Raw genomic sequence first — 56964 nt, forward strand, 5'->3', positions numbered from 1 at the left:
CCGGTCCAGCAGCCCAGTGCCTGAAGTGCCTTTCGATCGAGCAATTGCCTCCTCCGACATCCTTAGAATCAGGTGTCAGATTATGCAATCGCTTGAAAACCCTCCACGGTTTTCTGCGATGAACCTTTTTTTTTGCGTGTGCCGTCGGCGACGCACTACGCGCCGGGCGGCCGCAGCGTGCCGGCATAGCGCCTACGATATAAGACCGGCACCGGTGCCGGCACGACATCGAGGAGACAGCGCCATGAGCCAGCGTATTCAACGCATCACGCCGTTTCTGTGGTTCGACCACGACGCCGAGGCGGCCGCCCGCTTCTACGTGTCGGTATTCGACGATGCGCGCATCCTGCACGTCGCCCGCTACGGCAAGTCCGGCGCGCAGGCGTCCGGGCAGGCGGAGGGCGCGGTGATGACGGTGTCGTTCGAGCTGGACGGGCAGGCGTTTCTCGCGCTGAACGGCGGCCCGGCGTTTCCGCTCACGCCGGCCGTGTCGTTCGTCGTCAACTGCCGCGACCAGCAGGAGATCGACCGTTACTGGGCGGCCCTGACCGAAGGCGGCGACGAGCGCGCGCAGCAGTGCGGCTGGCTGCGCGACCGCTTCGGCGTGTCGTGGCAGGTGGTGCCCGTGCAGATGCCCGAGCTGATGGCCGGCGATCCGGCACGCGCCGAACGTGTAATGGCGCAGGTGATGAAGATGAAGAAGCTCGATCTCCACGTGCTCGAGCAGGCGGCGGCAGGCTAGCGCGAGCGGCTGCCGGGCCACGCCGACTTCGACGGGCGCGCGACGCCCGGAGATATTCCCGCCGGCTGGGGTAAATGCGTGCCGAACGATCGATTCGATTATCGATCGTGGCGCGTTTCATGCTGGTGTAATCAAGCTATGGATTATATGGCGCAGCTTTATGCCGGAGTAATGCGATTATCAAAATCGCGTGACGTGCCCGCCGGCGAAATGGTCTGCCGCCGCTGAAGCCGTGCCAGTGCTGCGAGAGGCCGCATGCGAGCCGGCCGGCGCGCGAAAAGAGATGCAATGCCCGGAAATTAAAATTTATAATGCCCGCGTCGTATCCGGGGTCGCCGATATAAAACATGAGGGCAATAAAATGAATTTCACCGAGGCTGTTCGTTCCGCATTCAATCAATACGCGAAATTCGAGGGCCGCGCGCGCCGTGCCGAATACTGGTATTTCGCGCTGCTTACCGGCGTCGTGTCGATCGTCTGTCAGGTGATCACCATGGCGGGGCGCGATGCGAGCGCGCTGTCGCTGCTGCTGATGATCGTCGCGGCCGTCGTGTCGCTCGCGCTGGTGCTGCCGAGCCTAGCGGTCACCGTCCGCCGCCTGCACGACACGGGCCGCTCGGGCTGGTTCCTGCTGGTCGGGTTCGTCCCGATCGTCGGCGGGATCCTGCTGCTCGTGTGGATGTGCTCGCGCGGCACCAACGGCCCGAACCGTTTCGGCCTCGATCCGATTCCGGCGATCTGAGCGCCGCCCGCCCCCGCGCGCGACGCCGTCGCGCCGGGGGCGGGCCGACGACCGCTTCACGGCTGCGTCGATTCCCCGCTTCACGCGTTCACCCGCTTCATCCGCTTCATCCGCTTCATCCGCTTCACCCGCTTCACCGCGCCTTCGTCCGAACGCGGTTCCCGCCGCCTCCCGGCGCGCCGCGCCTGCCCGCGACCGCCCGTCGCACCGGCTCGCCCGATTCTCCGAAATACCCCCCTTTCCCGGCTTTGCTCGACCGATCGGCGTTTGACGCGCGCATGAATAATCGGTGTCACTGGAAAGCGGCATTTCGCCGTACCCGACTGGAGGCCCCGTGGCAGACGAGAGCGATCTCGACAGAACCGAAGCCGCTACTCCGAGGCGCCGTGAGAAGGCGCGCGAGGAGGGGCAGGTCGCGCGTTCGCGCGAACTGGCTTCGTTCGCGCTGCTCGCGGCCGGGTTCTACGGCGCGTGGCTGCTCGCGGGTCCGTCGGGTGCGCATCTGCAGACGATGCTGCGCGGCGCGTTCGCGTTCGACCGCGCGACCGCGTTCGACACGCACCGGATGCTGTCGGCGGCCGGCGGCGCGAGCGTCGAAGGTCTCGCCGCGCTGCTGCCGCTCCTCGCGCTCACCGGGCTGGCCGCGCTGCTCGCGCCGATGGCGCTCGGCGGCTGGCTGATCTCGCAGAAGACCTTCGAGCTCAAATTCGACCGCCTGAACCCGATCGCGGGCCTCGGCCGGATGTTCTCGATCCAGGGGCCGATCCAGCTCGGGATGTCGCTTGCGAAGACGATCGTCGTCGGCGGGATCGGCGGGATCGCGATCTGGCGCAGCAAGGACGAGCTGCTCGGCCTCGCGACCCAGCCGCTCGGCTCGGCGCTCGCCGATGCGATGCACCTGGTCGCCGTGTGCTGCGGCACGACGGTCGCCGGGATGCTGGTGGTCGCCGCGCTCGATGTGCCTTACCAACTCTGGCAGTACAACAAGAAGTTGCGCATGACGAAGGAAGAAGTGAAGCGCGAGCATCGCGAGAACGAAGGCGATCCGCACGTGAAGGGCCGCATCCGCCAGCAGCAGCGCGCGATCGCGCGGCGCCGGATGATGGCCGCCGTGCCGAAGGCCGACGTGGTCGTCACGAACCCGACGCACTTCGCCGTCGCGCTGCAGTACACGGATGGCGAGATGCGCGCGCCGAAGGTCGTCGCGAAGGGCGTGAACCTCGTCGCCGCGCGCATCCGCGAACTCGCGGCCGAGCACAACGTGCCGCTGCTCGAAGCGCCGCCGCTCGCGCGTGCGCTGTATCACAACGTCGAACTCGAACGCGAGATTCCCGGCTCGCTGTATTCGGCCGTCGCCGAAGTGCTCGCGTGGGTCTATCAGTTGCGGCGCTTCCGTTCGGAAGGCGGCGCGTTCCCGGCCGCGCCGGTCGATCTCGACGTGCCGGCCGAACTCGACAAGGGGTCGTCGGTCGCGGCCGACGACGAGCGCGAGGAAGCCGAAGACACGCTCGGCAAGCAAGGAAACGCAGCATGAGCACCCCGACCACCGGCCTGTTCGCCAAGCGCCAGAATCCGTTCGCCGGCACCAACCTGCGCGCGCTCGCGGGCCCGATCCTCATCTGCATGATCCTGGGGATGATGATCCTGCCGCTGCCGCCGCTGCTGCTGGATCTGCTGTTCACGTTCAACATCGCGCTGTCGGTGATGGTGCTGCTCGTCAGCATGTACACGATGAAGCCGCTCGACTTCGCGGCGTTCCCGAGCGTGCTGCTGTTCTCGACGCTCCTGCGCCTGTCGCTGAACGTCGCGTCGACGCGCGTCGTGCTGCTCGAGGGCCACACCGGCCCCGACGCGGCCGGCCAGGTGATCGAGGCGTTCGGCCACTTCCTCGTCGGCGGCAACTTCGCGGTCGGCATCGTCGTGTTCGTGATCCTGATGATCATCAACTTCATGGTGATCACGAAGGGCGCGGGGCGGATCGCGGAAGTGTCCGCGCGCTTCACGCTCGACGCGATGCCCGGCAAGCAGATGGCGATCGACGCCGACCTGAACGCCGGCCTCATCAACGAGGAACAGGCGCGCAAGCGGCGCCTCGCCGTATCGCAGGAAGCCGAGTTCTACGGGTCGATGGACGGCGCGTCGAAGTTCGTGCGCGGCGACGCGATCGCCGGCCTGATCATCATGGCGATCAACGTGATCGGCGGGCTGATCGTCGGGATGGTGCAGCACGACATGTCGTTCGCCGCGGCCGGCACCAACTACACGCTGCTGACGATCGGCGACGGCCTCGTCGCGCAGATCCCGTCGCTCGTGATCTCGACGGCGGCCGGCGTGATCGTGTCGCGCGTCGCGACCGACGAGGACATCGGCACGCAGATCACCGGCCAGCTGTTCACGAACCCGCGCGTGCTGACGATCACCGGCGCGATCATCGTGCTGATGGGCCTGATCCCGGGCATGCCGCACTTCGCGTTCCTCGCGCTCGGCGGCGGCGCGATCTGGCTGGCCCGCACGCAGACGCGCCGCGCGGCGGCCCGCGTGGCGGCCGGCGACGTGACCGAGATCGCACCGCCCGCCGCGCTGCCGGGCGACGCGCACGAGGCGACCTGGGACGACGTGCAGCTGATCGATCCGCTCGGCCTCGAAGTCGGCTACCGGCTGATTCCGCTCGTCGACAAGAACAGCGACGGCGAGCTGCTCAAGCGCATCAAGAGCATCCGCAAGAAATTCGCGCAGGAGATCGGTTTCCTGCCGCCGGTGATCCATATCCGCGACAACCTCGAGCTGCGGCCGAACGCGTACCGGATCGCGCTGAAGGGCGTCGAGATCGGCGCGGGCGAAGTGTTCCCGGGCCAGTGGCTCGCGATCAACCCGGGCCAGGTGACGGCCGCGCTGCCGGGCGCCGCGACGCAGGATCCGGCGTTCGGGCTGCCTGCCGTGTGGATCGACGTCGCGATGCGCGAGCAGGCGCAGGTGTACGGCTACACGGTCGTCGATGCGAGCACGGTCGTCGCGACGCATCTGAACCATCTGGTCGTCCAGCACGCGGCCGAGCTGCTCGGCCGCCAGGAAGTGCAGGCGCTGGTCGAGCGCACCGGCAAGGATGCGCCGTCGCTCGTCGAGGATCTCGTGCCGAAGACGATCTCGCTCACCACGCTGCAGAAAGTGCTGCAGAACCTGCTCGAGGAAGGCGTGCCGATCCGCGACATGCGCACGATCCTCGAGGCCGTGTCCGAACACGCGGGCCGCGGCGACGCGTACGAGATCACCGCCGCGGTGCGGCTGTCGCTCGGCCGCGCGATCACGCAGCAGTGGTATCCGGGCTCGGGCGAGATGCAGGTGATGGGCCTCGATTCGAATCTCGAGCGCGTGCTGTCGCAGGCGCTCGCCACCGGCGCGAATCCGGGCCTCGAGCCCGGCCTCGCGCACAACCTTCTGACCGGCACGCAACAGGCGATGCTGCGTCAACAGAATCTCGGGCTGCCGCCGGTGCTGCTGGTGCAGCACGCGCTGCGCGCGATGCTCGCGCGTTTCCTGCGCCGCAGCCTGCCGCAACTGAAAGTGCTGTCGTATGCCGAAGTGCCGGACACACGCACGATCAAAGTCGTTAACGTCATCGGGGGTTCCGCTTGAACATTCGCAAATTCACCGGCGCGACCAGCCGCGACGCGCTTCGTCTCGTGCGCGAGGCACTGGGTGCCGACGCCGTCGTGCTGTCGAATCGCACGCTCGATGACGGCAGCGTCGAAATCGTCGCACTCGCCGACTCGGATCTTGCCGCGGTCGCACCGCCGGCCGCCGCCCGCGCGCGCACCCTCGCGCCGCGCGCGCCGGAATCCGTGCCGGCAGCGGCCGTCCCGGGCATCGTGTCGCGCCCCGCTGCCGCGCCCGCGCGCCCGGCCGTCAATCCGTATGCGGCGGGCGAAGGCGGCCTGCCCGACGTGTTCTCGTCGGTGTTCGGCGCGAGTGCCGAAGCGACGGAGCCGGCAACCCGGCAGGCCGCTTTCGACGCCGATGCGCACGCCGCGGACACGGCATCGCCGGCGCCGGCCGGGTCCGCCCCTGCCGCCGACGCAGCGGCTGCCGCCGCACCGGCCGCGGCATCCGAACCCGCGCCGTGGCTCGTCGAGCACGCGAAGCGCCTGACCCAGCAGCGCGAAGCGCTGATCGCCCGCGCGCAGGCCGTACCGGCCGCGCCGCCGTCGCCGGCCCGCACGCAGCAGGACGCCGCGCCGGCCACGCCGGCCGGCTGGGCGCGTGACATCGTGCGCGACGCCGAACGCCGGATGCCGTCCGCTGCCGCCGCCACGGTTCGCCACGGCGAAGCGGGCGCCGCGAAGCCGGCCGAACGCACGCGCCTGTCCGCGGAAGCGGCCGCCGCGGTGGCCGACGCGGTGAAGACGCGCATCGAGAGCATCGTCAACGACACCGTGATGCACGAGCTCGGCGCGATGCGCGGGATGATGGAGGAGCAGTTCGACAGCCTGATGTGGCACGACCGCCAGCGCCGCAGCCCGGTGCACGGCGCGCTGACCAGACACCTGTTCTCGGCCGGCTTCTCCGCGCAACTGGTGCGCATGCTGGTCGACAACCTGCCGTCCGGCGACGGCGCGCAGACCTTCGAGCAGGCCGCCGAATGGGCGCAGTCGGTGCTCGCGGCGAACCTGCCGGTGCTCGAGAGCGAAGACGCGCTGATGGAGCGCGGCGGCGTGTTCGCGCTGATGGGCCCGACCGGTGTCGGCAAGACGACCACCACCGCGAAGCTCGCCGCGCGCTGCGTGATGCGCTTCGGCGCGAGCAAGGTCGCGCTCTTGACCACCGACAGCTACCGGATCGGCGGCCACGAGCAGCTGCGCATCTTCGGCAAGATCCTCGGCGTGCCCGTGCACGCGGTGAAGGACGCGGGCGATCTGGAGCTTGCGCTGTCCGAGCTGCGCAACAAGCACATCGTGCTGATCGACACGATCGGCATGAGCCAGCGCGACCGCGCGCTGTCCGACCAGATCGCGATGCTGCACGGCGCGAACGCGCCGGTGCAGCGCCTGTTGCTGCTCAACGCGACGAGCCACGGCGACACGCTCAACGAGGTCGTCCAGGCGTACCGCAGCGCGGCCGAATATCCGGACCTGGCCGGCTGCATCCTGACCAAGCTCGACGAGGCGACTCACCTCGGCGGCGTGCTCGACACGGTGATCCGCTACAAGCTGCCGGTCCACTACGTGTCGACCGGCCAGAAGGTGCCGGAAAACCTGTACGTCGCATCGACCCGCTTCCTGCTGAAAAGCGCGTTCTGTGTGCCGCGCGACGGCTCGCCCTTCGTGCCGCAAGACGAGGACATGCCGACGCTGCTTTCCGCACTGACCGCACGTTCCACCGCCGAGCTGCACGAGGTGCGATTTGGATAAACGGATCATCGACCAGGCCGAAGGGCTGCGGCGCCTGCTCGCCGGGCGCGCGTCGCGCATCGTCGCGGTGACGGGCGGGCCGGTCGGCGTCGGCTGCACGACGACCGTCGTCAACGTCGCGGCCGCGCTGACCGCGCTCGGCAAGGACGTGCTCGTCGTCGACGAGCGCGCCGACGTGCATTCGGCCGCGGCGACGCTCGCGGGCGCGTGGCTGCGCGACGGCGAACGCACGCGCGTCGCCGCGGGGTTCGGCCTGTGCGCGGCTCCGCGCGACGGCTACAGCGATTCGCAACTGAGCGACTTCATCGACGGCCAGGCCGACATCGTGCTGGTCGACGCGCAGCTCGGTGCCGACGGCACGTTCTCCGCGCTCGCGCGCGAGGCGCACGACGTGCTGATCGTCACGCGGGTCGCCGCGCAGGCGATCACCGAGGCGTACGCGTGCATGAAGCGCCTGCATTTCGCGCACGCGGTCGCGCAGTTCCGCGTGCTGACCAATCACGTCGGCAGCCACGCCGACGCCAGGACCGCATTCGACAACCTCGCGGGCGTTGCGAGCCGCTACCTGACGGTGTCGATCGCCGATGCCGGCTGCGTGAGCGCCGATCCGCTCGTCGAGCATGCGCGCGACCTGATGCATACCGCGGTCGACGCGTTCCCGTCGTCGGCCGCCGCACGCGATTACCGGCAGATTGCCGCCGACCTGCTGTACTGGCCGATGCGCCCGCGCCCGGGCGCCGGCCGCGCCGTGCATGCGGGCGGCAAGCCGTCGTACGAGGCGGGTGCGGCACACGCCGCGTGAGCGCCACCGGAAGGAGAGAGCCATGATGTACAACGCTCAAGGAAAGATGACCCAGGCCGACGTGCTCGCGCAATATGCGCCGCTCGTGCGGCGCCTGGGGCTGCAGCTCGTCGCGAAGATGCCGGCGAGCGTCGATCTCGACGACCTGATCCAGGCCGGCATGATCGGCCTGATGGACGCGGCCGGCCGCTACAAGGAAGACCAGGGCGCGCAGTTCGAGACGTACGCGACGCAGCGCATCCGCGGCGCGATGCTCGACGAGCTGCGCAGCAACGACTGGCTGCCGCGCAGCCTGCGCAAGACGTCGCGCGAGGTCGAGTACGCGGTGCATCAGGTCGAGCAGCAGCTCGGCCGCTCCGCGAGCGAGACCGAGATCGCGCAGCACCTGAAGATGCCGCTCGACGAATACCAGGGGATGCTGCAGGACCTGCACGGCAGCCAGCTCATCTATTACGAGGATTTCGATCGCGCGGCCGACGACGAGCCGTTCCTCGACCGCTATCGCGTCGATCACGCCGATCCGTTGTCGTCGCTGCTCGACGAACACCTGCGCGAGGCGCTCGTCGAAGCGATCGAGCGGCTGCCCGAGCGCGAGAAGCTGCTGATGTCGCTGTACTACGAGCGCGGTCTGAACCTGCGCGAGATCGGCGCGGTGCTCGAGGTCAGCGAGTCGCGCGTGTGCCAGCTGCACAGCCAGGCCGTCGCGCGGCTGCGCGCGCGACTGCGCGAACAGGCGTGGGTCGGCGCGGAGAACTGACCCTTTCATGACGCCCGCGCGCGCCGATGCCGCGCGCGGCGCGCATTTCCCGCGCCGATTTGCTACAATCCCTCCCGCTTCCCGAGGAGCGTTGCGACGGACCATCCTGCGTCCGCCAGGCTCGGAAAGCTTCACCAAGCAGCCGCGCGGCACCATGCGCGCCGGCCCCGCTTCCTGAACGGCGCTCACGTCACCAATTTCTAGAACTTTTTTAGAAAGGAGGGCGTGATGAACGCCATTATCGATTCCAAGGTTTCCCAGGATTACGTCGTCGCCGACATGGCGCTTGCCGGCTGGGGCCGCAAGGAACTGAACATCGCCGAGACCGAAATGCCGGGCCTCGTGCAGATCCGCGACGAATACAAGGCGCAGCAGCCGCTGAAGGGCGCGCGCATCGCCGGTTCGCTCCACATGACGATCCAGACCGGCGTGCTGATCGAGACGCTGAAGGCGCTCGGCGCGGACGTTCGCTGGGCATCGTGCAACATCTTCTCGACGCAGGACCACGCCGCCGCCGCGATCGTCGAAGCCGGCACGCCGGTGTTCGCGTTCAAGGGCGAGTCGCTCGACGAATACTGGGAGTTCTCGCACCGCATCTTCGAATGGCCGAACGGCGAATTCGCGAACATGATCCTGGACGACGGCGGCGACGCAACGCTGCTGCTGATCCTCGGCGCGAAGGCCGAGAAGGACCGTTCGGTGATCGCGAAGCCGACCAACGAGGAAGAAGTCGCGCTCTTCAAGTCGATCGCCAAGCACCTCGACGCAGACCCGACCTGGTACTCGACGCGCCTCGCGCACATCAAGGGCGTGACCGAGGAAACCACGACCGGCGTGCACCGCCTGTACCAGATGGAGAAGGACGGCCGCCTGCCGTTCCCGGCGTTCAACGTCAACGACTCGGTCACGAAGTCGAAGTTCGACAACCTGTACGGCTGCCGCGAGTCGCTCGTCGACGGCATCAAGCGCGCGACCGACGTGATGATCGCGGGCAAGGTCGCGGTCGTCGCGGGCTACGGCGACGTGGGCAAGGGCTGCGCGCAATCGCTGCGCGGCCTCGGCGCGACCGTGTGGGTCACGGAAATCGATCCGATCTGCGCGCTGCAGGCGGCGATGGAAGGCTACCGCGTCGTGACGATGGAATACGCGGCCGACAAGGCCGACATCTTCGTGACGGCGACCGGCAACTACCACGTGATCAACCACGATCACATGAAGGCGATGCGCCACAACGCGATCGTCTGCAACATCGGCCACTTCGACTCGGAAATCGACGTCGCGTCGACCCGCCAGTACCAGTGGGAAAACATCAAGCCGCAGGTCGACCACATCATCTTCCCGGACGGCAAGCGCATCATCCTGCTGGCCGAAGGCCGCCTCGTGAACCTTGGCTGCGCGACCGGCCACCCGTCGTTCGTGATGTCGAACTCGTTCGCGAACCAGACGCTCGCGCAGATCGAACTCTTCACGCGCGGCGACCAGTACGAGAACAAGGTGTACGTGCTGCCGAAGCACCTCGATGAAAAGGTCGCGCGCCTGCACCTCGCGCGCATCGGCGCGAACCTGTCCGTGCTGTCGGACGAGCAGGCCGCGTACATCGGCGTGCAGAAGGACGGCCCGTTCAAGCCGAATCACTACCGCTACTGATGCACCGGCGCCGCCGTGCCGCGTGCGTACCGCAGCAGCGGGCGTGCGCGGCGCGGCGGCACGGTGCCGGAGCGCCGGCCGTCGCGCGCTGTCCGCCGCTGCGCGGAGCGCGCGGGACGGCCGGCGGCGGCCACTGACCGACCAGATCGACAACCGAACCGGAGCCCTCCATGAGCGTCATCCTCACCTGGGTCATCAACGCCCTCGCGCTGCTGATCATCACGTACCTCGTGCCGTCGATCCACATCAAGAGCTTCGGCACCGCGCTAATCATCGCGGTCGTGCTCGGCCTGATCAACACGGTGATTCGTCCGGTGCTGATCCTGCTGACGCTGCCGGTCACGATCGTCACGCTCGGGGTGTTCATCCTCGTCGTGAACGCGTTGTGCTTCTGGTTCGCGTCGTCGCTGCTGAAGGGTTTCGAGGTGTCGGGCTTCTGGTCGGCGTTCTTCGGTTCGATCCTGTACAGCATCGTGTCGTGGCTGCTGTCCGCGCTGATCTTCGGGCAGCGCGACATCGGCTGACGGCCGTGCCCATTCTTGCGAATCATGAAATCGATCGAACTCTCGTTTGAATTCTTCCCGCCGAAGACGGCGGACGGCGTCGAGAAGCTGCGCGCCACGCGTGCGCAGCTGCTGCCGCTGAAGCCGAAGTTCGTCTCCGTGACGTTCGGCGCCGGCGGCTCGACGCAGCAGGGCACGCTCGATACCGTGCTCGACATGCAGAAGGACGGCCTCGAGGCCGCGCCGCACCTGTCGTGCATCGGCTCGTCGCGCGACAACCTGCGCGCGATCCTCGACCAGTATCGCTCGCACGGCATCCGGCACATCGTCGCGCTGCGCGGCGACCTGCCGTCGGGGATGGGCGAGGTCGGCGAGCTGCGCTATGCGTCCGAGCTCGTCAGCTTCATCCGTGCCGAGCATGGCGACTGGTTCCACATCGAAGTCGCCGGCTATCCGGAATACCACCCGCAATCGCGCTCGCCGAAGGCCGATCTCGAGAACTTCGCGCGCAAGGTGAAAGCCGGCGCGAATTCCGCGATCACGCAGTACTTCTTCAACGCCGACGCGTATTTCCGCTTCGTCGACGATGCGCGCAAGCTGGGGGTGGACGTGCCGATCGTGCCGGGCATCATGCCGATCACGAACTTCTCGCAGCTGATGCGTTTCTCGGAAATGTGCGGCGCGGAAGTGCCGCGCTGGGTCGCGCGCCGGCTCGAGAGCTTCGGCGACGATCGCGACGCGATCCGCGCGTTCGGCGCGGACGTCGTCACGAGCCTGTGCCAGCGCCTGATCGACGCGGGCGTGCCGGGTCTGCACTTCTATACGCTGAACGCGGCGGCCGCGACGCGGACCATCTGCGAACGGCTCACGATGTAAGCGCCATCGCGCGGTTGCATGCGCAAAAGCCTCGCCGGCAAAACCGGCGAGGCTTTTTTTCGCTTGCGGCGGCCGTGCCGGGTATCAGCGCCGCGCCTGCATCAGCGGCGGGCGCCGGTCGAACCACGGCCGCGCCTGTTCGAGCTGGCGCGCGAGTTTCAGCAGCAACGCCTCGTCGGCGTGGCGCGCGACGAACTGCACGCCGATCGGCAGGCCGCGCGCGTTCCAGTAGAGCGGCACCGACATCGCCGGCTGGCCCGTCAGGTTGAACAGCTCGGTGCAGCCGGCCCATGCGAACGCCTGCTCCGACGCCTTCGCGAGCATTTCCCGCAGCAGCGGCTTGACGGGCAGCGCGCCGAGCAGCTTCATCTGCGCGGCTTCGAGCGGCGTCGGCCGCAGCTCGCCGATCTTCACCGGCGGCCCCGCGAGCGTCGCGCACAGGATCGCGTCGTAGCGCGACACGAGGCCCGCGACCTGCACGGTGAGCTGGCGCTGCCATTCGAGCACGTCCGGCAAGCGCGCGCGGGCGATGCGCCGGCCGACGACGGCCATCGCCCACGTCGCCGGTTCGAACTCCGCGCGCTTCGGCGTGCGCCCGGTCAGCGCGCGCGCACCGAGCACCATCTCCTCGGCGATCGTCGCCCACAGCGTGAGAAAGGTTTCCGCCGCGCGTGCGTAGTCGATGTTCAGCGTCGCCGGCTCGACGTGATGGCCGAGCGATTCGACGAGCGCGGCCGCGTCGTCGAGCGCCGCGCGCGTGTCGTCGGAGAGCGCCGGCGCGAGCATCGGATCGACGACGAGGCCGATGCGCAGCGGACCGGGTGGCGTGTCGAGCGCGCCCAGAAAGGTGCCGGGCGCACCGGGCGGCAGCGTCTGGCCGGTCGTCACGTCGAGCAGCAGCGCGCTGTCGCGCACGCTGCGCGACACCGCATGCTGGACGACCAGCTCGCCGTTCGACGGCAGGTCGACCAGCACCGGGTTGCGGCTGGGCTTCAGCCCGAACAGCCCGCAGCACGACGCCGGAATCCGGATCGAGCCGCCGCCGTCGGATGCATGCGCGAGCGGCACGATGCCGGCCGCGACGGCCGCGGCCGCGCCGCCGCTCGAGCCGCCGGGCGTGTGATCGAGGTTCCAAGGATTGCGGCACGCGCCGAACAGTTCGGGTTCGGTGTACGGCATCTGCCCGATTTCGGACGTGTTGGTCTTGCCGAACACGTTGAGTCCCGCCGCGCGGCTGCGCGCGATCACCGGCGAATCGTCGGCGGGGACGAAGTAGCGATAGTGGCGGCTGCCCATCGACAACGGCAGCCCGGCGACCGCCGCGCCGAGATCCTTGACGAGATACGGGACGCCGGCGAATGGCGCATCGGTGCCGGTATCGGCAGCCGATTCCGCCCGCTTGCGCGCATCGTCGTAGTCCTGCAGGACGATCGCGTTGATCGCGCCGTTCACCGCTTCGGCCTGGCCGATCGCGGCGTCGAGCAGTTCGCGCGGGCTCGCGTGGCGCTCGCGCACGAGTGTCGCAAGCCCGATCGCGTCGTGCGCGAGATAGTCCGAGTGCATCGCAGTCACCCCCGGTTGTGACGCGTGGCGATGAAAGGAGGATAACGCGGGCCCGGCGCGCCGGGCCCGCTGCCGGGCCGTTACACGTGCTCGGCGAGGAACGTCAGCGTGCGGCCGTGCGCGAGCGCTGACGCGCGCTGGTTGTACGACGCGCGATCGGTGCAGTTGAAGCCGTGTTCGGCGCCCGGATACAGATGGAACGACGCGTTCTGGCGGCCCGCGAACGCGGCCTTCACCTGCTCGACGGCGTCGAGCGGAATGCCGTGGTCGTTCTCCGCGTAGTGGAACAGGATCGGCTGCGTGATCTTGCCGGCGAGGTCGAGCGCATTCTGGATGCCGCCGCCGTAATAGGCGACCGCCGCATCGACCTTGGCGGCCGCGGCCGCGCGGTATGCGAGCTGGCCGCCGAAGCAGTAGCCGATCGCGGCCACCTTGCCGGCGACTTCGGGGCGCGCGCGCAACGCGTCGGCGGCCGCGCCGATGTCCGCGACCGCGAGACCGACGTCGGTCTTCTTCATCAGCTCGATGCCCTTGTCGCGATCGGCGCCTTCGTAGGTCAGCTCGACGCGCGGCTGCGTGCGCCAGAACACGTCCGGCGCGAGCGCGACGAAGCCGTCGGCCGCGTATTGGTCCGCGACCGCACGGATGTGCGAGTTCACGCCGAAGATCTCCTGGATGATGATGACGGCGGGGCCCTTGCCGCGCTTGGGCAGCGCGAGATAGCCGCCGAAGGTGTCGTTACCGGTCGGGATGTCGATCCATTGGGCAGTCACGTTGAAACTCCTGGCAAACGGGCGCGCGGCATGCGCGCCGCGGATGGAAAAACGGGCGGCCTAGTGTGCCATCAATCCTGCCGCGCTGCAGCGTGCAAGCGGCGCGCCTGGCGGATGGGCGCGCGTCGACGCCGTGTCGAAGCCGCGTCGCGAACTGCTTCTCGCGCAGCGATCGTTTCGATCTCGATTATTCATTTTTCGGCGACGCGCCGCTTCGATAGAGTCGACGTGCAGGCCTTTACAAAGCGCTTTCGCGCATCGTCATCGAAGGATTCGCCATGTCAGCCCGTGCATTGTCCACTCCGTTTTCCGAACGCTTCGGCTTGCGCCTGCCGCTCGTGCAGGCGCCGATGGTCGGCGCGACCACGGCCGCGATGGTCGCGGCCGCATCCAATGCCGGCGCGCTCGGCAGTCTCGGCGCCGGCGCGTTCGAGCCGGATCGACTCGCGGCCGAAGTCGCGGCGATTCGCGCGGCGACCTCGCGTCCGTTCGCCGTGAACCTGTTCGTATTGTCCGAGGCCGCGCCCGACGCGGCGACCGTCGCACGCGCGCTCGCCGCGATCGATCCGTTGAACGCGACGCTCGGGTTGCCGCCCGGCACCGCGCCCGCGCGCTACGCGCCCGATTTCCGCGCGCAATTCGACGCGCTCGTCGCACTGCGCGTGCCGGTCGCGAGCTTCACGTTCGGCGTGCTCGATGCGGCCGACGTCGCGCGCCTGAAGGCCGCCGGCACCTACGTGATCGGCACCGCGACGCACGTCGCCGAAGGGCTCGCGTGGCAGGCGGCCGGCGCCGACGCGTTGTCCGCGCAGGGCGCCGAAGCCGGCGGCCATCGCGGTACCTTCATCGGCTCGGCCGACGATGCGCTGATCGGCACGTTCGCGCTGGTGCCGCAGCTCGTCAATGCGACGGGGCTGCCCGTGCTCGCCGCCGGCGGCATCATGGACGGCCGCGGGATCGCCGCCGCGCTCGCACTCGGCGCGCAGGCCGCGCAGCTCGGCACCGCGTTCATCACGTGTGCGGAAAGCGCGAGCGCGGCGGACTGGAAAGCGCGGCTGCGCGAGAGCGCCGATACGTCGACGCAGGTCACGCGCGCGATCACGGGCCGCCATGCGCGCGGATTGCGCAACACGTTGATGATGCGGCTCGGCGAACGCGCGGCCGACGTCGCGCCGTATCCGGTGCAGAACGCGCTGACCCAGCCGCTGCGCCAGGCCGCCGCGCGCGCGAACGACGGCGACTACCTGTCGCTGTGGGCCGGGCAGGGCGCACCGCTCGCGCGGCGGCGCGACGCCGCGCTGACGACGTCGCAACTCGTCGACGCGCTCGATGCCGAATGGCGTGCAATGGCCGCCTGAGCGGTTCGCATCGAAGCGAGAAACGCGCGTGTTGTCATGCGCGTTTCATTCAATGATCCCGCGCACAAAATACCGAATCGAAATGACGCGGAATGATTTGAATCAACCTTTCATCCGGCCGTCGGAAATTAGCGGAAACCCTTATCTGGCGGGCCTTGCAGCGATATCCGAGTGTTCATTCCAATGCGCCCGTATCGGTAGTGTTACCACTACCCCAAAAAAGTCCCACAAATTAATTTGATCACCTACACTTGCGCGCAAGTACGGGCGGGCGGCCGCTACAAGCGGCTGTTTCCCTACGTGCTTGAGGCCAAGTGCATAAACGATGCAACCGGCGAATCGTCCAGTGAATGCAAACACAGGGATGGCAGCGGGGCACCGGGCGATGGCGTTTATTGGGACCGAAACTGGAGACTTACATGAATATCAAGATGCAAAAGCTGTTGCCGATCACCGCAGCGGCGATGCTGTGTGCTGCAGCTGCAAGCAACGCGTCCGCCGATCAAGTCGTCAAGATCGGCCACGTCGCGCCGTTGACGGGCGGCATTGCACACCTGGGCAAGGACAACGAAAACGGCGCGCGTCTCGCAGTCGAGGAAATCAACGCGAAGGGTCTCACGATCGGCGGCCAGAAGATCACGCTGCAACTCGACCCGCAGGATGACGCGGCCGACCCGCGGCAGGCCACGCAGGTTGCGCAGAAGCTCGTCGACGACAAGGTCGTCGCGGTGGTCGGCCACCTGAACTCGGGCACGTCGATCCCGGCTTCGAAGATCTACAGCGATGCGGGCATCGTGCAGATTTCGCCGTCGGCGACCAACCCGGCCTACACGCAGCAAGGCTTCAAGACCACGTACCGCGTGGTCGCGACGGACGCGCAGCAAGGCCCGGCACTGGCCGACTACGCGCATTCGAAGGGCATCAAGAGCGTTGCGGTGGTCGACGATTCGACCGCTTACGGCCAGGGTCTCGCGAACGAATTCGAGAAGAAGGCCAAGGCGCTCGGCCTGAAGGTGATGTCGCACGACGCGACCAACGACAAGGCTGTCGACTTCCGCGCGATTCTGACGAAGATCAAGGGCGAGAACCCGGACGCGATCATGTACGGCGGCATGGATGCCACCGGCGGCCCGTTCGCGAAACAGGCGAAGCAGCTCGGCCTGCGCGCCAAGATCTTCGCGGGCGACGGCGTGTGCACGGAGAAGCTGGCCGACCTGGCCGGCGACGCGACCGACAACATCGTGTGCTCGGAAGCCGGTGCTTCGCTCGAGAAGATGCCGGGCGGCGCAGCATTCAAGGCCAAGTACGAGAAGCGTTTCGGCCAGCCGATCCAGATCTACGCACCGTTCACGTATGACGCCGTGTACATCATCGCCGACGCGATGAAGCGCGCGAACTCGACCGACCCGGCGAAGATCCTCGCGGCGATGCCGGCAACGAAGTACACGGGCGTGATCGGCACGACGACCTTCGACTCGAAGGGCGACCTGCAGCACGGCGTGATTTCGCTGTACAACTACAAGAGCGGCAAGAAGACGCTGCTCGACGAAGTGAAGATGTAAGCTGAAAAGCGGTCGACAGAGGGGTGAAGGCGCGCCTGCGGCAACGCAGGCGCGCCTTTCTTTTTGGCGATCTCGCAGCGGGCGGTGCGGCTGCCGCGCGCTCAGATCTTCAGATGCGCGAGCACCTTCGGCGCGACGGCCGCGACGAGTGCCGCGCACAGCGCGACGACCGACAGGCCGACGGTGAGGTTCACGGCCTGGGCGACGGCGCCGATCACGACCGGACCGAACAGCAGTCCGAAGTACGCCAGCCCGGCCACGTGCGCGAGACCTTCGGCCGCGTGAATGCCCTTCACGCGCGCAGCTGCGGCGAACAGCACGGGCATCATGTTCGCAAGGCCGAGGCCCATCAGCGTGAAGCCCGTCAGCACGGCGATCGGGTTCGGCAGCAGCAGCGCGCCGATCATCCCGGCGCACGCGAGCGACGCGCTCGCGAACACGAGCTGCGGCGCGCCGAAACGCGCGCGCACCGCGTCGCCCGCGAATCGCGCGATGGCCATTCCGCCGGAGAACGCGGCATACGCGGCGCTCGCGAGCGCGGGGCTCGCCGCGACGACGTCGCGCATGTAGACCGTCGCCCAGTCGTACATCGCACCTTCGGCGATCAGCGCGATCAGTGCGATGCCGCCGAGCATCCAGAGCGCGGGCGAGCGCCAGCGGTTGCCGCCGCCGTGCGCGTGTTCGTGATGCGGCACGTGCGGCAGCACGGCCGGGCTCGCGGCGAGCAGCACCGCCGCGCTGACGGCCGCCGCCAGCGCGAGATGCGCGGCCGGCGCCATCCCGGCCGACAGCAACGCGCCGCCGGCCGCGGCTCCCGACATCCCGCCGATACTGAACATCCCGTGCAGCGACGACATGATCGGCTTGCCGAGCGCGATCTCGACCGCGCTCGCCTCCGCGTTCATCGCAACGTCGAGCGTCGCCATCGAGAAGCCGAACAGCGCGAGCACGACGAGCAGCATCCAGTAATCGGGCACGACGAGGATCAGCGCCGCGCATGCTGACATCACGAGCCCGCCCGCGAGGCACGCGGTGCGCGAGCCGACGCGCGCGATCCAGCGCGCGATCGTCAGCATCGCGGCGATCGAGCCGCCCGCGACCGCGAACAGCGCGATCGACAACAGGCCCGGGCTCAAGGCGAACCGGTCGCGCACGGTCGGCACGTGCACGCCCCACGACGCGTACATCATGCCGGCGATGAAGAACAGTGCCATCGTGGCCGTGCGTGCGCGCTGGCGGACCGGCAAGGCCAGCATGCGATGCGCGTCGGGCGGCGCGGCGAAGTCGGACGAGGATCGGGAGGAGGTTTCGGACACGGAGCGCTCTTGAATGGACGATGCGCGGGCGCGTCGCGCCCGTCGGATGGGTCCGATTCTATCGAACCGCTTACGATCTTGCCGGCGCACTGGCCATCCGGCCGATGCCCGACGCGCCGCCGCCGCGAGTAACATCGATGCGCAGGCCGCGTGCCCGAAACGTTCCAGCGCGGCGCGTCGTCGCCACCGTTGCCGCCCAGGCTTTCCGACCGCAGGAGTCACCGTGAACATCGATCCCGTCCTTGCCGTGCACCTGTTGCACCGCTGCGCGCTCGGCACGCTCGCGACCCACGCGCGCGATCCGCAAGGCTTTCCGTATCCGACCGTCGTACCGTTCGCGCCCGATGCGAATCATCGCCCGGTGATTCTCGTGAGCGGCCTGGCCGAGCACACGCGCAACCTGATCGCCGATCCGCGCGCGGGGTTCCTCGTCGTCGACGCGCCGGGCGGCGACGTGCTGAACGCCGAGCGCGCGACGCTGCTCGGCCGCTTCGTGCCGCTCGGCGACGATCCGCATGTCGCCGCGCGTTACACGCGCTACGAACCCGATGCCGCACGCTACCTGGCGCTCGGCGATTTCACGTTCTGGGCGCTCGACATCGAGCGGCTGCGCTATATCGGCGGATTCGGCCGGATGGGCTGGGTGGACGGCACCAGCCTCGATGCGCTGGCGCCGCTCTCGTTCGACGACGAACGGGCGTTGTGGAACGCGTACGACTCGAGCGACGCGCGCCGCGACGGGCTCGAGCTGCTCGGCGTCGATCGCCACGGCGCCGACTGGCGCTGCGACGGCCGCCGCGTGCGCACGCCGTTCGAGCCGATGCCGGCCGACGCCGGCGCGCTGCGCGAGCGATTGATGGCGAGCGCGCGGAATGTCACGTGACGCCGCGGATAAGGTTTTGTCCGTCGCGCGTCCCGCGCAGTGCGATTTTTGCAAACTTGTCGTCGTATGAAAGCTTTGATTTTCGCTATGCAGGGTAATTGCGTAGATTGATAGGCCGATTACCGGATCGGTAATGTCCTAATCTCTATGCAAGCACGAGAAAATTTGAGAAAAGGCCGTGGCCGGTCAAAATGACATGTTTGAATCACAATCGGCCTCGGGATTTTCATGAATCTCGCTTCTATCAAATCTTTTTTGTGCTAATCTCTGCCTTCGAAAATCCGAGGCACAAATATTCATGAATGGTGAGCCGGCTGCAGACCGGTGCCATTGGTCATATAGAAAGGGAAACTATGTCTTCTTACAAGGACCTGCTGGCCCAGCGGGAGAAGCTGGAGAAGCAAATCGAAGAAGCGAAGTCGCGCGAATACGCCGAAGTGCTGAATGACGTGAAGCAGAAAATTGCCGACTACGGCTTTTCGCTCGCCGAACTCGGCCTCAGCCGTGCGAAGGCAGGCAAGGTCGGTCGTCCGCGCGCAGGCGTGGCCGCCAAATACCGCGATCCGGAAACGGGCGCGACGTGGTCGGGCCGCGGCAAGCCGCCGCGCTGGATCGCCGGCAAGAACCGCGAACAGTTTGCGATTTAAACGATCGTTTAAGTCGACGCCTCAAAAAGAGCCGCGCATCCGTCAAGGAGCGCGGCTCTTTGCATTTCGACACCTGAATGTATGCTTTTTGTCATGAAAACGTCATCAGCGGGGCGTGAATGAAAATACGACCGGTTCGCATAAGCGGTTGATTTGAATGGAAAATTTTGTGTTACTGGAATATCGGACGGACGTCGTTTGATAGAATTCCGTATCCCAACCGATATCTCGTATTTCATGTCTACGTTTTCCGACGACGCGCAAAGCGCGGATAAGCACGCGGTCGCGCGCAAGAGCACCCTCGTCAGTATTGTGCTGAATGTGGTGCTTGCGACGTTTCAGATCGTCGTCGGCGTGGTAGCGCATTCGCAGGCATTGATCGCCGATGGCATCCATTCGATTTCCGATTTGATCTCGGATTTTGTCGTACTGGTGGCGAATCGCCATAGCGGTGCGTCGCCGGATGCCGATCACAATTACGGACACAGCCGCTACGAGACCGTCGCTTCGCTGTTTCTCGGCGCGATCCTGATCGCGGTCGGCATCGGCATGCTCTGGCGCGCCGGCGACCGTCTCGTGAATCTCGAAAACATCCCGGCCGTCCATTTTTCCGCGTTGATCGTCGCGCTGACCGTGCTCGTGTCGAAAGAGGCGCTGTTCCGCTACATGCTGCGCGAGGCGCGGCGCGTGCGTTCGGCGATGCTGGTCGCGAACGCGTGGCATGCGCGCTCGGACGCCGCTTCGTCGCTCGTCGTCGCGATCGGCATCGTCGGCAGTCTCGCGGGCGTGCGTCTGCTCGATCCGATCGCCGCGGCGATCGTCGGTTTCATGGTTGCCCGCATGGGCTGGACGTTCGGTTACGACGCGCTTCAGGATCTGTCCGATCGCGCGCTCGACACCGCCGACACGGCCGAGATCCGCGCGCTGCTCGCGGCGACGCCGGGTGTGCGCGACGTGCACGACCTGCGCACGCGCAAGATGGGCGATGCGGCGCTCGTCGACGCGCACATCCTCGTCGATCCGATGATCTCCGTGTCCGAAGGCCATTACATCGCGGAAACCGCACGTGCGCGCGTGCTGCGCGATCCGCGCGTGCTCGACGCGCTGATCCACGTCGACCCGGAGAACGACACGGCGCGCCGTCCGGCGCTCGCGCTGCCGCCGCGCGCGGAGATCGCCGCGCGGCTCGAGGCCGCGCTCGCGCAACGCGGGCTGCACCCGGCCGCGATCAACCTGCACTACCTGAGCACCGGGCTCGAGATCGATGTGACGCTCGACGCCGGCGCCGACGATACCGACGCGGCGCTGGCCGGCCGGCTCGACGTCGACACGCTGAAGCGGCAGTTCGGCGCGCGTCGGATCGGCTTCACGCGCGGGCTGCCCGCGCAAGCCTGAGCGGCGCCCGCGAGTGCGATCGCGAGCCGCGCGTTACAGCGGCAGTTGCGTGTCGAACTTGATTTCGCGCAGCACGACGCTCGTGCGCACCTGCGACACGGCCGGGATCTTGAAGATCCGTTCGTGCAGGAAGACGTCGTAGGCCTTGATGTCGGGCGCGACGATCTTGAGGATGTAATCGGCCTCGCCCGTCGTGCTGTAACACTCGGTGACTTCCGGGCAGGTGGCGATCTCGCGCTCGAATTGCTCGACGCCGCCTTCATTGTGGCGGGTCAGGTGCACGTGCGCGAGCGCGCACACGTGCAGGCCGAGCTTCTCGCGATCGAGCAGCGCGGTGTAGCGCTGGATCACGCCGGACTGTTCCATGTCCTTGATGCGGCGCCAGCACGGCGTGCTCGACAGGCCGACCTGGTCGGAGATTTCCTGCACGGAACGGCGCGCGTCGAGCTGCAACAGGCGAAGGATTTTTTGCGAAAAGGAATCGAGCGTCACCTGCGCCTCCATGCGGCAGCTACAACACGCTGAATGTTAGAGGGCCGGGAAAGGAAAGGCAATCTGGCGGCGCGTCGCTGAGCGAGATTCGCTAATTTGCACGCGGATCCGTGGGATTTTGTCCCGCCCCTGCCTGCTCCGACCGATCGGCGTCGCCCACCGCGAGGCCCGCGAGCGCGGCCTGCTGGCGGCGCAGGTCGGCGAGCATGTTGCAGAACAGCGCGCCTTGCTCGATCGCGTCGTCGAGCGCGACGTGCGTGTGCGGATGATCGTCGAACCAGTGCTTCGGAAAGCGCGGCTTGATCGCCTTGCGGTACGGCAGGCCCGTCATCGCGAACGCGAGCGTCTTGATGTCGAGCGCCGACCACGAGAACGGGCAGCGTCCGGCGAAACGCATCATGTACCAGAACATGAACGTGAAATCGAAGCCGGCCGGCATCGCGACGAACACGGGCTTGCCGGGCAGCGCCTCGACCCACTCGACGTACGCGACGAGCGCGGCCTCGGGCGCCTGCAGGTCGCGCCGGCACGCGGCCCAGGCTTCCGGTTCCGTCTTCCACCACGCTTCCTGCACGGGGTGGGCCTGCGCGCCCGGCAGCGTCTCGAGATTCGCCGAGAACGTCGCGATCAGCTGCTTGTCCTCGGTATAGGCGGCCGATGCGAAGCTCAGCATCGAATGCGGGCCGGGAATCGGGCCGTCGGCCTCGACGTCGGTGCTGACGTAGATTTCGGGGATGGCGGTCTGGTTCATCCGAACACCTTGTCGGACACGAACGGATTCGTGCGGCGCTCGTCGCCGAAGGTCGACACCGGGCCGTGGCCCGGCACGAACGTCACGTCGTCGCCGAGCGGCCACAGCTTCTCCTTGATCGAGCGTACGAGATCCGCGTGATTGCCGCGCGGGAAATCGGTGCGGCCGATCGAGCCGGCGAACAGCACGTCGCCGACGATCGCGACACGATGGGCGCGGCTGAAGAACACGACGTGGCCGGGCGTGTGGCCCGGGCAGTGATAGACCTCGAGCGTCTCGTCGCCGAACTGCACGGTGTCGCCGTCGTTCAGCCAATGGTCGGGCTCGAACGCCTCGGCGGCCGGGAAGCCGAATCGCTGGCTCTGCATCGGCAGTTGCTCGATCCAGAACCGCTCGTCTTCCTGCGGTCCGACGATCGGCACGCCGTAGTGCGTCGCGAGCGCCTTCGCGCCCGCGCAGTGATCGACGTGGCCGTGCGTGAGCAGCACCTTCTCGACCTGCACGTTCTGCCGCGCGATCTCCTGTTCGATCCGTTCGATGTCGCCGCCCGGATCGACGACGGCGGCGCGGCCGGTCTTTTCGCAGACGAGCAGCGAGCAGTTCTGCTGGAACGGCGTGACCGGAATGAGCGTGACTTTCATGGAGGCACCGGCGGCTAAAAGGACCGATTGTACCGGTCGCGCGGGCTGCCTGCCGGTGCAGCGCAGCGGCCTCGGACGCGCGGCTCCGGGCAATCCCGGAGCATTCCGATTGTTACGGCCATAGTGAGAATCAATGGTCCGGACGGGCCGCTTTTCGAGACGGGCTTTTGGTTTATGTATAATGCCGCCCATTGCGCGTGAATTTCACGCAATTCGCTGGTGTTTCGGCCCCGTTAAAACAGGGCGCGGATTCACCGTCAAGCATCGACCGCCGGGGAGTCCGGCGGTGTATCCAGCACCGAGCATTCGGTGCTCACGTCTTGTCCGGCCGGGTGCTGCGCGCCCGTCCGCGGCCCTGCTGCCGCGCCGCCGGATGAGGCCTGTGCCGCCGTTCCTGTGCGTTGGCCGTATGCGACGCGCGCGAACGTGAAAGCCATGTTCGATGGCGGCATGTGGGGTCTGGTCAGGCTGCCGGGGACAGGTTGCGCCAGACGTGAAAACTAATCAGGACGGTTGCGGCAGAGACGAAGCCGCGCCCATGCTAGCCGCCTGCTCGTGTGATCCGAGCGGGGCGTGCACGCATTTGCCGTCCGGGCCGCGTATCTGCGTTGTTGAGCAGCGTTGTATCGGTGCGGCCCGAACCAGAAGGCGACACGTCGATGAACTTTCGTTTTCCGACTCGATTCGGGACCATTGCATTATTTTTTGCGCTGACGGGCTGTGCGGTGCCACCCAGCCAGACCACCAGCAGCGCCAACCAGAAGAACGCGGTCAACAAGACGGCCGCTGCCGCGAAAGCGGACGACGACAAGCAGCAACTGAATTTCGATTCCGCGCTGGCCTCGATGCCGGCGGCCGACAGCAAGGACGCGAAGAAGTCGTCGCTGGCGGACGCCGAGCCGATCGACGGCAAGGACGTGTCCGACTTCCGTCAGACCGGCCGGGCATCGTGGTATGGCCGTGACTTCCACGGCCGCCGCACCGCGAACGGCGAGCGCTTCAACATGAATGCGCTGACCGCCGCGCACCGCACGCTGCCGCTGTCGTCGTACATCAAGGTAACCAACGCGTCGACCGGCAAGTGGGTCGTCGTCAAGGTCAACGATCGCGGGCCGTTCAAGCGTGGCCGCGTGCTCGACCTGTCGTATGCGGCCGCCAAGATGATCGGCCTCGTGCATGCCGGCACGGGCCGCGTGAAGATCGAAGGGCTGTCGCCGCAGGAAGCGCGCGAGGCACGCGACGAGATGTTCGCGTCGCTGTCGTCGAAGTAACGCGGCGGTTCGGCCGCTTATGCAAAAGGGCTGCCCTCGGGCAGCCCTTTTTCGTTTCCGCGAGCCGCGCGGCGGGAGGCGCCGCGCTCGCGCGTCAGCCTTCCTTCAGTGCCAGCGCGCGCGCATACAGCGCGTTGCGCGATGCGCCCGTCAGCGCGGCCGCGAGCTTCGCCGCGCTCTTCACGGGCACTTCTTCCAGCAGCAGCTTGAGCAGCGCGTCGTGCGCGGTGTCGTCGGCTTCGCCGCCGTCGGCCGGCGCGCCTTCGACGACCAGAACGAACTCGCCGCGCTGCCGGTTCGCATCGCCGGCGAGCCAGCTCTGTCCTTCGGCCAGGGTGCCCTGGAACAGTTGCTCGTGTAGCTTGGTGAGCTCGCGTGCGATCAGCAGCCGGCGTGCCGGGCCGAACGCGTCGGCGATGGCGGCGACGGTGTCCGCGATCCGGTGCGGCGCTTCGTAGAACACCAGCGCGTACGGGTGCCGCGCGAGCGCCTGCAGCGCGCTCGCACGCTGCTTCGGCTTCGGCGGCAGGAAGCCTGCGAACGTGAACGCGCCGGCCCAGTCGCCCGCCACGCTCAGCGCGGTCACGGCCGCGCTCGCGCCCGGCAGCGGAATCACCGGGAAGCCGGCCGCGCGCACGGCATCGACGAGCCGCGCGCCGGGGTCCGAAATGCCGGGCGTGCCGGCGTCCGACACGTACGCGACGCGTTCGCCGGCGCGCAGCAGCTCGATCACGCGTAGCGCGGCTTCGCGCTCGTTGTGTTCATGCACGGCGACGAGCGGTTTCGAGATCCCGTAGCGGGCCAGCAGCTGGCCCGTGTTGCGGGTGTCTTCGGCCGCGATGCGGTCGGCGAGGCCGAGCACGTGCAGCGCGCGCAGCGTGATGTCGGCGGTGTTGCCGATCGGCGTCGCGACCACGTAGAGCGCGGCGTCCGGGTAGTGCTGCGTTTGCGCGAGTTCGAGGAGGGCAGTCATGGCAGGCAATGCGCGCAATCGCGGCGCAAGCGGAACAAGGACGGCATTGTGCCACGCAGCGCCGGTTGCGCCGGGCAACGAGCACGGTTCGCCGGCAGGCGCAGGCAACTTTTCCGGCAAGGCGCGATCCAGATCGATTGGCGCGACGTTCGAGCAGCGCGCGCGGCAGTTCCTGGAGCGCCGTGGTCTCGCGTTCGTCGCGGCGAACGTGACGATGCGCGGCGGCGAACTGGATCTCGTGATGCGCTCGCCCGACGGCACGCTCGTATTCGTCGAGGTGCGCGCGCGGCGCAGCGCCCGGCATGGCGGCGCGGCCGCGAGCGTCGGCTGGCGCAAGCGGGGGCGCCTGATTGCCGCCGCGCTCCATTTCTGGGCGCGGCACGGCGCGGGGGCCGCATGCCGATTCGACGTGATCGCATTCGAGGCCGGCCGGCTCGAGTGGCTGCGCGATGCATTTCGTGCCGACGACGCGTAGCCGCGAGCTGTGACGAGATGTAAAGAGTTCTCGTCATACCGCCGGGGAGGGTACCGGAGTGCGGTAAACTCGCCGCACCCATGACGTTGCGCGCTGCGAGCCGTGCGCGCCCAGTTCACCAGGAATCGATGTCAGTCGAACGTATTCAGCAACATTTCCGCGACAGCGCCGCGCTTCACGCCGAAGCGGCCGATGCGCTGTCGTTGCCGATCGCGGCCGCGGTCGACGCGATGTTCGCCGCGCTGGCGAACGGCAACAAGATCGTCGCATGCGGAGATGGCCCGTCGGCCGCCGCAGCGCATTACCTCGCCGTGTCGCTCGTCGGCGGTTTCGAGCGCGAGCGTCCGGGCCTGCCCGCGATCGCGCTGGCCACCGATGCGTCGCAGGGCGGTCTCACGGGGGCAGCCGCCGCCGATCAGCTGTTCGCGCAGCAGGTGCGTGTGCTCGGGCAGACCGGCGACATCCTGCTGGTGCTCGACGCGACCGGCGCGTCGCCGCGCGTGCTGGCCGCAATCGACGAGGCGCACGAGCGCGAGATGACCGTCGTCGCGCTGACGGGCGGCGATGGCCGCGCCGTGGCGGCCGCGCTGTCCGACACCGATATTCCGATCAGCGTGCCCGCCTCGCGCGCGGCACGCGTCCACGAAGTCCATCTGCTGACCATCCACTGCCTGTGCGACGGCATCGACGCGATGCTGCTGGGTGAGGATTGAACGAAGGAGAGCCGTCGATGAATCAAAGCCGCGTCAAACAGACGCTCGTCAGAACCACGTTGCTCGCCGCGCTGACGGCGGGCCTCGCGATGTCGCTGCAGGGCTGCGTGCTCGGCGTGCTGGGGGCGGCTGCCGGCGGCGGCGCGCTGATCGCGACCGATCGCCGCACGCTCGGCGCGCAGACGGAGGATCGCGAGATCCAGGTCAAGTCGCTCACGCAGATCAACAACGGGCTGCCGGATCAGTCGCACGTGAACGTGACGGTGTTCAACCGCCGCGTGCTGCTGACGGGCGAAGTGCCGAACAACGCATCCAGGCAGCGCGCGGAGGAAATCGTGCGCGGCATCAACAACGTGAACGGCATCGTCAACGAGCTGTCGGTCGAGCCGGCGTCGTCGCTGTCGTCGCGCGCGAACGACTCGTACCTCGAAGGGCGCGTGAAGTCCGAGCTGATCGCGACGAAGGGGCTGTCGGCCAACTACTACAAGGTCGTCAGCGAGCGCGGCAACGTCTACCTGATGGGACTTGTGACGGTCGACGAAGGCAATCGCGGCGCCGAAGCGGCGAGCCAGGTGCCCGGCGTCGAGAAGGTCGTGAAGGTGTTCCAGTACATCCAGCCGGCGGACGCGCAGGCATTGCAGGCCGCGACGCCGAGCGGGGCGTCCGGCGCACCGGCCGCCGCCGCGCCCGCGGATGCCGCGACCGTCGGCGCGGTGCCCGATGCGTCGGTCCAGTCCACGCCGTTGCAACCGCCGGCGCCGATCTCGAATTCGTCGAGCGTGCATCCGGGCAACCCGAAGGCCACGCCGCAATGAAGTCGACGCAAATGAAGATCAGGCAATGGATGGTGCAGGGCGCCGCAGTCGCGGCACTCGCGGCCGGTGCGCTCGGCACGGCGCGGGCGGACGTCGGCGACGGTCTCAAGGTCGCGCGCGGCAACGCGTGCATGGGCTGCCACGCAGTCGATCGCAAGCTCGTCGGTCCGTCGTTCAAGGACATCGCGGCCCGCTACAAGTCCGATCCGCAGGCCGTCGCGAAGCTGTCGAAGAAGGTGAAGGACGGCGGCTCCGGCGTCTGGGGCGCGATTCCGATGCCGGCCCATCCGCGCATGAGCGACGCGGACCTGCGTTCCGTGGTCGAATGGGTGCTGGCCGGCGCGCCGTCAAAGTGACGCGTCGGGGGTGACGGATCCCCTATTGCCAAGCGCGGAAATGCATGTGTATGATGGTCGACTGTTGGGGCGGTAGCTCAGCTGGGAGAGCGTCGCGTTCGCAATGCGAAGGTCGGGAGTTCGATCCTCCTCCGCTCCACCAACGAACTTCGAAGGGCTCGGTCGCAAGACCGGGCCCTTTTTGCTTTTCCGCGAGCCCGCGCCGCCGCGATCACCTGCGCCCGAAACTCGGCCGTTTCGGATCGTACGTCCAGCCCGGCACGAGATACCGCATCGCCATCGCGTCGTCGCGCGCCGTGCCGCCGACTTGTTCGTAAAGCGCATGGGCGGCCTCGACCTGCGCCATGTCGAGTTCGATCCCGAGCCCCGGCCGCTCGGGCACGCTCACCCGTCCGCCGACGATCTCGAGCGGCTCGCGCGTGAGCCGCGCGTCGCCTTCCTGCCAGATCCAGTGCGTGTCGATCGCGGTGATCGTGCCGGGCGCCGCCGCCGCCGCGTGCGTGAACATCGCCAGCGACACGTCGAAGTGGTTGTTCGAATGCGAACCCCAGGTGAGCCCCCAGTCGCGGCACAACTGCGCAAGCCGCACCGAACCCTGCATTGTCCAGAAGTGCGGATCGGCGAGCGGAATGTCGACGGCTTGCAGCCGCACCGCGTGATCCATCTGCCGCCAGTCGGTCGCGATCATGTTGGTCGCCGTCGGGATGCCGGTGGCCCGCCTGAATTCGGCCATCGTCTCGCGGCCCGAGTAGCCGGCTTCCGGGCCGCACGGATCCTCCGCGTACGCGAGCAGATGACCTTGCCCGCGGCACAGCGCGACGGCTTCATCGAGCGACCACGCGCCGTTCGGGTCGAGCGTCGCGCGCGCGTCGGGAAAGCGCGTCTTGATGGCCGCGATCGCCTCCATCTCGTCCGCGCCGGTCATCACGCCGCCCTTCAGCTTGAAATCGGCAAAGCCGTAGCGCTCGACGGCCGCCTCGGCCTGCTGCGCGATCGCGGCCGGCGTGAGCGCGGCTTCGTTGCGCAGCCGGAACCACGGATCGGCCGCGTGCGTCTCGTCGCGATAGGGCAGATCGGTGCGGCGCCGCTCGCCGATGTAGAACAGGTACGCGAGCATCGGCACCGCGTCGCGCTGCTGGCCCTCGCCGAGCAGCGCCGCAACCGGCACGTCGAGATGCTGGCCGAGCAGGTCCAGCAGCGCGGCCTCGATCGCGGTGATCACGTTGTCGAGCCGCAGGTTGATCTCGTGCGGCTGGCGCAGCACGGCCGCCTCCCCCGCCGACGTTACCTCGTGCCGGATCGTGCGTCCGGCGCCCGCACCGGTGCCGGACAGCGCCGCGCGCACCGCGTTGAGCGTTGCCTGGTAATGACCGATCGACTGGCCGACCACGAGATCGGTCATCCGTTCGAGCGCGTGGCGGATGCCTTCGCCGCCGGGCACTTCGCCGACGCCCGTGTGGCCGCTGCTGTCGTCGAGGATCACGAGGTTGCGCGTGAAATACGGCGCGTGCGCGCCGCACAGGTTCAGCAGCATGCTGTCGCGGCCGGCGACGGGGATCACTCGCATGCGCGTGACGCGCGGCGTGCCGGCACGGCGGGATTCGGACATCGGTTCGCTCCTGGTTCCGGTCATGCACGGGCCGCCGGACGCGCCGGCGCGGCCCGCGCGGTTCAGTTCAGCTCGACGCGGCGGATCTCGCCGACGACGAACAGGTAGCAGATCACGGCGACGAGCGCGTGCGCGACGACGTACACCAGCGCGCCGTTGAACGAGCCGCTGCGGTCGACGATGTAGCCGATCGCGATCGGCGTCGTGATGCTGGAAAGATTGCCGCACGTGTTGAGCAGCGCGCCGCTCAGCCCGGCGATCTGGCGCGGCGCGGTGTCCGCGTTGACGGCCCAGCCGAGCGCGCCGAGCCCTTTGCCGAAGAACGACAGCGCCATGAACAGCACGACGAGCACGTGCGAATCGGTGTAGTTGCAGACGATCATCGACATCGACAGCAGCATGCCGATCACGATCGGCACCTTGCGCGCGACCGACAGCGACTGGCCGTGCTTGAGCAGCGCGTCGGACACGATGCCGCCGAGAATCCCGCCGAGGAACCCGCACACGGCCGGGATCGACGCGACGAGCCCCGCATTTAGGATCGACATCCCGCGCGCCTGCACGAGATAGACGGGAAACCACGTGATGAAGAAATAGGTGAGGGCGTTGATGCAGTACTGCGCGACGTATACGCCGACGAGCATCCGGTTCCTCAGCAGCGCCTTCACGTGGCGCATCGACGGGCCGCCGTCGCGCGCGCCCGTCGCCTGGTCGATGTTGACGAGCGCACCGCCTTCGGCGAGGTAGTCGAGCTCCGCGCCGTTGATGCGCGGGTGCGCCTTCGGGTCGTACATCGTGCGGTTCCACACCAGCACGAACGCGAAGCCGAGCACGCCCATCACCGCGAATACCGACTGCCACCCGTACGCGTGCACGAGCCAGCCCATCACCGGCGCGAACACGACGGTCGCCGCGTACTGGGCCGCATTGAAGATCGCCGACGCGGTGCCGCGCTCCGCGGCCGGAAACCATGCGGAGACGATCCGGCTGTTGGCCGGGAACGACGGCGCCTCGGCCGCGCCGACCAGAAAGCGCAACCCGAACAGCAGCGCGAACGCGGCCGCGCCGCCGAAGAAGCCGATGCCGCCCTGGAGCAGCGTGAACAGAGACCAGAAGAAGATGCTGAACGCATAGACGATGCGCGACCCGAAGCGGTCGAGCAGCCAGCCGCCCGGCAGTTGCGCGATCACGTACGACCAGCCGAACGCCGAGAAGATGAAGCCCATCTGCACGTGGCTCAGGTGCATCGCGCGCGCAAGCGCCGGGCCCGCGATCGCGATCGCCGCGCGATCCGCGTAGTTGATCGTCGTGACCGCGAACAGCACGGTCAGCACGAGCCAGCGCACGCGGGTGCGCCGGGCCGTTGCCGATGCGGACGCCGGCAATGCGTGAAGCGGATTCATGACTGTCTCCTCCGAAGGGCGGAAGGTGCCGTCGTGCGGCTGCGCGTCGGTGCGCGCGTTTTGTCGTGGCGGTGCTGCCGGCCGTGGCCGGACGCCGATGCAGCGAGGCAGGGCGTCCGGCCCATTCTGTCATGGCGAAAATCGCGCTTTCATGCCAATTGCTGACTTGATCGATTCAGGAATTGAATCGGTTGGCGGAGAAGGCCGCGTCGAGGGACGCCTTTACGCACGCGTGTCGTTCGCGCCTGCGCCGTGATGGGCCGCCACGTGTTGCGCGAGAAACTCGACGGCGGCACGCACGCCGGGCAATTGGCCGCGCCGGTGCGGCATCAGCAACGTCGTCGTGACGGTGCCGGCCCGCCAGCCGGGCAGCACGCGCACCAGCGCGCCCGACGCGAGCGCGGCGCCGGCGATCCAGTCGGGCAGGCACGCGATCCCGAGGCCGGCCGTTGCGGCCTGCAACAGCAGCGTCGATTCATCGGCCAGCAGCCGGATGCGCGGCGCGACGTCGACGGTTTCGCCGTCGAGCTGCAGCCGCCACGGCTGCTGGTCCGGATGAAGTCCGTCGTGCCGTGCGAGATCGGCCGGCGCGTCCGGTGTGCCGGCGCGCGCGAGATAGGCCGGCGATGCGACGGCGACGATCGGTGACGTGGCCAGTGGCCGTTGCACGAGCGCGGAATCGGGAAGCGGCGCGAAATGGCTGCGTACCGCGATATCGAAGCCTTCCTGGGCAATGTCGACGAGCCGGTCGCTCGCATGAATTTGCAGCAGTAGCTTCGGATGCGCGATCGCCAGCGCCGGCAGGCACGGCGCGAGGATGTGCTGCGCGACCGGCACCGAACTCGTGATCCGCACCACGCCGGCCGGTTCGGCCGCCTGCCGCAACACCGCGTCGCGTGCGCTTTCGGCCTCGATCACTGCCGCGCGCGCATGCTCGAAGAACTCGGTGCCGACCGGCGTCAGCCGGAAGCTGCGCGACGTGCGATGCACGAGCCGCGCGCCGAGCGTGCGCTCGAGCTCGGCCACCCGCTTGCTGACCGTCGATTTCGGCAGGTCGAGGCGGCGTGCGGCCGCCGACATGCTTCCCGCGTCGACCGCCTGCACGAAGAGATACAGATCGTTCAAGTTCACTGTCAGCGTCCACCAGAAGAAACGACGGGTTTCGATTCTAGCGGCTACTGCATCATCGTTCGTCGTGGGAGCATGATCGCTCGATCAACTTCAGTGAGACCATCATGTCCCCGATCCTTCTCTACGGCGTTCCGGCGGGTTGCTCGTTCGGCTCGATCGTCGCGCTCGAATGGGCCGGCCAGCCGTACCGGCTGTCGCGCATCACGATGCCCGGCCTCGTGAAGAGCGATGCGTTCTGCGCGCTGAACCCGGCCGCCGAGACGCCGGCGTTCGTGACCGCGAACGGCGACGTGCTGACCGAAAGCGTCGCGATCCTCGGTCATGTCGGCGCGCATGCGCTCGACAGCGGCCTCGCGTTCCGGCAGGGCAGCGCGGATTTCGACCAGCTGAACCGGATGCTCGCGTGGCTGAACACGACGTTCTTCAGTGCGTTCGGTGCGCTCTGGCACGTGTACGAGCACGGCACCGAAGGCGCGGAGAAGGACGCATTGCAGGCATATGGCCGCCGCAAGGTGCTGAATGCGCATCGTCACCTCGAAGCGCTGCTCGCGCGCGGCGACGGTCCGTGGCTGCTCGGCGCGCGGCGTACGCTCGCCGACGCGTATTTCGCCGGGATCGCCCGGTGGGCCGACTATCACGCGGTGTTCGAGCGCGATGCGTTCGCGCGCATCGCCGCGCTGCGCGCGCGGCTCGCGGACGACGCCGGCGTGCAGTTCGCGCATGCGATCGAGGAAAACCTGCCGCTGCCGGCATCGCAGGCGTTCCACGGGCATGTGTCGCTCGAAGACGCGCTCGCCAGCGCACGCGTGACGGCGACGCCGGCCTGAATCGGGCAGGACGACCGAGCGATGCGGTCGTCCGCGAAGGGCTCGGAATCGGCGATTTTTACCCGGGCGATATTGACAATCAATTTATACCCGGATAAAAATAGCGCCATTCCGATTTCTGCCCATGGGCGGCCACGATGACGCTTTCCACCTTGATTCCTTCCTGTACGGCATTCGACGGCCATCGGCGCGTCGCGTCGGGCTCGCTCGCGACGGTCGCGGTCGCGATCCGGCAGGCGTACGGCGACACGATGTCCGGCACGATCGCGATCTTCGACGACACGACGGGCCGCGCGATCGACCTCGACCTGCGCGGCACGGCGGACGATATCCGCGCGCGTTACGCGCCGGTGCCACGCGACGCATCCGCGCCGGTCGGCGAGTCGGCGGGCACGGCCGAACAACGCGGCCGCGGCCGTCCGAAGCTCGGCGTGGTATCGCGCGAGGTCACGTTGCTGCCGCGCCACTGGGACTGGCTCGCCGCGCAGCCGGGCGGCGCGTCCGTCGCGCTGCGCAAGCTGGTGGAGGACGCACGGCGCACGCACGCGGCGGCCGACCGGCGTCGCGACGCACAAACGCGCGCGTACCACTTCATGTCCGCGCTTGCGGGCGATCTGCCGAATTTCGAGGAGGCCGCGCGTGCGCTGTACGCGAACGACCTCGCGCGGATGGCCGAGCTGATCGCCGGCTGGCCGGACGACGTGCGCGATCATGCGCTCGCGCTGGCGCGCGGCGATCTGCCGCCGTCGACCGAAGACTGCTGACGGAGCACACGGCGCGATGACGACCTTCGATCTGAACCGCGGCGCGATCGCGCCGGTCGCCGACGAAATCGACGTCGTCGACCTGCGCGTGACGGGCACGATCCCGCCCGAACTCGACGGCACGTTGCTGCGCAACGGCCCGAACCCGCTGGGCGGCCGTTTCGACGGCAACGACGTGCTGTCGTGGTGGCCCGAAGCGGCGATGCTGCACGCGATCGCATTCGAACGCGGCCGCGCGGCCGGCTACCGGAACCGCTGGGCGCGCACGCGCCGCTGGGCCAATGTGCACGCGCCGAAACAGGCGCCGCACCTGCCCGACACGAACCCGAACGTAAACGTCGTGCAGCACGCCGGCGAATTGCTCGCGCTGGCCGAAGGCGGCGCGCCGCTCGCGATCACGGCCGCGCTCGACACGTTCGGTGCGCCCGCGCGGCATCCCGCATTCGACGGCGCGATGACCGCGCATCCGAAGGTCGACCCGGTGACGGGCGAGCTGATCCTGTTTCGCGCGGACTGGCGCACGCCGTGGCTGCGCTACGGCGTCGCGGATGCGCACGGCGAGCAGCGCGTCGACCTCGCCGTCGACCTGCGCGCGCCGTCGATGATGCACGACCTCGCGATCACCGAGACGCGCAGCCTGCTGCTCGACCTGAACGTCGGCTACGACTTCGCGATGCTGAAACAGGGGCACCGGATGCCGCTGCGCTGGCACGACGATCGCGACGCGCGGATCGGCGTGATCCCGCGTCACGGCGGCGATGTGCACTGGTTCGGCATCGAGCCGTGCTTCATCCAGCACGTCGTGAACGCGTACGACTGCGACGCGTCGTGCATCGTGCTCGATGCGGTGCGCTATCCGTGGTTCCTGCGGCTCGACGCGCGCACGGGCCGCTTCGCCGACAACCCGGTCGGCGAGCTGTGGCGCTACGTGATCGATACCGCGAACGGGCTGATCGACGAGGGGCCGCTCGCCGACGGCGGCATCGAGCTGCCGCGCATCAACGAAAGCCGGACGGGCCGCCCGTACCGCTACCTGTATTCGGTCGAGCAACCGAACAACGCCGAGATGCGCGGCGTGATGCGTTTCGACCACGTGCGCGGCACGACGACCCGTTACGCGGTGCCGGCCGGCGACCAGAACGGCGAGCCGGTGTTCGTGCCGCGCCCGGGCGGCACCGACGAGGACGACGGCTGGCTGCTGGTGATGGTCTATCGCGCGGCCACCGATACGAGCGATGTCGTGATCCTCGATGCGCGCGCGATCGACGCGGCGCCGGTCGCGACGGTGCACCTGCCGCGCCGCGTGCCGGCCGGATTCCACGGCGCCTGGGTGCCGCGCGAGCGCCGCGCGTGACCGGCCGCGCGCGTCACTGCGCGCGCAGCGCGTCGACGATGTTCAGCCGCGCGGCGCGCATCGCCGGCAGGAAGCCGCCGACAAGGCCCATCACGAGCGAGAACAGCAGCGTCTTCGCGACGATCGCGGGCGTCAGCACAAAGCGGAACGACAGGTCGGAGAAAGTCTGGAAGTTGGTGGTCGAGAACGACGCGAACTCCATCAACGACGCGCACGCGAGCCCGGCGACGCCGCCGACGAAGCCGAGCAGCAGCGCCTCCAGCAGGAACGCGGCGAGCACGTTCGCGCGCTTGAAGCCGAGCGCGCGCAGCGTGCCGATCTCGGCGGTGCGGTTCGCGACCGATGCGTACATCGTGATCATCGCGCCGATCATCGCGGCGATCGAGAAGATCGTCGACAGCGTGATGCCGAGGATGTTGATGAAGGTCGACAGCGCCTTCGACTGGTCGCCGTAAAACGTCTGCTCGCGCTTCGCTTCGTCGGTCAGCCGCGGGTCGACGTCGATGTCGGCCTTGAAGCGCGCGAAGCCGTCGGCGCTCGGGATGCGCAGCACCATCGACGAATAGCTGGTGCGCCGGAACGACTGCATCAGCTGGTCGACGTCGCCCCAGATCTCCGAATCGAAGCCGCTGCCGCCCGCGTCGAAGATGCCGACGACGGTCCAGTCGCGCTGCGCGAAATGCAGGCGGTCGCCGAGCTGCGTGCCGCTGAAGCCTTTCGCGATCGCGCTGCCGACGACGATCTCCGACGAGCCCGGCGCGAACGGGCGACCGGCCACCAGCTTCACGCGCGGGCGCAGCGCGAGGCCGGCCGGCGACACGCCGCGGATCACGACGTTCGACGGCTTGCCGCTCGACGTCTTCACGAGCGAGATCAGCACGACGGCTTCCTTCGACACCCGCGGCCGGCCGTCGGGGCCGAGCGCCACGGCCGGATGCATCTCGAGCGCGTTGGCCTGCTGGTGGTCGATCGCGCTCTGGATCTCGGTTTCCGCGCCCTTGCGGATCACCACGACGTTGTCCGCTTCGCCGGTCGACACGAGCGTCTGCGTGAGACCGGCGTCGAGCATCTGCACGGTCGCGAACACGAAGATCACCAGCGCCATCCCGCCCGCGGTGAGCGCGGTGGTGAGCCGGCGCGTCCACAGGTTGCGCGCGATGTAGGTGAGCGGAATCGTCATCGGCGGCCGCCTACCCGATCGCCCGCAGGCCTTCGACCACGCGCACGCGCGCCGCCTGCCACGCCGGCACGAGCGCGGCCGCGAGGCCGACCGCGACCGAGCACGCGGCCTGCAGCGCCAACGTTTCGGTCGACACCTTGAATACCGGGAAGATGCCGCCGGCGGCCTGCTTGAAGATGCTGGCGGCCGGCGGCGTCGCGAGCATCCCGAGCCCGCCGCCCGCCACCGCGATCACGACCGATTCGCCGAACACGATCATTGCGAGAAAGCCGGGGCCGAAGCCGAGCGCCTTGAGCGTCGCGTATTCGGCGGTGCGTTCGCGCGCGCTCATCGCCATCGCGTTGGCCATCACGGCCAGGATGATCAGGATCACCACGAACGACACGACGCGGATCGCCGCGATGATCTGGTTCGACATCGCGACGAAGCCGAGCTGGAACGCCTGCTCGGTCTCGGTCAGCGTTTCGGCGAGCGAGTTCCTGAACACCGCGTCGACGTTGCGCGCGATCGCGGCGCCGTCGTCCGGATTCGCGACGCCGAGCACGAACACGCCGACCTGGTCGGCCTGCTTCGGCGTGCGCTTGCGCACCGTCTCGTTCAGGTAGTCCCAGTGGAACACCAGCTGGCGCGTGATCGTCGAGTCGTCGCGGCCGTCGAGGATGCCGCGCACGACGAAGTCCCACGTGCCCGGATAGATCGTGCCTTTCAGCGGAATCACGTCGCCGACCTTGAAGCCGAACTGCGTGGCGAGCTGGCGCCCGACGAGGCAGCCGCGCCGGTCGCGGTCGTAGTCGGCGCGCTGCTGCGCCGGCAGGATGAATTCCGGATACAGGTCGAGATAGTTCTCCGACACCGCGAAGCTCGCGAAGAAGTTCTTCGGGTCGCGGTAGATGCCGCCGAACCAGTTCGAGCGCACCACGGCGGTCACGCCGTCGACGCCGCGGATCCGGTTCTCGTAGCTGACGGGCAGCGGGAACACGAGCGAGATCGCGTTGCGCGTGACGAGCCGGCCGCTGGAGGCGGCGGCCGCGCCCGCGTACCACGCGTCGACGACGGTGTGCAGCAGCCCGAACGCCAGCACCGCGATGGTCAGCCCGAGCACGGTCAGCAGCGTGCGCAGCTGGTGCCGCAGCGCATTGCGCGCGATCAGCTTCAGCACGTACATCGCGCGCGCTCCTGTCCGTCAGACGGCGTGCCCACCGATCAGTTCCCCTTTTTCCAGATGCACGAGCGAGCGCGCGGCGGCAGCCGCGTGCGCATCGTGGGTCACCATGATGATCGTCTTGCCGAGCTCGGCGTTCATCCGCTGCAGCATCGCGAGCACGTCGGTGGCCGATGCGCGGTCGAGGTCGCCGGTCGGTTCGTCGGCGACGATCAGCACCGGATCGGTGATCAACGCGCGCGCGATCGCGACGCGCTGCTGCTGGCCGCCCGACAGCTCGGACGGGTAATGGCTCGTGCGGTCGCCGAGATTCACCATGTCGAGCACCAGCTCGACGCGCTCGCGGCGTTCGCGGCGCGACAGGTGCGTGAGCATCAGCGGCAGCTCGACGTTCTCGAACGCGGTGAGCACGGGCATCAGGTTGTAGAACTGGAAGATGAAGCCGACGTTCGCCGCGCGCCATTCGGCCAGTTGCGCTTCCTCGAGCCGCGAGATGTCGAGGCCGCCCACGCGCAGCTCGCCGCTGTCGGGCCGGTCGATGCCGGCAACGAGGTTGAGCAGCGTGCTCTTGCCCGAACCCGACGGCCCCATCAGCGCGACGAAGTCGCCTTCGCCGATGTCGAGCGTGATGTCGGTCAGCACCGGCACGACCTGGTTGCCGCGCCGGTACGACTTCGCGACGTGGCTGAGCTCGACGAGCGGCGGCGCGGCGTCGTTCACGCGCGCCACGCTACTTCTTCGCGACGGCCACTTTCGCGCCGTCCTGCAGTTTCGCGCCCGGCGCGAGCACGACCGTGTCGCCGGGCTTCACGCCGCGGATCGCGACGAGCTCGCCGATCCGCGCGCCTCGGGTCACCGGCACGGTGTGCACGGTGTCGTCCTGCACGACGAACACGACCGGCCGGCCGTCGCGCTCGACCACCGCGCTCGCCTGCACGGCGGTCACCGGCTGCCGGTCCTGCGGCGACGCGGGCTTCGACAGGAACGCGATCTTCGCGCTCATGTCGGGCAGCACGCGCTCGTCGCGGTCGACGAAGCGCACCTTCACGAGCACCGTCGCCTTCGAGCGGTCGACGGTCGGCACGATGCGCGACACGCGGCCCGCGAAGCGCATGTCGGGCAGCGCGTCGAGCTGGATCTCGCACGGCTGCTCCGTGCGGATCTTCGCGATGTTCGATTCGGCCACGTCTGCCTCGACTTCGAGCGTGTCCATGTCGGCGATCGTCACGACCGCGCCCTTGCTGTCCGACGCGGACGAGAACGGCGTGATGTTGTCGCCGACGTTCGCGTGCTTTGCCAGCACGATGCCGTCGAATGGCGCGCGGATCACCGTCTGGTCGACCGCGACCTGCGCGGCTTGCGCATTGGCTTCGGCGGATGCGATCGCGGCCTCGTCGCTGTTGACCGACGCGCGCGCCTTGTTCACGCGGGCCGTGTCGATGTCGAGTTGCGCGGCCGGCACCGCGCCCTTCGGCGCGAGCGCGGCAGTGCGGCGCAGCGCGATTTCGGCGTCCTTCAGCTCCGCCTGCGCGACGCCGAGGTTCGCGCGGGAGACCTGCACCTGCGCGCGCGCCTGCGCCAGCGACGCCTGCACGTCGCGGCTTTCGAGCCGCGCGATGATCTCGTCCTTCTTCACGCGCGTGCCTTCCAGCACGCCGAGCCATTCGACGCGCCCCTGGCCCTTCGACGCGACCGCGGCCTTGCGCTGCGGCACGACGTAGCCGGTCGCGTTGAGCTGGGTGTCGTTCTGGTACGGGTAGGCGGACGTGACGGCGGTCGTGTCGACCGTCGGGCGGCCGGTGAGCGCCAGCACGGCGACGATCGCGGCGATGACGAGCGCGGCTGCGACCGCAAAGCGGACCCACCGGCGCCGGCGTGGCGCGGGCGCGATCGGACGCCGGTCGATTTTCAGTTTGTCCAGATTGTGATCGGGCAATTTGGGCGCCTTGCGACGGCGGCGGTCTCGGAACCGGCCGCGTCCGGTTGGGGACGGAAGGAGGCCAGTATAGCGTCGCCGCGACGCGCGCGAGAGCCGGTTCGCCGGATGATCGACGCATGCCGGGCGGCGCGTCGCGCGGGCCCGAAACCGGCGCCCCCGGGGAAACCCGAAGGATGCAAGCCGCATGTCAACTCGTCGTGCGGGAGCGGCGTTATGGAGCCAGTGCATCAGCATTTGCCGACGCGGAATGGCGACAGCCGGCCCGTCCGGCGGCGACCGGCGACCCGGCGCGGCTGATGTTCCGATGCGGATGCCTCGCATCTCTTACCGGTACGTTTGACTTTTTCTCCGCTAAAGGAAGAACAATGAAGAAGACGCTCGCTTCGATCATGACCGCAGCATTCGCTCTCGCATCGGTTTCGGCATTCGCACAGGCGTCGGCGCCGGCAGCCGACGCAATGGCTCCCGCTTCCGCACCGATGAAGAAGGATCACAGCAAGCCGAAGCACCAGCTGAAGCACCACGGCTCGAAGAAGGGCCAGGCGAAGGCTGCGGCTGCATCGGCAGCTGGCACGAACGACGCAGGCGCGCAGAACTAAGCACGCTTCGCCGGGGCCGGCGCTGCCGGCCGCCCGTCGTGAAACCCCGCACGCTTCGGCCTGCGGGGTTTTGTTTTTTCAGGCGCCGGCCACGTCCGGAACGTCGGGGGCACCGGGCGGCGGCGCGCGCATCGCATCGACCACCGCGCGCATGCGCCGCCAGTGCGATCCCTCCCAGAACACCCGCCGGCACACGTCGCACGCGGCAAAGCGCCGGTGCCGCTGCTGGACACCGGCCGGCACGCGCGGTGCGGCGTCCGCCGCGTCGAGCGCGTGCAGCGGCGCGTTGCAGCGCAGGCATAGCCGGAACGGCCGCATGTGCGGCGCGAGATCGAGCCGCACGAACAGCTCGCGCAATTGCGCGTCCGGCTGCTGTGCATGCAGGTAGCAGCCGCGCACGACCGCGCGGCGCTTCAGGAGCTCGCGGTCGCGCGTCAGCACGATCCGGTTTTCGCGGGACGCGAGCGCGACGAGTTCGTCGTCGCGGTAATGATTGTCGTAGCATGTGTCGAAGCCGGCCAGGCGCAGCAGCTGCGCAAGGCCGCCGAGGTGCGCGTCGGCGACGAAGCGCCAGCGGTCCGGTTGCGGCAGCGCTGGCGCGGCCGAAGGCTGCGCGCGCTGCGGATGGATGTCGACGCGGTCGCCGTCGCCGAGCGGCCGGTCGAGGGCAGACGGCGCGCCGTTCACGCAAAGTCGGCCGATCTCCGTATGCGGAACGCCGAGCGCCTCGATCGCGTGCTTGAGCGTCGCGTCGGCCGCAAACGCATGCGCGAACGCGCGTTCTCGCCGGGGGCGAGCGAGAAACGCGTTCAGTTCGCCGTGGAAGCGGAAGGTCGCGGTCGCCATGCGCGCAGTATCGCACCGCGCCCGCCCGGCTGCCGGGCCTGCAGGCCGCCGCCATCTGTGTTTAACTCCCCGCTTCACGAGTCGAAGGAGCGGGAAATGGATCTCGGATTTATCGGACTGGGCGAAATGGGGCAGGCGATCGCGACGAACCTGCTGAAGGCGGGGCACGCCGTGCGGGTCTGGAACCGGTCGCGCGAGCGCGCCGAGCCGCTTGCCGCGCTCGGCGCACAGATCGTCGCGACGCCGGCCGACGCGTTTCGCGGCGATGCCGTGTTCTCGATGCTCGCCGACGACGCGGCCGCGCGCGAAGTATTCGACGACGCGCTGCTCGAGCAGGCGCCGCGCGGCCTGATTCACGTGAACATGGCGACCGTGTCGGTCGCGCTCGCCGAGTCGCTCGCGCACGCGCATGCGTCGCGCGGCCTCGCGTACGTCGCCGCGCCCGTGATGGGGCGCCCGGACGTCGCCGCCGCCGCGCGCCTGACGATCATGGCAGGCGGCCCGGCCGAGGCGATCGACCGCGTGCAGCCGCTGTTCGACGCGATCGGCCAGAAGACCTGGCGGTTCGGCTCGCTGCCGCAGCATGCGAACGTCGCGAAGATCGCGGCGAATTTCACGCTCGCATCGGCGATCGAGACGCTCGGCGAGGCGTCCGCGCTGCTCGGCGCGCACGGCGTCGCGATGCGCGATTTCCTCGACGTGATCACGAACAGCGTGTTCCCGGGGCCGGTCTACTCAGGCTACGGCGCAATGATCGCCGAGCGCAGCTACGAACCCGCGCGTTTCAAGGCGCGCCTCGGGCTGAAGGACGTGCGGCTCGCGCTGCAGGCCGGCGACGCCGCGTCGGTCCCGCTGCCGGTGGCGAGCGTCGTGCGCGACAGCCTGCTCGATGCGCTCGCGCACGGCGGCGGCGAGCAGGATTTCGCGGTGCTCGGTGAAGTCGCGCTGCGGCGCGCGGGCCGCTGAGCCGGCGCGGGACAGACGCACCGCGCGCGCGGCATAATCGACGTTTCGTTTTTCTTTCGGTCGGGGTGGTGATGAACCTGCATACGTGGTGGCTTTTCGTGGCGACGGTGTTCGTCGTGTCGGCGATTCCGGGGCCGAACATGCTGCTCGTGATGACGCACGGCGCGCGGCACGGGCTGCGGCGTTCGGCGTGGACGATGGCCGGTTGTCTCGCCGCGCTGGTGCTGATGCTGTCGGTGTCGGCGGCGGGCCTCGGTGCCGTGCTCGAGGCATGGCCGGCGATGTTCAACACGTTGCGCTTCGCGGGCGCGGCCTACCTGATCTATCTCGGCGTGAAGGCGTGGCGCGCGCGGGTCGACGACGAGCAGGCTGTGGCCGACGTCGATGCCGTGTCGCGCCAGGTCACGTCGGCATCGCGCGGGGCGCTGTTTCGCAACGGTTTCCTGGTCGCGGGCAGCAACCCGAAGGCGATCCTGTTCGCGGCCGCGCTGCTGCCGCAGTTCATCAACGCGTCCGAGCCGACGCTGCCCCAGTTCGGCATCCTCGTCGTCACGTTCGCGGTGATCGAGGTCAGCTGGTATCTCGTCTACGCGTCGTTCGGCACGCGCATCGGCGCGACACTGAAGAGCCAGAGCGTCGCGAAGATCTTCAACCGGCTGACGGGCGGCATCTTCGTCGGTTTCGGTGCGATGATGGCGCTGGTCCGTCACTGATTTTTGTCTCGGCGGCCGCTGAGGTCGCCGAGGCCGCCACGGGTTGCCGCACGCCCCGCGCCTCGTCAGAGGGCGGGGCGTTTTCACGTCGCGCTGCGGTTACGCTCCGCTCCCGAGCGCGGCCAGCTACACGGCGGGGTCTGTTCGCATCCGGCCGATTGCGCTTGAATCACGCACGCGGCCGGCCAGACGGCGGGGGATGTTCGCATCCGCGCCCGGTTGCAGCAGGCTCGCCGCGGCCCCGCCTGCGGGCGAGGCTTTTTCGCATCCGGCGCCGGTCACGCTTGAATCACGCGCGCAGCCAGCCGGTGACTCTATTGGTATCCGCGCCCGGTTGCGCCCGGCTGACCTCGCCCCACCAGACGGCGAGGCTGTTTCGCATCCGGGACCGGTCACGCCTGGATCACGCACGCGGCCAAGCGGCGGCGCCGGCCCGGCGGCTGGCCGACAAGCCGAACGCGGTGGCCGCGCCCGCGAACGCGAAGCCGACGCCGCACACGGCACGCCACCCGCCCCACGCCCATGCGCTGCCCGCGAGCGCCGCGCCCAGTGCGCCGCCGACGAAGAACAAGCCGACGAACAGCCCGTTCAGACGTCCGCGCGCGGCCGGGTTCAGCAGATTGATTTCCCGGCGGCCGATCGTCTGGTCGACGATCACGCCCGCGTCCAGCAGCGCAGCGCCGCCGGCGAGAAGCGCCAGCGCAACGTCGCGGTGCGCATGCGCATCGAAACCGAACCAGCCGGCGCCGGCGATGCCGAGCACGGTGAGCGCGGCGAGCATCGTCACGTGCGCGATGCGCTGCGCGGCCGGGCCGTGGCCGCGATCGCCCGCGCGGCCGGCGAGCGGCGTGACGATCGCACCGCTCGCGCCGGCGAACGCGAACAGCGCGACGCCGTGCAGATCGAGGCCGAACGGCGGCTGTGCGAGCCGCAGCCCGATGGCGGTCCAGAACGCACTGAATGCGGCCATCGCGAGCGCCGCCGACAGCGCATGTCGGCGCAGCACCGGTTCGTCGGCGAGCAGGCGGCCCATCGACGCGAGCAGCGCGCGATAGCCGGCCGACGTCGGCGGCACGCGCGGCGGCAGGCGCAGCGCGAGCACCGCCGCGATCGCCGCGTTCGCGAGCGCGGCCAGCGCGTAGAACGCGCGCCAGCCGGCCGTGCCGGCGATCAGGCTGGCGAGCGGCCGCGACAGCAGGATGCCGAGCATCAATCCGCTCATCACGTTGCCGACCGCTCGCCCGCGCTGCGCTTCGGGCGCCATCGACGCAGCCATCGGCACCAGCATCTGGATCACGCTCGACGCGGCGCCCGCGGCCAGCGTCGCGAGCAGGAAGACGGTGCCGGAGCGCGTGAACGCGGGCAGCGCAAGCGCGGCCGCGCACGCGACGAGCGTCACGACGATCAGGCGGCGGTTCTCGAGCAGGTCGACGAGCGGCACCAGCAGCACGAGGCCCGCTGCATACCCGAGCTGCGGCAGCATCGCGACGAGGCCCGCGAGGCCCGGCGGCAACCGCAGATCGGCGCTGATCGGGCCGGTCAGCGGCTGCGCGGCGAACAGGTCCATCACGATCACGCCGACGGTGGCGGCGAAGAAGAGCGTCATGCCCGCGCTGAGCGCGGGCGGTGCGCCGAGCACGGGGCGCTCGGCGGCGGGGCAGGAATGTGCAGGGCAATTCATCGTCGGAAGCCTGGATGTCGAACGAAGGAATCCCCATCGTAGGTGTGCGATGTTTATGCGACAATTGAAATATGTCTAACATGATTATGCGAGATTGCTTTGAATACGCGTGATCTCCAGGCGTTCGTCGCGGTGGTCGACAGCGGCTCGATGGTCGCGGCCGCCGCGAAACTTCATCTGACGCAGCCTGGCCTGACGCGCCGCGTGCAGAACCTCGAAACGCTGCTCGGCATGCCGCTGCTCGACCGGCAGAGCAAGCCGCTGAAGCCGACGGCTGCCGGGCGCGACGTCTACGCGCTCGCGCGCAACGTGCTGGTCGCGGTCGACGAGTTGATGGCGGCAGGCGCGCCCGACAGCGAGCCCTCGGGCGAACTGCGGATCGGCGTGCCGCCGTTCCTGTCCGAGCTGGCGCTCGAGCGGCCGATCGACAGGTTGCGTGACGCCTTTCCGCGGCTGACGCTGCGTGTGACGGCCGGCTGGTCGCCGGCGCTCGTGCAGGGCATCGAGCGCGGCGCGCTCGACGTCGCGACGGTCATGGTCCCGGCCAGCGCGGCGCTGCCCGACACGCTCACGGCCACGCTGCTCGGCACGCAGCCGACGGTGCTCGTCGCGGCGCGCGACTTTCCGCTACCGGACGGGCCGCTGACGCTCGACGTGTTGTCGGGTTTTCCGTGGGTGCTGAGCCAGGACGGCTGCGGGATGCGCTCGGCGCTGAGCCGCGCGCTCGGCGCGGCCGGCCTGCCGTTCGACGTCGCGGTCGAGGCGTTCGGCTCGGAATTGCAGCTGTCGCTCGTCGCGCGCGGCGCAGGCATCGGCATCGCGCCGCCGAATGCGCTTGCGCGCAGCGCGCATCGCGATGCGTTGAGGGTGGTGGAAACGGCGGGGCTCGAGACGCGGATCAACGTGTGGATCGTGCACGGCACGCTGCCGGGCCGCCTGACGCGGCCGGTCGCACTGCTGCGCGATGCGCTGGGAGAGGTCCTCGACCGCGAGAACGTGCGGGGGTCGGATGACGACTAGCGCTCTAGAGTGCGCATTCGAGGGAAAATCCTGATTTTCTCTACGGAAATGTTGCAATGCGGAAACCGATTCGCTATAGTTACACCTGTCTCCTCCATGTCTCCTCTGATATGGATTCAGCCCGCCACTTAGGCGGGCTTTTTTTTGCCCGCGTTTTCTGCACGGGCTATCCGTTCATCCACTTCCGTCCTGCGTCCTCCGTCGCCGGCGTCAGAACTTGTAGGTCATCCCGACGTAGCTGATGATCGGGTCGGCCTTCAGCTCGGACTTCGACTCGGCGAGCACCGTGCCGTCCGCCGCCTTGATCGTCACCGTGGACGTCGTCTTCAGCGGAATGTAGGTCACCGACGCCACCAGCCCGAAATGCTCGGTCATGTTGTACTGCAGGCCTGCGTTGAACACCGGCTGCCATGACGACGACGCCTTCGCTTCCACCGATGTCGTGCCCGGCTTGCCCGCGCCGGCCGCGAGAATCGCGCCGAGGTTGTCCTGCGTCTGCTTGATGAAGTTCGTGTTGAGCTGCAGGTCGCTGAACCAGTTGTACGACACGCCAAGACCGAGGAACGGCCGGAACTTCGCATTCGCCGCTCCGAAGTAGTACTGAAGGATCGCCGCCGGGCTCCACTGCCGCACGCTCTTCACGATCGGGTTCACCGACGCGAGGCCGATGTTCTGCGTGCCCAGCGCGCCGGCCGGGCCGGGCGGCTTGATCGTGCCCTGGCCCGACACCTTGAACACCGGCGGCACGCCGGCCACCGACGTGACCGCGATGTGATCGGTCAGGAAGTGGCTGACCGTCAGGCCGACGGTATCCGCGCCGCTGGTGTGCAGCCCGGTGCCCGGCGACGTGAACGACGGCGGCAGCCGCAGCGGCGTGTTGATCGGCGTCGGCGCGACGTTGGTCGTCATCGGCGTGCTGCTTTGCTGCGGCATCACGTGGAACCAGCCCAGCGTGACGACGTTGCTGCCGGCGCTTTGCGCGTGGGCCGCAAGCGGCGCCAGGGCGGCGGCGCCGGCCGCCGCGCAAAGAAGGGTCTTCTTCATCACGGCCTGCCTCCGCTTACTGGACGAACGCGCCGATCGTGAAATACGGCGTCGAACCCGCGTTGTCGAGGAAACCGAACACGCCACCCGTGAAGATGAACTTGCCGGTCGGCGACGTGCTGCCCGAGCCCGTATGGATCGTCGTGACCGTGCCCGGCACCTTCTGCGTGTAGTCCAGATCGAGCGCGGTCGCGAGCGACGCCTGCGACGGCTGGAACGGATCGAGCAGCGTGGCCTGGTTGTTGATCAGCGCGGTGGTGCGATAGTCGAACTGGCTGTCGACCCCGATGTATTCGCCGTTCTGCGAGCCGGCCGCGATGGCCGTCTGCGGCGCGAGGATCGAGATGCTCGATTCGTCGTCGGCGGTCAGGCCCGGCACGCCGTTGCTGTCGGGCGTCGGGTTCGGGTTCGCGACCCCGGTGCGCACGAGGATCGGCACCAGCTGGTTGCGCAGCTTGCCGACGATCATGAAGCCCTTGCCCTGCGGCGTCGCCGACAGCGTCGGCTTCAACTGGCTCGCGTAGTTGTTCGACTGGAACGCGCCGCTGCCGTCGGCCGACTGCACGAAGTTCGTGCCCTGCTGCGCGCACGCGCCGCCGGCGAACTGGCCGGTCGTGTCGCACTTGGTCCACGTGCCGTCCGCGTTGATCGTCACCTTGGCGTCGATCGATGCCGGCGCGAATTTCTGCGACGGCACTTCACCGAAGCCGATATGGCTGTACGTGCCCGCGACCTTCGTGATGTCGGTTTCGATCGACGAGAAGCCGATGAACGGGTAGTACGGGAATTTCGTGTCGGGCACCGCGGCCTGGCCGAGCACGCCGTCGAACTGGATCTCCTTGCCGGGAATCGTGCCGCCCGCGACGCCGAAGCCGACGAAGATGCGCGCCGGACGCGACGCGTCGAGGCTCGCGCCGTTCAGCCGGAATGCGCACTGGTTCAGCTTGTTGGTCGGCAGCAGCGTTTCCTGCGTGAGCGTGCCGCTGTCGACGGTGCCCGCGCGGGTCGGCGTGACGGTGCCGGTCTTTTGCGGAACCGCCGATTCGACATAGGTCACCTGCCAGGTCATCTTGGTCGTATCGAGCTGGACCTTGGCCAGTTCGCCGCTGCCCGCGCCGCCGGTAAACACCGTGTTGTAGTCGAGCGTCGCGGGGCAGAGCCGGTCTTCGACGAGCGGGGGCGGATTGTCGCTGCCGCCGCCGCATGCGGAAAGAAGGGGGACGGCAAGGGCCGCCGCCAGAACGAGGTTGCGCTTCATGTTGCTCCTCCAGTTTTGTCTTGTCGGGCGGCCGGCTCCCTGTCGGCCGCTTCTGTTGCTTGTGCTCGTGCTGCGTGCGCCGTGCCGGGCGCCGTCGTTTCGTGCCTTCCCTGCATTACGCGGCGGCGCACCGGCCGCCGCCGCGTCCCCGATCGTTACTTGCTGATCTGCGCGCCCACGCCGAAGTACGGCGTCGACGACGTGCTCGAGTTCGCCGACGTCGGCGTGACGCCGCCGTTCACCGTGCCCTGGATCAGCGCCGCGTACAGGCCGCCCGTCGCGATGACCACGCCCGATGCGGCCGTGCCGCTCTTCGGAATCGTCGTCGTGTTCAGCAGGCCCGGCGTCGTCTGACCGTAGTCGAGCGTGAAGCCGTCTTCCTCCGCCTGCGTGGTCGGGTTGATGAACGACGCGTTGCTGCCGCGGATCAGCGCTGCCGTGTACTTGAAGTTCGAATCCGCGCCCGCGTAGCCGCCGTCGATCGCGCCCGACTGGATCACGCTCGCCGCGCCGAGCACCGCGATGCCCGATTCGTCGTCGACCTGCGCATCGGTGTGCAGCGGCGGCGTGCCGAGGTTCACGTTGCCCGTGCGCACGATCACCGGCACGGTCGCGCCGTTGAGCTGGCCGATCACCATGTGCGCGGTGGCCGACTTGCCGGTCGCGCCGACGATCGGCAACTGCGTCTGCGGCAGCGTCTGCGGCGCCTTCGCGCTGTTGAGGTAGCCGCCGGTCGCGTTCACCGTCCACGGATCGCCGGTCGTCTGGCAGCCGCCGGCATTCGTCGACGTGCATGCGCCGTTCGCGTCGAACGTCTCGCTCGAATTCGTGCCCTTCGTCGCGTAGTTGCCCGACGGCACGAGGTGGTAGATCAGCGCGTTGTACGTGCCCGGCAGCTTCGTGAGGTCGGTCGTCGTGTTCGCGAAGCCGAGGAACGGATAGAAGTCGAAGTGACGGTTCGGCACCTGGCCGACGTTCTGGATCACGCCGGGGATGATCGTCAGCCCGTCGTACTGAACCGTCGCGCCGGGGATGCCGCCGCCCGCGACGCCCATGCCGACCAGCAGCATCGGCGGGTTCGCCTGGTTGAAGTCGGCGGCCGTCGAGTAGGTCGAGCCGTTCGATGCCGTGCCCGAACCCGGCGTGAGCACGAACGCGCAGCGCGTCTGCTCCGCGGTCGGCAGCGTGCCGGTCGGCGGGTGAACGACCTTGCCGGTGATCGTGGTGCCGGCGCGGCTCGGCGTGACCGTGCCGGTCGCGAGCGGAATCGGCGACTCGAGCCACTTGAGCGTGTACGTCATCGCGACCGCGTCGATGTTGACGCTCACGATCTCGCCGCTGCCGGCGCCGCCGAGGTAGGTGCTCTTCACGATGTCGGCGTCGGCCGGGCAGAGCGCGCCGTTGATCGGCTGCGACGGCGGCGGCCCTTGCGTGCCGCAGCTCGATCCGGAACATTGAGGGGCTTCGATCGGCGCGGGCGCGCCGCCGTCTCCCCCACCACAGGCAATCAGGAAAGGGGCGATGGCAAAGGCCGTTGCCACCCCCTTCGATAAGGCGTGCGACATGCCGCTGTCTCCAATCGTTTAATTGTGCGAGCTAATGTGGCCGTCTGGATTTTTGCTGTCAATTGATGAACTCGTCTAAAAAAGACGATTGAAACAACGCGCACGCGATGAATCCTTGCAGGATACGGATTTCAGTAAGAATTAAAACGCGCGGAGGCTCCTGGAGTGCTGCCGAAGTGGCGCGTCTGCCACGCACGGGCGGCTCTGCAGGCCTTCCCGCGTATAACGGCAGCGTTTAAAGCGGCGGTATCCGGTTTATCCCTATTCGGGATTGACTGGATAAGGGGAGGGAAATTAATTTGCCGGTAATCGCGCAATGGAAAGCTTGTAAATATTTGTAAATGCGTAAACCGGATTTTATATATTGCCTGATATGGGTAAATAAAAAGCCGGCCAGCGGCCGGCTTGCATCCGATGCGAGAAGGATCAGCGCTTGAGGCCGGTATCTTCGGCCGCGCCGATGTTGATGTTCATGCACTGGATCGCGGCGCCCGATGCACCCTTGCCCAGGTTGTCGAGGCGCGCGACCGTGACGAAGCGCTCTTCGTTGCCGAACACGAACAGGTCGACGCGGTTCGTGTCGTTGTTCGCCTGCACGTCGAAGAACCCGCTGTCGAGGTTCGCCTCCGCGTTGAACGGCGCGACGCGCACGAACGGCTCGTCCGCGTAGTACTCGGCGAACACGCGCTGCACGTCCTGCGGCGTCGCGCGTTTCGCGAGCTGTTCGGGCGAGAAGTAGGTCGTCACCGCCAGACCCTTCAGGAACGGGCCGACGATCGGCGTGAAGATCGGGGCATGCGCGAGGCCGGTGTGCGCGGCCATTTCCGGCAGATGCTTGTGGGCGAGGGCGAGCGCGTACGGACGCGGGCTCGCGAGCTTGCCGCCCGGCGCCGCGCTTTCGTATTCGGCGATCATCGACTTGCCGCCGCCGCTGTAGCCGGTGATCGAGTAGCTGTGCGCGGAGAAGGTCGGCGCGACGATGCCGGCATCCACCAGCGGACGCATCGCGAGCACGAACGCCGACGCATGGCAGCCGGGCACGGCGATGCGCTTCGATGTGCGAATCTTCTCGCGCTGCGCGCGGGTCAGTTCCGGCAGGCCGTATGCCCAGTCGGCATTCGTGCGGAACGCGGTGCTTGCGTCGATCAGCGTCGTGTCCGGATTCTCGACCAGCGATGCCGATTCGCGCGATGCGACGTCCGGCAGGCACAGGAACGTGACGTCCGATGCGTTGATCAGGCGGCGGCGCTCGTCGACGTCCTTGCGCTTCGCTTCATCGATGCGCAGGATCTCGATGTCGTTGCGCGCCGACAGGTATTCGAAGATCTTGAGGCCGGTCGTACCTTCCTGGCCGTCGACAAAAACTTTGGTGCTCATTTCGTTCTCGCTGAATGACACGGGAGCCGCGGCGCCCTGAAACCGCCATTTTAAGACGTCATCCGGCGGCCCTGCACCGCGCGGGGCGAAAAAAGACGGCCCGCGGGCCGTCTTGTGTCCCTTTGATGCGAGCCGGCACCGCATCGCCGCGCGACCGGCGGCGAGCGGGCGGGCTCGCGGGCACGTTCATCGGCCGCCGGCCAGCCAGCGGGCGGTCGCCTCGGCGACGCGCCGGCCGAACGCCTTCGCGGTCTCGAGGTCGCCGGGCAGCGGGCCCTCGTCGGGCGTCGCATCCGCCGGCGACTGCGCGAGCAGGCCCGTGAAGCCGCCGACGTAGTTGATGTCGTTGCGCGTGGCCGCCTTCGAGTTGGCCGGCATCATGCCCGTGCCGACCCACACCATCCCATGTTGCATCGCCAGCGTGACGAAATACTGAATCGTCGAGAACTTGTCGCCGTTCATCGTCGCGGAGTTCGTGAAACCCGCGGCGATCTTGTCCTTCCATTTCTGCGTGAACCACGGTTTCGACGTGGCGTCGGCGAACTGCTTGAACTGCGCGGACGGGCCGCCCATGTAGGTCGGCGCGCCGAAGACGATCGCGTCCGCCGCGTCGAGCGCGGCCCAGCCTGCGTCGTCCAGTTCGCCGACGGCGATCAGGCGTGCGGTGGCACCGGCGTCCTGCGCGCCGGTATGGACGGCCTCGGCGAGTTTCTGCGTGTGACCGTAGCCGCTGTGATAGACGATGACGATATTCGACATGAAGCGTTCTCCGGAAGAGGACGACACGGCGGGCGCCGCGGCCTGCCGCGTCACGCGCCGCGGTCGGGCGGCGCGACGGATGCGCGGCGGGATGCCGCGACCGGTGCCGCCGAGTCTAGCAAGCCGAAATGACGGGAGAAAAGCATGCAGGCAGCTCGCGCAAACTCGCGCGCGGGCGATCACGGCACGCAGGCACGCGCAACGGGAGCAATGGGAGCAACGGCAGCAACGGGGGCTGGCGGCAGCGCATGAGCGCTTACTGCCCGTACGTGACCGTGAGCCGTGCGGTGCCGATCGCCAGCGTGCCGATCTCGTGTTCGAACATCGGCGCGGGGCGCCCTTGCGCGACGCGCAGCTCCGTGCCCTTCAGCGCATAGACGGTGATCACGTAGCGATGCGGCTTGCCGGGCGGCGGGCACGGGCCGCCGTAGCCGTCGATTCCGAAGTCGTTGCGCGCCTCGCTCGCGCCGATCCGGCGCAGGAAGCCCGACGCGCTCGCGTCGGCCGGCAGGCTCGTGACGCTCGCGGGAATGGTGGCGACGGCCCAGTGCCACCAGCCGTGCCCTGGCGCATCGGGATCGAAGATCGTGATCGCGTAGCCGCGCGTGCCGGGCGGCGGGTTGCGCCAGCTGAGCTGCGGCGAACGGTTCTCGCCCTTGCAGTCGCCGCGGTCGAACACGTTCGCGGGGCCGACGCGCCCGCCGGGCGTCAGATCGTTGCTCGACAGCGTGAACGGACCTTCCGCGCGCGCGGGCGGGACGGCGAACGCGACGCACGCGGCGGCGCAGGCAAGGGCGGCGATGAACGGCGAAGGGCGACCCGGGGACGCAGGCGAAGAGATCCGGCGATCCACACGCATATGGCGCTTCTCCCGTCACGTGGGCCGGTCGATGGTCCCGGCATTGTTGGCGTTGTGTGTTGCCTGCGCAGCTGATGGCGGCGATGGATCAAGTCTAGCATTAGGGTTCGATGAGCGATGCACGCGTGGGCCCGCGATTCGGGCCGGTCCCCGGCGCGGATCGGCGGACGAAAAAAAACCGCTCGCGGTCAGGCGAGCGGTTTTCTTTGGCCAGGGTGCCGGCTGCGTGCCGGCCCGGCATTATTCCTTCGGGGCCGTCGCGCCGCCGTGCGCGGCCGACCACTCGGCCGGCGCGTGCAGGAACTTCTCGACTTCGTCGAGCGTCTTGGTCTCGAAGTAGCCCGACGCCTTCGCGACGCGCAGCACGTCCCACCAGGTCGCCAGCGCGTGCAGGTCGACGTCGATGTCCTTCAGGACCGACACGCTTTCCTTGAAGATGTTGTAGTGGAACAGCACGAAGCAGTGGTTCACCGTCGCGCCCGCGGTGCGCAGCGCATTGACGAAGTTGATCTTGCTGCGGCTGTCGGTCGTCAGGTCTTCCACCAGCAGCACGCGCGAGCCTTCTTCCAGATGGCCTTCGATCTGCGCGTTGCGGCCGAAACCCTTCGGCTTCTTGCGCACGTACTGCATCGGCACCATCATCCGGTCCGCGAGCCATGCCGCGAACGGGATGCCGGCCGTCTCGCCACCCGCCACCGAGTCGATCTGCTCGAAGCCGACATCGCGCATGATCGTCGTTTCCGCCATCTCCATCAGCGCGCGGCGCACGCGCGGATACGAGATCAGCTTGCGGCAGTCGATGTAGACGGGGCTTGCCCAGCCGGACGTGAAGATGAACGGTTTTTCGGCATTGAAGTGCACCGCCTGCACTTCGAGCAGGATTTTGGCGGTCGTATCCGAGATCGACTGACGATCGTAGCCTGTCATGGGCATTCCTTGGGTGATGAGCGAAGAGCGGGCGCGGGCCCGGTGGCGCAGCAAGGGGAACCTGCCCGAGGGGCCGGGGTGCGATCGGCGGGCCAATCGCATCGCTGCGCGCGTAGCCGGCTATTTTACCCGATTCAGGCCGGTTTTCGGCGGAAATCGCGCAGGTTCGGCGCGCGGCTCACCACCGGCGAAACAAGCGGGGCGCGACCATGCGCCGCTGATGCGGAGGATGCGGCGCTGCACCAACGAACGCCATTTAGGGGGTGTACACTAGGCGACCCTTAGAAATCGTTCAGTACTTTGTACTTTCCTCTTGCCATCCGCCAAGGTTCGATGGCGTGCCGACCCGGCGCGCTGCGTGCCGTCTCGCAGTCGACCACCCCTTCGATTCAAGCAGACGCGGCCCAAGGTGCTGTGTACTGAACCGTCAAAATTTCGCATGTCTCTCGCAGGTCAATCATGGACGAACAACTGAAGCAGGCCGCTCTCGCTTATCACCTGAACCCGAAACCCGGCAAGATTTCGGTCACCCCGACCAAGCCGCTGTCGAACCAGCTCGATCTGTCGCTCGCATACTCGCCGGGCGTCGCCGCCGCGTGCGAGGCGATCCACGCCGATCCGCTCGACGCGCAGAAGTACACGTCGCGCGGCAACCTCGTCGGCGTCATCACGAACGGCACGGCCGTGCTGGGCCTCGGCAACATCGGCCCGCTGGCCGCGAAGCCGGTGATGGAAGGCAAGGGCTGCCTGTTCAAGAAGTTCGCGGGCATCGACGTGTTCGACATCGAACTGTCGGAGTCTGACCCCGACAAGCTGGTCGAAGCGATCGCGATGCTCGAGCCGACGCTCGGCGGCATCAACCTCGAGGACATCAAGGCGCCCGAATGCTTCTACATCGAGCAGAAGCTGCGCGAGCGCATGAAGATCCCCGTCTTCCACGACGACCAGCACGGCACCGCGATCATCGCGTCGGCCGCGATCCTGAACGGCCTGAAGGTGGTCGGCAAGAAGCTGTCCGAAGTGAAGCTCGTGTGCTCGGGCGCGGGCGCGGCGGCGATCGCGTGCCTGGACCTGCTGGTGAACCTGGGCCTCACGAAGTCGAACATCCTCGTCGCCGATTCGAAGGGCGTGATCTACGAAGGGCGCGGCAACCTCGACCCGTCGAAGCAGCGCTACGCGGCGACCACCGACGCGCGCACGCTCGCCGACGCGATCGTCGGCGCGGACGTGTTCCTCGGCTGCTCGAGCGCGGGCGTGCTGAAGCAGGACATGGTCAAGACGATGGGCGAGCGCCCGCTGATCCTGGCGCTCGCGAACCCGGAACCGGAAATCCGCCCGGAAGACGCGAAGGCCGTGCGCCCGGACGCGATCGTCGCGACCGGCCGTTCGGACTACCCGAACCAGGTCAACAACGTGCTGTGCTTCCCGTTCATCTTCCGCGGCGCGCTCGACGTCGGCGCGACGACGATCACGGAAGAAATGAAGCTCGCGTGCGTGCGCGCGATCGCCGAGCTGGCCGAGGAAACCGACCAGAGCGAGGAAGTCGCGAAGGCGTATGAAGGCCACTCGCTCGAGTTCGGGCCGGAGTACCTGATTCCGAAGCCGTTCGACCCGCGCCTGATCATCAAGATCGCGCCGGCCGTCGCGCAGGCCGCGATGGATTCGGGCGTCGCCACGCGCCCGATCCAGGACATGGACGCATACCGCGAGCAGCTCGGCGCGACCGTCTACCGCACCGGCATGGTGATGCGCCCGGTGTTCGCGACCGCGAAGAAGAAGCAGGCGCGCATCGTGTTCGCCGAGGGCGAGGACGAGCGCGTGCTGCGCGCCGCGCAGTTCGTGCTGCTGGAAAAGATCGCGAAGCCGATCATCGTCGGCCGTCCGTCGGTCGTCGAGATGCGCCTCGCGAAGATCGGCTCGAAGCTGAAGGCCGGCGTCGATTTCGAGATCGTGAATCCGGAAGACGATACGCGCTACCACCGCTACTGGCAGGCGTACCACGAGATCGGCGCGCGCGACGGCGTGACGCCGGAAGTCGCGAAGGCCGCGCTGCGCAAGTTCAACACGCTGATCGGCGCGATGCTCGTGCACCTGGGCGACGCGGACGGGATGATCTGCGGGATGATCGACACGTACCACACGCACCTGAAGTTCATCGAGCAGGTGCTCGGCCGTGCGAAGGGCGCCGAGCACTTCGCGGCGATGAACCTGCTGATGCTGCCGGGCCGCAACCTGTTCCTGTGCGACACGTACGTGAACGAGCTGCCGAGCGCAGAACAGCTCGCCGACATGACGATCCAGGCAGCCGCCGAGATCGAGCGCTTCGGCATCGTGCCGAAGGCCGCGCTGCTGTCGAACTCGAACTTCGGCAGCGCGCCGTCGGCGTCGTCGCGCCGCATGGCCGAAGCGCGCAAGCTGATCAGCGAGCGTGCGCCGAACCTCGAGGTCGACGGCGAAATGCACGGCGACGCGGCGCTGTCGGAAGCGGTCCGCAAGGCCGCATTCCCGGGCACGACGCTGTCGGGCGAAGCGAACCTGCTGATCATGCCGAACGTCGAAGCGGCGAACATCGCGTACAACCTGCTGAAGATGGTCGGCGGCGAAGGCGTGACGGTCGGCCCGCTGCTGCTCGGCGCGGCGAAGCCGGTCCACATCCTGACGCCGGCGGCGACCGTGCGCCGGATCATCAACATGACGGCGGTGGCCGCCGCGAACGCGAACACGAAGTAAGTTCGCGATGCGCGTGTGCCGCGCTTCACGCGCGGTGCAATGAAAAACGCCACGGAACCTGCGTTCCGTGGCGTTTTTTTGTGAACCGCCGGGCGCGCGCAGGCGAGCGGCGCGCCCGCGAACGCCCACCGTACGCCGTTACGCGACCTGCTGGTGCGACTGCCCGCCCGTCGGCGAGCGCCACTTCGCGAGCAGCGTGTTCCACTTCTGGCGAACCGCGCGCAGGTTGTTCTCCTTCACGTGGCCGTAGCCGCGAATGCCGTCCGGCAGCGCCGCGAGTTCGAGCGCGAGCGGGCGGTTGGCCGCGTTCAGCCTGGCCAGCACTTCGTCGATCAGCGCTTCGTACTCGCCGATCAGCGCGCGCTCGGTGCGGCGCTCTTCGGTGCGGCCGAACGGGTCGAGGCCCGTGCCGCGCAGGAACTTCGCCTTCGCGAGCAAGCGGAACGCCGACATCATCCACGGGCCGTACGCCTTCTTCACGAGATGGCCGTGCGCGTCCTTCTTCGCGAACAGTGGCGGCGCAAGGTGGAACTTCAGTTTCCAGTCGCCTTCGAACTGCGACGACAGGCGCGCGAGAAACGCCGGATCGGACTGCAGCCGCGCGACCTCGTATTCGTCCTTGTACGCCATCAGCTTGAACAGGTTGCGCGCGACCGCTTCGGTCAGCGGTTCCTGCGCCGCATCGCCGTCCGCCAGCGCGCGCTCGGCTGCCCGCACCTTGTCGACGAAGGCGGCATAGCGCGATGCATACGCGGCATTCTGGTACGCGGTGAGGAAGTCCACGCGCTTCGCGATCAACGCGTCGACGGCCTTCTTCGTGTGCAGCGAGATCACCGTCGCGCCCTGCGCGGGCCGTGCGTCGCCGGCCGCGGCCTGCTTCACGCTCGCGAGGTCGTGCGCCGCGCGGCGGCCCCAGTCGAATGCCGCGCGGTTCTTCTCGACCGACACCGCGTTCAGCTCGATCGCGCGTTCGAGCGACGCGAGCGTGAGCGGCAGCCAGCCCTTCTGCCACGCGTAGCCGAGCACGAACGGGTTCGTGTAGATCGCATCGCCGAGCAGCGCGACCGCGAAGCGGTTCGCGTCGATGAAATCGACGGCCGCGCCCGCCGCCGCGCGGATGTCGTTCTCGGCGGACAGACCCGGGAACGCCCAGTTCGGGTTCTTGATGAATTCGGCGGTCGGCGTCTGCGCGCTGTTGACGACCACGCGCGTCGTGTCGTGCCGCATCCGCGACGTGCATTCGTCGCCGGCCGTGACGATCGCGTCGCAGCCGATCACGAGGTCGGCTTCGCCCATCGCGATTCGCGTCGCATGGATGTCGGTCGGCGCGTGCGAAATCTGCACGTGGCTCATCACCGCGCCGCCCTTTTGCGCGAGGCCCGTCACGTCGAGCACGGTCACGCCCTTGTTCTCCAGGTGCGCGGCCATCCCGAGCAGCGCGCCGATCGTGACGACGCCCGTGCCGCCCACGCCGGTGACCAGCACGCCGTATGCGCGGTCGATCGCCGGCAGCGTCGGCTCCGGAATCGGCGGCAGCGCGCCGCCGTCCACCGACACGGCCTTCGGCTTCTTCAGCTGGCCGCCTTCGACCGTGACGAAGCTCGGGCAGAAGCCCTTCACGCACGAGAAGTCCTTGTTGCAGCTCGACTGGTTGATCTGGCGCTTCGTGCCGAATTCGGTTTCGAGCGGCTCGACCGACAGGCAGTTCGACTGCACCGAGCAGTCGCCGCAGCCTTCGCACACCGCGTCGTTGATCACGACACGCTTGGCCGGGTCCGGATACGTGCCGCGCT

General features: G+C 68.2%; 52 protein-coding genes, 1 tRNA gene and 1 riboswitch (1 of these 54 only partly in view). Of the genes, 29 read left to right on the top strand and 24 right to left on the bottom strand.

Features of this window, described 5'->3' with window-relative positions:
• Positions 1-244: 244 nt before the first annotated feature.
• The 10 genes from HW466_RS28490 to metF all read left to right on the top strand — a co-directional run bounded on the left by HW466_RS28490 (position 245) and on the right by metF (position 11474).
• Entirely contained in the window at positions 245-742 is a 498-nt protein-coding gene (locus tag HW466_RS28490; RefSeq protein WP_059539844.1) for a VOC family protein, read from the top strand.
• 361 nt (positions 743-1103) lie between these two features.
• Positions 1104-1484, top strand: a complete 381-nt coding sequence (locus HW466_RS28495; protein ID WP_151006366.1) for a DUF805 domain-containing protein — start codon at positions 1104-1106, stop codon at positions 1482-1484.
• A gap of 334 nt (positions 1485-1818) precedes the next feature.
• Positions 1819-3018, top strand: coding sequence for a flagellar biosynthesis protein FlhB (gene flhB, locus HW466_RS28500; RefSeq protein WP_151006367.1), 1200 nt, complete (start codon positions 1819-1821; stop codon positions 3016-3018).
• Complete coding sequence (flhA, locus tag HW466_RS28505; RefSeq protein WP_059452638.1) at positions 3015-5117, top strand: flagellar biosynthesis protein FlhA; 2103 nt, start codon at positions 3015-3017, stop codon at positions 5115-5117. Before flhB ends, flhA begins: the two co-directional genes overlap by 4 nt.
• A complete protein-coding gene (gene flhF, locus HW466_RS28510; protein ID WP_176316121.1) occupies positions 5114-6889 on the top strand; it encodes a flagellar biosynthesis GTPase FlhF in 1776 nt (591 codons plus the stop codon). The genes flhA and flhF overlap by 4 nt, the downstream gene beginning before the upstream one ends.
• Positions 6882-7691 (top strand): MinD/ParA family ATP-binding protein, encoded by an 810-nt coding sequence (locus HW466_RS28515; RefSeq protein ID WP_059505476.1) that lies wholly within the window; start codon positions 6882-6884, stop codon positions 7689-7691. The genes flhF and HW466_RS28515 overlap by 8 nt, the downstream gene beginning before the upstream one ends.
• A gap of 22 nt (positions 7692-7713) precedes the next feature.
• Complete coding sequence (locus HW466_RS28520) at positions 7714-8448, top strand: RNA polymerase sigma factor FliA (protein WP_059452641.1); 735 nt, start codon at positions 7714-7716, stop codon at positions 8446-8448.
• Between the two features lie 77 nt (positions 8449-8525).
• A riboswitch (S-adenosyl-L-homocysteine riboswitch) is annotated at positions 8526-8642 on the top strand.
• A 34-nt stretch (positions 8643-8676) separates the two neighbouring features.
• Positions 8677-10095, top strand: a complete 1419-nt coding sequence (gene ahcY, locus HW466_RS28525; RefSeq protein ID WP_059452642.1) for an adenosylhomocysteinase — start codon at positions 8677-8679, stop codon at positions 10093-10095.
• A 170-nt stretch (positions 10096-10265) separates the two neighbouring features.
• Positions 10266-10619 (top strand): phage holin family protein, encoded by a 354-nt coding sequence (locus HW466_RS28530; protein WP_006477367.1) that lies wholly within the window; start codon positions 10266-10268, stop codon positions 10617-10619.
• Between the two features lie 24 nt (positions 10620-10643).
• Complete coding sequence (metF, locus tag HW466_RS28535) at positions 10644-11474, top strand: methylenetetrahydrofolate reductase [NAD(P)H] (protein ID WP_059465093.1); 831 nt, start codon at positions 10644-10646, stop codon at positions 11472-11474.
• Positions 11475-11558: 84 nt separating this feature from the next.
• Here metF and HW466_RS28540 read toward each other — a convergent pair whose 3' ends face one another.
• Positions 11559-13037 (bottom strand): amidase, encoded by a 1479-nt coding sequence (locus HW466_RS28540; protein ID WP_151006342.1) that lies wholly within the window; start codon positions 13035-13037, stop codon positions 11559-11561.
• 80 nt (positions 13038-13117) lie between these two features.
• A complete protein-coding gene (locus HW466_RS28545; protein ID WP_059505470.1) occupies positions 13118-13810 on the bottom strand; it encodes a dienelactone hydrolase family protein in 693 nt (230 codons plus the stop codon).
• A 278-nt stretch (positions 13811-14088) separates the two neighbouring features.
• Between HW466_RS28545 and HW466_RS28550 the strand changes: the two genes are divergently transcribed.
• Together HW466_RS28550 and HW466_RS28555 are read left to right on the top strand one after the other, a co-directional pair.
• Positions 14089-15168: an NAD(P)H-dependent flavin oxidoreductase gene (locus tag HW466_RS28550; RefSeq protein ID WP_174905968.1), complete on the top strand. Its 1080-nt coding sequence runs from the start codon at positions 14089-14091 to the stop codon at positions 15166-15168.
• A 419-nt stretch (positions 15169-15587) separates the two neighbouring features.
• Entirely contained in the window at positions 15588-16730 is a 1143-nt protein-coding gene (locus tag HW466_RS28555) for a branched-chain amino acid ABC transporter substrate-binding protein (protein WP_040142930.1), read from the top strand.
• Positions 16731-16831: 101 nt separating this feature from the next.
• Here the strand turns inward: HW466_RS28555 and HW466_RS28560 are convergent, their stop codons facing one another.
• A complete protein-coding gene (locus HW466_RS28560; protein WP_060347752.1) occupies positions 16832-18046 on the bottom strand; it encodes an MFS transporter in 1215 nt (404 codons plus the stop codon).
• Positions 18047-18269: 223 nt separating this feature from the next.
• On the opposite strand from HW466_RS28560, the gene HW466_RS28565 reads away from it, so the two are divergent.
• From HW466_RS28565 to HW466_RS28575, 3 genes are all read left to right on the top strand, one after another.
• Positions 18270-18929 (top strand): HugZ family pyridoxamine 5'-phosphate oxidase, encoded by a 660-nt coding sequence (locus HW466_RS28565; RefSeq protein WP_174905969.1) that lies wholly within the window; start codon positions 18270-18272, stop codon positions 18927-18929.
• Between the two features lie 353 nt (positions 18930-19282).
• Positions 19283-19576 (top strand): H-NS histone family protein, encoded by a 294-nt coding sequence (locus tag HW466_RS28570; RefSeq protein ID WP_006491875.1) that lies wholly within the window; start codon positions 19283-19285, stop codon positions 19574-19576.
• A 237-nt stretch (positions 19577-19813) separates the two neighbouring features.
• Positions 19814-20971 carry a cation diffusion facilitator family transporter gene (locus tag HW466_RS28575; RefSeq protein ID WP_059505462.1) on the top strand — a complete coding sequence of 386 codons (1158 nt, stop codon included), beginning with the start codon at positions 19814-19816 and terminating at the stop codon, positions 20969-20971.
• A gap of 33 nt (positions 20972-21004) precedes the next feature.
• Here the strand turns inward: HW466_RS28575 and HW466_RS28580 are convergent, their stop codons facing one another.
• From HW466_RS28580 to HW466_RS28590, 3 genes are all read right to left on the bottom strand, one after another.
• A complete protein-coding gene (locus HW466_RS28580) occupies positions 21005-21475 on the bottom strand; it encodes an Lrp/AsnC family transcriptional regulator (protein WP_006477376.1) in 471 nt (156 codons plus the stop codon).
• 79 nt (positions 21476-21554) lie between these two features.
• Positions 21555-22214, bottom strand: coding sequence for a 3'-5' exonuclease family protein (locus tag HW466_RS28585; RefSeq protein ID WP_060257084.1), 660 nt, complete (start codon positions 22212-22214; stop codon positions 21555-21557).
• The gene (locus HW466_RS28590; RefSeq protein ID WP_059452652.1) at positions 22211-22855 is read right to left on the bottom strand and encodes an MBL fold metallo-hydrolase; all 645 of its coding nucleotides are present in this window, start codon (positions 22853-22855) and stop codon (positions 22211-22213) included. The genes HW466_RS28585 and HW466_RS28590 overlap by 4 nt, the downstream gene beginning before the upstream one ends.
• 659 nt (positions 22856-23514) lie before the next feature.
• Here HW466_RS28590 and HW466_RS28595 point away from each other — a divergent pair.
• Entirely contained in the window at positions 23515-24126 is a 612-nt protein-coding gene (locus HW466_RS28595) for a septal ring lytic transglycosylase RlpA family protein (RefSeq protein WP_059452653.1), read from the top strand.
• A gap of 94 nt (positions 24127-24220) precedes the next feature.
• Here the strand turns inward: HW466_RS28595 and rsmI are convergent, their stop codons facing one another.
• A complete protein-coding gene (gene rsmI, locus HW466_RS28600) occupies positions 24221-25099 on the bottom strand; it encodes a 16S rRNA (cytidine(1402)-2'-O)-methyltransferase (RefSeq protein ID WP_059505460.1) in 879 nt (292 codons plus the stop codon).
• Positions 25100-25145: 46 nt separating this feature from the next.
• Between rsmI and HW466_RS28605 the strand changes: the two genes are divergently transcribed.
• The 5 genes from HW466_RS28605 (at position 25146) to HW466_RS28625 (ending at position 27600) form a co-directional block, all read left to right on the top strand.
• Positions 25146-25574 carry a YraN family protein gene (locus HW466_RS28605; RefSeq protein WP_239006269.1) on the top strand — a complete coding sequence of 143 codons (429 nt, stop codon included), beginning with the start codon at positions 25146-25148 and terminating at the stop codon, positions 25572-25574.
• Between the two features lie 128 nt (positions 25575-25702).
• Entirely contained in the window at positions 25703-26287 is a 585-nt protein-coding gene (locus tag HW466_RS28610) for an SIS domain-containing protein (RefSeq protein ID WP_060134759.1), read from the top strand.
• 17 nt (positions 26288-26304) lie between these two features.
• Positions 26305-27102: a BON domain-containing protein gene (locus HW466_RS28615; RefSeq protein WP_059505624.1), complete on the top strand. Its 798-nt coding sequence runs from the start codon at positions 26305-26307 to the stop codon at positions 27100-27102.
• Positions 27099-27458, top strand: a complete 360-nt coding sequence (locus HW466_RS28620) for a c-type cytochrome (RefSeq protein ID WP_059505456.1) — start codon at positions 27099-27101, stop codon at positions 27456-27458. Before HW466_RS28615 ends, HW466_RS28620 begins: the two co-directional genes overlap by 4 nt.
• Positions 27459-27524: 66 nt before the next feature.
• Positions 27525-27600, top strand: a tRNA-Ala gene (locus HW466_RS28625).
• 69 nt (positions 27601-27669) lie between these two features.
• Here the strand turns inward: HW466_RS28625 and HW466_RS28630 are convergent.
• From HW466_RS28630 to HW466_RS28640, 3 genes are all read right to left on the bottom strand, one after another.
• Positions 27670-29067, bottom strand: a complete 1398-nt coding sequence (locus HW466_RS28630) for an enolase C-terminal domain-like protein (protein WP_151006039.1) — start codon at positions 29065-29067, stop codon at positions 27670-27672.
• 62 nt (positions 29068-29129) lie between these two features.
• Positions 29130-30470: an MFS transporter gene (locus HW466_RS28635; RefSeq protein WP_059546488.1), complete on the bottom strand. Its 1341-nt coding sequence runs from the start codon at positions 30468-30470 to the stop codon at positions 29130-29132.
• A 222-nt stretch (positions 30471-30692) separates the two neighbouring features.
• Positions 30693-31601 (bottom strand): LysR substrate-binding domain-containing protein, encoded by a 909-nt coding sequence (locus tag HW466_RS28640; RefSeq protein ID WP_244138243.1) that lies wholly within the window; start codon positions 31599-31601, stop codon positions 30693-30695.
• Positions 31602-31705: 104 nt separating this feature from the next.
• On the opposite strand from HW466_RS28640, the gene HW466_RS28645 reads away from it, so the two are divergent.
• The 3 genes from HW466_RS28645 to HW466_RS28655 all read left to right on the top strand — a co-directional run bounded on the left by HW466_RS28645 (position 31706) and on the right by HW466_RS28655 (position 34546).
• The gene (locus HW466_RS28645; protein WP_151006037.1) at positions 31706-32428 is read left to right on the top strand and encodes a glutathione S-transferase family protein; all 723 of its coding nucleotides are present in this window, start codon (positions 31706-31708) and stop codon (positions 32426-32428) included.
• A gap of 137 nt (positions 32429-32565) precedes the next feature.
• On the top strand, positions 32566-33192 hold the full coding sequence (locus HW466_RS28650) for a DUF2239 family protein (protein ID WP_069229247.1): 627 nt from the start codon (positions 32566-32568) through the stop codon (positions 33190-33192).
• 16 nt (positions 33193-33208) lie between these two features.
• Positions 33209-34546, top strand: a complete 1338-nt coding sequence (locus HW466_RS28655; RefSeq protein WP_174905971.1) for a carotenoid oxygenase family protein — start codon at positions 33209-33211, stop codon at positions 34544-34546.
• Positions 34547-34559: 13 nt separating this feature from the next.
• On the opposite strand, the gene HW466_RS28660 is transcribed toward HW466_RS28655, so the two are convergent.
• From HW466_RS28660 to HW466_RS28675, 4 genes are read right to left on the bottom strand one after another with little or no spacing between them, the layout of a single operon-like run.
• Positions 34560-35726 carry an ABC transporter permease gene (locus tag HW466_RS28660; protein WP_059771958.1) on the bottom strand — a complete coding sequence of 389 codons (1167 nt, stop codon included), beginning with the start codon at positions 35724-35726 and terminating at the stop codon, positions 34560-34562.
• Positions 35727-35736: 10 nt separating this feature from the next.
• On the bottom strand, positions 35737-36891 hold the full coding sequence (locus HW466_RS28665) for an ABC transporter permease (RefSeq protein ID WP_151006224.1): 1155 nt from the start codon (positions 36889-36891) through the stop codon (positions 35737-35739).
• An 18-nt stretch (positions 36892-36909) separates the two neighbouring features.
• Positions 36910-37608: an ABC transporter ATP-binding protein gene (locus HW466_RS28670; protein ID WP_059452696.1), complete on the bottom strand. Its 699-nt coding sequence runs from the start codon at positions 37606-37608 to the stop codon at positions 36910-36912.
• A gap of 10 nt (positions 37609-37618) precedes the next feature.
• Positions 37619-38824 carry an efflux RND transporter periplasmic adaptor subunit gene (locus tag HW466_RS28675; RefSeq protein WP_151006225.1) on the bottom strand — a complete coding sequence of 402 codons (1206 nt, stop codon included), beginning with the start codon at positions 38822-38824 and terminating at the stop codon, positions 37619-37621.
• Between the two features lie 368 nt (positions 38825-39192).
• On the opposite strand from HW466_RS28675, the gene HW466_RS28680 reads away from it, so the two are divergent.
• A complete protein-coding gene (locus HW466_RS28680) occupies positions 39193-39426 on the top strand; it encodes a hypothetical protein (RefSeq protein WP_059505436.1) in 234 nt (77 codons plus the stop codon).
• A 78-nt stretch (positions 39427-39504) separates the two neighbouring features.
• Here HW466_RS28680 and HW466_RS28685 read toward each other — a convergent pair whose 3' ends face one another.
• Positions 39505-40272 carry a Mut7-C RNAse domain-containing protein gene (locus HW466_RS28685; protein ID WP_174905972.1) on the bottom strand — a complete coding sequence of 256 codons (768 nt, stop codon included), beginning with the start codon at positions 40270-40272 and terminating at the stop codon, positions 39505-39507.
• A 96-nt stretch (positions 40273-40368) separates the two neighbouring features.
• Here HW466_RS28685 and HW466_RS28690 point away from each other — a divergent pair, with 96 nt between their 5' ends.
• Together HW466_RS28690 and HW466_RS28695 are read left to right on the top strand one after the other, a co-directional pair.
• The gene (locus HW466_RS28690) at positions 40369-41238 is read left to right on the top strand and encodes an NAD(P)-dependent oxidoreductase (protein ID WP_059771950.1); all 870 of its coding nucleotides are present in this window, start codon (positions 40369-40371) and stop codon (positions 41236-41238) included.
• A 71-nt stretch (positions 41239-41309) separates the two neighbouring features.
• The gene (locus tag HW466_RS28695; protein WP_060297020.1) at positions 41310-41951 is read left to right on the top strand and encodes a LysE family translocator; all 642 of its coding nucleotides are present in this window, start codon (positions 41310-41312) and stop codon (positions 41949-41951) included.
• A gap of 403 nt (positions 41952-42354) precedes the next feature.
• On the opposite strand, the gene HW466_RS28700 is transcribed toward HW466_RS28695, so the two are convergent.
• Positions 42355-43632, bottom strand: a complete 1278-nt coding sequence (locus HW466_RS28700; protein WP_059952499.1) for an MFS transporter — start codon at positions 43630-43632, stop codon at positions 42355-42357.
• A gap of 99 nt (positions 43633-43731) precedes the next feature.
• Between HW466_RS28700 and HW466_RS28705 the strand changes: the two genes are divergently transcribed.
• The gene (locus HW466_RS28705) at positions 43732-44652 is read left to right on the top strand and encodes a LysR family transcriptional regulator (protein WP_174905973.1); all 921 of its coding nucleotides are present in this window, start codon (positions 43732-43734) and stop codon (positions 44650-44652) included.
• Positions 44653-44862: 210 nt separating this feature from the next.
• On the opposite strand, the gene HW466_RS28710 is transcribed toward HW466_RS28705, so the two are convergent.
• The 7 genes from HW466_RS28710 to HW466_RS28740 form a co-directional block, all read right to left on the bottom strand.
• The gene (locus tag HW466_RS28710) at positions 44863-45696 is read right to left on the bottom strand and encodes an OmpW/AlkL family protein (RefSeq protein ID WP_059452672.1); all 834 of its coding nucleotides are present in this window, start codon (positions 45694-45696) and stop codon (positions 44863-44865) included.
• A gap of 16 nt (positions 45697-45712) precedes the next feature.
• A complete protein-coding gene (locus HW466_RS28715; RefSeq protein ID WP_151006045.1) occupies positions 45713-46954 on the bottom strand; it encodes a DUF2957 domain-containing protein in 1242 nt (413 codons plus the stop codon).
• A 155-nt stretch (positions 46955-47109) separates the two neighbouring features.
• On the bottom strand, positions 47110-48519 hold the full coding sequence (locus HW466_RS28720) for a DUF2957 domain-containing protein (protein ID WP_059452674.1): 1410 nt from the start codon (positions 48517-48519) through the stop codon (positions 47110-47112).
• A gap of 426 nt (positions 48520-48945) precedes the next feature.
• Positions 48946-49896: an N-acetyl-gamma-glutamyl-phosphate reductase gene (gene argC / locus HW466_RS28725; RefSeq protein ID WP_059792077.1), complete on the bottom strand. Its 951-nt coding sequence runs from the start codon at positions 49894-49896 to the stop codon at positions 48946-48948.
• Between the two features lie 186 nt (positions 49897-50082).
• Positions 50083-50655, bottom strand: coding sequence for a flavodoxin family protein (locus HW466_RS28730; RefSeq protein WP_059452676.1), 573 nt, complete (start codon positions 50653-50655; stop codon positions 50083-50085).
• Positions 50656-50911: 256 nt separating this feature from the next.
• Positions 50912-51514 (bottom strand): YbhB/YbcL family Raf kinase inhibitor-like protein, encoded by a 603-nt coding sequence (locus HW466_RS28735; protein WP_151004208.1) that lies wholly within the window; start codon positions 51512-51514, stop codon positions 50912-50914.
• 240 nt (positions 51515-51754) lie between these two features.
• Positions 51755-52441 (bottom strand): orotate phosphoribosyltransferase, encoded by a 687-nt coding sequence (locus HW466_RS28740; RefSeq protein ID WP_006752465.1) that lies wholly within the window; start codon positions 52439-52441, stop codon positions 51755-51757.
• A 459-nt stretch (positions 52442-52900) separates the two neighbouring features.
• Between HW466_RS28740 and HW466_RS28745 the strand changes: the two genes are divergently transcribed.
• A complete protein-coding gene (locus HW466_RS28745) occupies positions 52901-55171 on the top strand; it encodes an NADP-dependent malic enzyme (RefSeq protein WP_059452678.1) in 2271 nt (756 codons plus the stop codon).
• 138 nt (positions 55172-55309) lie between these two features.
• Here the strand turns inward: HW466_RS28745 and HW466_RS28750 are convergent, their stop codons facing one another.
• Positions 55310-56964: the 3' end of an indolepyruvate ferredoxin oxidoreductase family protein gene (locus tag HW466_RS28750; RefSeq protein ID WP_059771941.1), read on the bottom strand. It continues 1936 nt past the right edge of the window; 1655 of the gene's 3591 nt are visible here — the last part of the coding sequence; its start codon lies beyond the right edge, outside the window — the gene reads right to left on this strand; its stop codon occupies positions 55310-55312.

The sequence above is a fragment of the Burkholderia territorii genome (assembly GCF_902833055.1).
In the GTDB taxonomy this organism is placed as follows: domain Bacteria; phylum Pseudomonadota; class Gammaproteobacteria; order Burkholderiales; family Burkholderiaceae; genus Burkholderia; species Burkholderia territorii.

Bases quoted from the DNA above. Each gene is read 5' to 3' on its own strand.
- HW466_RS28540 (WP_151006342.1), bottom strand. From the start codon at position 13,037: ATGCACTCGGACTATCTCGCGCACGACGCGATCGGGCTTGCGACACTC.
- HW466_RS28635 (WP_059546488.1), bottom strand. From the start codon at position 30,470: ATGAATCCGCTTCACGCATTGCCGGCGTCCGCATCGGCAACGGCCCGG.
- HW466_RS28555 (WP_040142930.1), top strand. From the start codon at position 15,588: ATGAATATCAAGATGCAAAAGCTGTTGCCGATCACCGCAGCGGCGATG.
- rsmI (WP_059505460.1), bottom strand. From the start codon at position 25,099: ATGACTGCCCTCCTCGAACTCGCGCAAACGCAGCACTACCCGGACGCC.
- HW466_RS28665 (WP_151006224.1), bottom strand. From the start codon at position 36,891: ATGTACGTGCTGAAGCTGATCGCGCGCAATGCGCTGCGGCACCAGCTG.
- flhA (WP_059452638.1), top strand. From the start codon at position 3,015: ATGAGCACCCCGACCACCGGCCTGTTCGCCAAGCGCCAGAATCCGTTC.
- HW466_RS28730 (WP_059452676.1), bottom strand. From the start codon at position 50,655: ATGTCGAATATCGTCATCGTCTATCACAGCGGCTACGGTCACACGCAG.
- HW466_RS28590 (WP_059452652.1), bottom strand. From the start codon at position 22,855: ATGAAAGTCACGCTCATTCCGGTCACGCCGTTCCAGCAGAACTGCTCG.
- HW466_RS28550 (WP_174905968.1), top strand. From the start codon at position 14,089: ATGTCAGCCCGTGCATTGTCCACTCCGTTTTCCGAACGCTTCGGCTTG.
- HW466_RS28530 (WP_006477367.1), top strand. From the start codon at position 10,266: ATGAGCGTCATCCTCACCTGGGTCATCAACGCCCTCGCGCTGCTGATC.
- HW466_RS28720 (WP_059452674.1), bottom strand. From the start codon at position 48,519: ATGTCGCACGCCTTATCGAAGGGGGTGGCAACGGCCTTTGCCATCGCC.
- HW466_RS28660 (WP_059771958.1), bottom strand. From the start codon at position 35,726: ATGACGATTCCGCTCACCTACATCGCGCGCAACCTGTGGACGCGCCGG.
- HW466_RS28745 (WP_059452678.1), top strand. From the start codon at position 52,901: ATGGACGAACAACTGAAGCAGGCCGCTCTCGCTTATCACCTGAACCCG.
- HW466_RS28715 (WP_151006045.1), bottom strand. From the start codon at position 46,954: ATGAAGCGCAACCTCGTTCTGGCGGCGGCCCTTGCCGTCCCCCTTCTT.
- HW466_RS28655 (WP_174905971.1), top strand. From the start codon at position 33,209: ATGACGACCTTCGATCTGAACCGCGGCGCGATCGCGCCGGTCGCCGAC.
- HW466_RS28710 (WP_059452672.1), bottom strand. From the start codon at position 45,696: ATGAAGAAGACCCTTCTTTGCGCGGCGGCCGGCGCCGCCGCCCTGGCG.
- HW466_RS28570 (WP_006491875.1), top strand. From the start codon at position 19,283: ATGTCTTCTTACAAGGACCTGCTGGCCCAGCGGGAGAAGCTGGAGAAG.
- HW466_RS28490 (WP_059539844.1), top strand. From the start codon at position 245: ATGAGCCAGCGTATTCAACGCATCACGCCGTTTCTGTGGTTCGACCAC.
- HW466_RS28520 (WP_059452641.1), top strand. From the start codon at position 7,714: ATGATGTACAACGCTCAAGGAAAGATGACCCAGGCCGACGTGCTCGCG.
- HW466_RS28585 (WP_060257084.1), bottom strand. From the start codon at position 22,214: ATGAACCAGACCGCCATCCCCGAAATCTACGTCAGCACCGACGTCGAG.
- HW466_RS28680 (WP_059505436.1), top strand. From the start codon at position 39,193: ATGAAGAAGACGCTCGCTTCGATCATGACCGCAGCATTCGCTCTCGCA.
- HW466_RS28610 (WP_060134759.1), top strand. From the start codon at position 25,703: ATGTCAGTCGAACGTATTCAGCAACATTTCCGCGACAGCGCCGCGCTT.
- HW466_RS28735 (WP_151004208.1), bottom strand. From the start codon at position 51,514: ATGCGTGTGGATCGCCGGATCTCTTCGCCTGCGTCCCCGGGTCGCCCT.
- HW466_RS28690 (WP_059771950.1), top strand. From the start codon at position 40,369: ATGGATCTCGGATTTATCGGACTGGGCGAAATGGGGCAGGCGATCGCG.
- argC (WP_059792077.1), bottom strand. From the start codon at position 49,896: ATGAGCACCAAAGTTTTTGTCGACGGCCAGGAAGGTACGACCGGCCTC.
- HW466_RS28495 (WP_151006366.1), top strand. From the start codon at position 1,104: ATGAATTTCACCGAGGCTGTTCGTTCCGCATTCAATCAATACGCGAAA.
- HW466_RS28700 (WP_059952499.1), bottom strand. From the start codon at position 43,632: ATGAATTGCCCTGCACATTCCTGCCCCGCCGCCGAGCGCCCCGTGCTC.
- HW466_RS28615 (WP_059505624.1), top strand. From the start codon at position 26,305: ATGAATCAAAGCCGCGTCAAACAGACGCTCGTCAGAACCACGTTGCTC.
- metF (WP_059465093.1), top strand. From the start codon at position 10,644: ATGAAATCGATCGAACTCTCGTTTGAATTCTTCCCGCCGAAGACGGCG.
- HW466_RS28650 (WP_069229247.1), top strand. From the start codon at position 32,566: ATGACGCTTTCCACCTTGATTCCTTCCTGTACGGCATTCGACGGCCAT.
- HW466_RS28685 (WP_174905972.1), bottom strand. From the start codon at position 40,272: ATGGCGACCGCGACCTTCCGCTTCCACGGCGAACTGAACGCGTTTCTC.
- HW466_RS28575 (WP_059505462.1), top strand. From the start codon at position 19,814: ATGTCTACGTTTTCCGACGACGCGCAAAGCGCGGATAAGCACGCGGTC.
- HW466_RS28630 (WP_151006039.1), bottom strand. From the start codon at position 29,067: ATGTCCGAATCCCGCCGTGCCGGCACGCCGCGCGTCACGCGCATGCGA.
- HW466_RS28695 (WP_060297020.1), top strand. From the start codon at position 41,310: ATGAACCTGCATACGTGGTGGCTTTTCGTGGCGACGGTGTTCGTCGTG.
- HW466_RS28595 (WP_059452653.1), top strand. From the start codon at position 23,515: ATGAACTTTCGTTTTCCGACTCGATTCGGGACCATTGCATTATTTTTT.
- HW466_RS28620 (WP_059505456.1), top strand. From the start codon at position 27,099: ATGAAGTCGACGCAAATGAAGATCAGGCAATGGATGGTGCAGGGCGCC.
- HW466_RS28580 (WP_006477376.1), bottom strand. From the start codon at position 21,475: ATGGAGGCGCAGGTGACGCTCGATTCCTTTTCGCAAAAAATCCTTCGC.
- ahcY (WP_059452642.1), top strand. From the start codon at position 8,677: ATGAACGCCATTATCGATTCCAAGGTTTCCCAGGATTACGTCGTCGCC.
- HW466_RS28740 (WP_006752465.1), bottom strand. From the start codon at position 52,441: ATGACAGGCTACGATCGTCAGTCGATCTCGGATACGACCGCCAAAATC.
- HW466_RS28645 (WP_151006037.1), top strand. From the start codon at position 31,706: ATGTCCCCGATCCTTCTCTACGGCGTTCCGGCGGGTTGCTCGTTCGGC.